The sequence below is a fragment of the Kitasatospora sp. NPDC058046 genome (genome assembly GCF_042885595.1).
In the GTDB taxonomy this organism is placed as follows: domain Bacteria; phylum Actinomycetota; class Actinomycetes; order Streptomycetales; family Streptomycetaceae; genus Kitasatospora.
In genome coordinates, this window is sequence record NZ_JBHVRS010000005.1 from 159,704 (window position 1) to 216,256 (window position 56,553).

The following is a 56,553-nucleotide window of genomic DNA, read 5'->3' on the forward strand; positions in this document are numbered from 1 at the left end:
TGTGCAGCGCCCACGCCTCCAGCGGCGGCTCGTCCTGGGACGCCCGGTTCGTCAGGACCAGCTCCACCCGGACCTCCTCGGCCGGCGAGAACAGCAGGTTCCGCTGGTCCGGGAGGTTCTCGTACGTCACCGTCTGCCAGCTGTGGCCGGTGGCGGTCAGCGCCGCCATCAGGTCGGCCTCGGAGACGTGGGTGTCGAGCGTCGCCGAACCGCCGCCCGGCTGCGGGAGGTCGAGCTCGCCCTGCCAGACCGGCAGGGAGAGCGAGTGGAGCCGGCGGCAGCGGCAGAACACCGTCCGCACGTCGCCCCAGCAGAAGGCGTGCGGCCACCGGTCGCCCCGGTGGATGCCGCCGCCGTCCCACGGATCGCCGTAGTGGACGGCGAGTTCGGGCAGCGAGGCGCCGTAGCGCAGCTCGCCGAGGCCGCCGGTGGTGGCCAGGACGGTGACGAGCGGGAGGAAGCCGGTCAGCCCAGGCACTCGCGCACCGCCTCGATCAGGCGGTTCGCCCGGGCATCGCCGTGGCCGATCATCCGGTTGGCGACATAGGCGAAGCCGACGCCGAACTCGTCGTCCCCGAAGGCGAACTGGCCGCCGGCGCCGTCGTTGCCGAAGCTGCGCGCGCCGAGCAGCGGGCGGAAGGCCGGGGAGTCGAGCAGCAGCCCGGAGCCCCAGCGGGCGCCCATGTCGAAGCCCAGGAAGCCCGCCCCGGAGGAGACTTCGCGCACCGCGCCGGTCACGGTGTCGGGCGAGAGCAGGCGGGGCGCGCCGTCCAGTCCGGTGGCCGCCGCCGCGTAGAGGCCCGCCAGGCCGGTGGCGGAGGCGACGGCGCCCGCGCCGGGCAGCTCGATCGCGTGCAGCGCCGGGTCGTTCCAGCCGTGCGGCACGTCCAGGCCGGGGAAGACCAGGGCGCCGTTCATGGTGACGATCCGGGTCAGCAGGTGCTCCGGGCCGGGCATCGGACGGCGGCCCTCGGCCTCCACCAGCCGGGCCAGGCGGGGGAGTTCGCTCTCCGGCAGGCCGATCCAGACCGGCAGGCCGAGCGGCTCGGCGATCTCCTTGCGCAGGAACGCGCCCGGGGTCAGCCCGGTGATCCGGCGGATCACCTCGCCGACCGCGAAGCCGAGCACATGGCCGTGGTACTCGTACGCGGTGCCCGGCTCCCAGAGCGGCTGCTGCGCCTCGATCGCCCGGACCACCGGATCCCAGGCGGCGACCTCCTCGAAGGAGAGCACCGCGTCCAGGGCGGGGATGCCGGCCCGGTGGCCGAGGATCATCCGGGTGGTGACGTCCTGCTTGCCGTTGCGGGCGAACTCCGGCCAGTAGCGGGCGACCGGCGCGTCCAGGTCGAGCCGGCCCCGCTCGGCGAGCAGGTGGGCGCTGATGCTCACCGGGCCCTTGGCACAGGAGAAGACGGGCACGAGGGTGTCCTGCGCCCAGGCCCGCCCGGTGCGCTCGTCGGCCGTGCCGCCCCACAGCTCGACCACCTTCCGGCCCCCGACGAACACCGTGACGGCGGCGCCCAGCTCGGGGAACCCGGCGAAGTTGGCGGCGAAGACGTCCGCGACGGCGCCGAAGCGCTCGTCGGCCCAGCCCTGGTGCTGCTGCATGATGTGGTGCCCCGTTCTGCCCAGTTCCGCCCTCAAGATCGACCGAACCACGCTACGGGAGCCCGGCGCCCCTGACGAGGGGATTTCACCAGGCCGGGACGGGTGGGACGGATGTGGCAGACTCGCCGGCCCCGGCCTGCGGCGGCTCTACCACCCGTACGACGGCGGGGCGGACGTCTACCTGGCGTCGACGGAGGAGCGGGACCGGCTGAAGGAGCGGCACGCCGGGTGGCTGTCGGGGCACCCGAACGGCCTGTGAGCGGCCGGGCCGGGCGGACGGCTTGCCCTCACCGCCGTCCGCCGCGCACAGTGTCCGGAGCGCGTTGACGATCACGCGCCCCGGCAGCCCGGCTGCCGCAGCGAGCGAGGGAGCGACACATGGCCGTCAGTCTGAGCAAGGTCGAGCAGAGCGCGCCCGCACTGGTGAGCCTCTACAAGACGGCCGGCGCCTCGGTGGAGCGGCGCGGGCTGAACGGCCAGCGGGTGGCGGTGTACCTGGTGGTCGACTACTCCGGCTCGATGCGGCCCTACTACAAGGACGGCAGCGTCCAGGCGCTCGCCGACCGGGTCCTGGGGCTGTCGGCCCACCTGGACGACGACGGGACCGTGCCGGTCGTCTTCTTCTCCACCGAGGTCGACGCCCAGGCCGAGATCGCCCTGGAGGACCACGCGGGCTGGATCGACCGGATCGTCGCGGGCCTCGGCCACATGGGCAGGACCAGCTACCACCTGGCGATGGACGCGGTCATCCGGCACTACCGGGAGAGCGGGGCCACGGACCCGGCCTTCGTGCTGTTCCAGACGGACGGCGGCCCGATCAGCAAGCCCGCGGCGGAGAAGAAGCTCTGCGAGGCGGCGACGCTGCCGATCTTCTGGCAGTTCATCGGCTTCGGCGACCCGGACAGCCGGCAGTTCGACTTCCTGCGGAAGCTGGACGAACTGCCCGTCCCGGAGAAGCGGCCGATCGACAACGCCGGCTTCGTCCACCTGGGGCGCGACCCCCGGACGGTCTCCGACGACGAGCTGTACGACCTGCTGCTCACCGAGCTGCCGAGCTGGCTGGTGGCCGCCCGGGCCCAGGGCATCGTGCCGGACGGCCCGGCGCTGCGGGCGCCGGTCGGCGCCGCGGCCGAGGAGCGGCCGCAGCGCCGGGGCTTCTGGGCCACCCTGACCGAGGGACTGGGGAAGCGGGGCCGCAGCGGTCGGTAACCCGACGGCGTCGGGACCAGGCGCTCTCTTCCGGATCACGCCGCGCGCCTGGCATGATCCGAACGAGAGGGCCTAGACCGCGGGGACCATTCCGAGCAGCTCGCTCAGGCGGCGGACCGTGGCGGGCGACTCGCGGTGCAGGCCGGCGATGTCGAGGCCCTCGTCTCCCAGAATCATCAGCAGCGCCTGCTCCCCGATCGCCAGCACCACGACGTAGCCGCTGGTGCAGCGGGTGACCACGTCGCGCAGGCCGCCCACGCCGACCTCGGCCGCGGTGCGCCGGCCGAGGCCGAGCATGGCGGCGGACAGGGCGGCGGCCGACTCGGGGTGGACGGCGGCCGTGTCGGCGGCCACCAACAGGCCGTCGGTGGTGGAGACGACACTCTCCGAGATGCCCATGACCCGGTCGCGGAGGGACTTCAACTCGTCGACCAGCACGGCGGTCGGTGTCTGGCTGCTCATGGTGCGCTCTTCTCGCTCTGCTCGGTCGTCTCGGTACGCGCGGTGTGCTCGGCGCGGTGTGCGTTCGGTGGACCGTCGGAAGCGGCCGCCGCTCCCTCGGATCGGGCGGGCAGGCCGCCGGGGCCGCCCGGACCACCCGCGCCGCGTCCGCTGCGGACGCGGCGCGGTAGCGGCCCGGTGTCGGCCGGCGGCGGTTCGCTCGTCGGCGTGCGCGGGGCCACGCTCGGTGCCAGGGGCCCCGGGTGAGCCGGCTCCCGGTGGAGCAGGTGCCGGGCGTCCATCCGTACGACGTCGAGGAGCACGGCGAACACACCGCGTCCCAGGGCGAAGCCGAGGTCGCGCGCGGTGCGGCGGCCGGTGGCGGCGGCCAGGATCTCCCGGTAGCGGACCGGGATCCGCAGCGCGCCGGACTCGGCCCGGGCGGCAGGACGGATCCGGATGCGGGCCAGTTCGCCGGGCGGTCCCCAGAGGCGGGTCAGCAGGGCCGTCCGCCGGGCGGTCTCCTCGAAGAGCCGCTCCGGCTCGATGCCCGGGCGCAGCGCGATCCTGGCAGGCGGCGCCGCCTCGGCCGTCTCCCAACTGCCGGGCGGGCTCAGCACCAGGGCGAAGGCCCCGTCGAAGGCGGCGGCGGCGCAGACGGCTTCGAGCTCGGCGGCGCCGATCGACCCCTGAGCCACCAGGGCCGCGCCGAGGTCGCCGCCCCAGGTCGGGGGAGCGTCGGTCGGTCGGCCGATGGACGCGGCCGTCTCGGCGGACGCCCACTCCTCCTCGCCGACGCGCCGGGACTTCAGCAGCAGGGTCGCGGCGGTCGGGGCCCCGGGGGTCTCGATCGCCGCGACCAGACCCTGCTCCAGGTGGATCGTGCCGCCCGGTGCGCTGGAGACGGTGACCGAGCCGGTGAACTCCGTCCGGCGCAGCGCGAGCAGCAGCGCGGGCACGTTGCGCGCGGTGGGTGGAGCCGGCGTCGTGGGAGTCGCGGGCCCGGCGGGCGGCGCCGTGCCGTGGGACGGGTCGGTCATGCCAGCAAGTCCTGCGCGCGGTCGGCGGTCTGGCGGAGGGCCAGTGCCAGGTTGGTCCGTTCCCGGTCCAGCACGGTGGCCAGCAGCAGGGGGTCGCCCTTCCGGGACACCACCTGGACGACCTGGTGATGGCGGGTGCTGGTGACCACCAGGCTCTCCAACTCGCTCTCCGCCCCTGCCTCGTACAGCCGCTCGCCGATCAGGTTGGTCAGCTCGGCGAGTTCGGCCCCGGTCCCGAGCAGCCGGTGGTCCCCGGCGGACTGGTAGCTGAGACCCGTGACGGCGTCGACGAGCGCGGCACCGACCACTCCGGGGGAGCCGAGCACATCGGAGAGGGAAGCGTCGAGTGCGCGCACCAGTACCCCTTCACGTTCTGAACCCCGGCAGCGTACTTTATTCCATCATTTTCACGAGGCGACCACAACCGGCGGCTTCTTGCTATTTTGTTCCCGCACACGGGAGTTCTGCCCGGAAGTCACGCAAAGGACGAACAGCGCATGAACATTGACGAGGCACTCAAGGACGCGATGGCCATCGAGGGGGCCATCGGAGTGGCCGTGGCCGACCACGAGAGCGGTATGTCACTCGGGTTCCTCGGCGGGGGGCAGCAGCTCGACCTGGAGATTGCGGCCGCCGCCAACACCGAGGTCGTTCGTGCGAAGATACGCGCCCTGGCCGCGCTGTCGATCGATGATGTCATCGAGGACGTCCTGATCACCCTCGGCACCCAGTACCACCTGATCCGCCCGCTGACCCGCGGTCACGGCTCGCTCTTCCTCTACCTGGCGCTGGACCGCTCGCGGGCCAACCTCGCGCTCGCCCGGCACGGTCTCAAGCGCATCGAGGCCGCTCTCGACATCTAGCGGGGCCGGGCCGGCCGCCCGGGTGTCCGCGCCCCGTCCGGACGTCCTGACCGGACGCCCTGCCCGAAGGCCCGCGCGGGCCGCGTTTCGCGCGCGGAATTCCGGACGGAGCGAATGCGCGGCGTGACGAACCGACTACGGGGATCCGTCCGCGGGAATCGGGCCGCGAATATCGCGGGTGTGCGTCCGGCACGGAAATGCGTGACTTTCCGATGACTGGGCGTCATATTCGCCCCGGCTGTTCCGGCCGGCGGTGGAGCGCCGGAATACCGTGGTCGAACCGCCGGAGCGCCGGTGTTTCGGCGGTGCCGCGGACCGGGCAACTCCCGGTGATCCCGACGGTTCTGATGCCCTGCTATGGTCCGGACCCGTGACGGACGGGGTGCGGAACCAGTACGAGGCGATGCGCGGGCACTTCCACCGGGCCGCGGGGCAGCAGGGATTCACGCTCGACCCCGCCCAGGAGCTCCCGGTCGAACGACTCAGTCGGCTGGCCGGCGAGCTGGCCCACCCGGCCTGGCGGCTGCGCCGCAGTCCACGGCACCTCTACCTCTGGGGCCCGGTCGGCCGCGGCAAGAGCTGGCTGGTGGACACCTTCCTCGACGGGCTGCCGACCCCGCGCAAGCGGCGGCTGCACTTCCACGACTTCTTCCGCCGACTGCACGAGGGTGTCGCCCACCACTCCGAGAGCCGGAGCGCGGACGGCGCGGCGGTGGACCGGGCCGTGGACGAGCTGCTCGGCAACTGCCGGATCCTCGTCTTCGACGAGTTCCACGCCCACGACGCGGGTGACGCGATGCTGGTCGCCCGTCTCCTCCGCACCCTGCTGGACCGGCGGATCACCCTTGTCACCACGTCCAACTACCCGCCCGCCGGGCTGATGCCCGACCCGCTGTACCACCACCTCTTCGAGCCGACGATCAGGCTGATCGAGGAGCGGATGGACGTGCTCGACGTCTCCGGGCCGGTCGACTTCCGGCGGCAGCCCCGGTCGGAGCGCGCTCACGGGTTCGACCTCGGCGCCCGTCTCCGCCCCGGCGACGAGCCCTCGGCCGGTCTCACCCCGCCCCGGCCCGAGGAAGCGGGTCCGGTGGCCGCCCACCGCCGTGAGCTGTCGGCCCGGGCGGTCCGCGAGGACCACGTGTGGTTCGGCTTCCAGGAGCTGTGCGAGGGCCTCACCTCCGTCGCCGACTACCTCGCACTCGTTGACCGCTTCCCCACCGTCGTCCTCGACGGCGTCCCACCGCTCACCGAGGCGTCCCCCGACGGCCGTCGGCGCTTCGCCAACCTGGTCGACGTCTGCTGCGACCGCGACGTCCGCCTGGTCCTGATCGGCGCCGATCCGCTCGCCGGCCTCGCCACCGGCTCCACCCTCATGCGCGACCTCGACCGCACCGCCAGTCGCCTCGCCCTCCTCCGCCCGCCGGTTCGGGAGGCCGCCGGCTGAGCGCCCGCCGGGCAACCGGCGGGAACGGAGAAGTCCTGCCGAAGTGCCAGGACTTGCCCGGTCGATCGCGCCGGCCCTGGAGGGGGGTTGCTCGCCCGGCGCCTTGGCGAACCGGCGTGCCAGGCCGGGCCGGAGTCCGGTAGCGTGCGCGAAGGAGTGCCGGGAAGCCTGGTCGGCGATCGAGGGACAGCTGTGTCCGCGAGCCGGTCCGGGGGTGGTGTGCGTGGCGCTCGACGCGAGGTCCGCCGGCGCGCCGCCGGCCCGGCCGCGGCTGGGTACCCGCCGGCCCTCGCGCGGACCCGCTCAGGCCGTACGCATCGCTCACGGGGCTTCGGCGAGCTCCGGACCGACTCCGAGAACCGCGACACCGTCCGGCGTTCCGGCCGCCCGGTACCGTCCGACCCCGGAAGGGGCGGGGCGGCACGCCCCGGCGACGGCGACCCGGGGGTTCCGGCCGCGCACCGGACCGGGGGGAGAACCGTCATGACCCACCGTCCCTCACCATGGACCCGTACCGGCGGCGCGCTGCTCGCCGTCGCGGCGCTGGCCCCGGCGGCGGCCGCCTGGTACGTGTTCACCGTCGTGCTGCCGGACGACGCCGAGCGGTACCGCTCGTACACGGCCGCCGTGACCTGCCCGGCCGGGAGCCCGGGCGCGGGGGTCGAGGAGTGCGTGCGCACCGTGCCGTTCACCGTCAGCGGCACGGTCGTCCGCAACGCGGGCAAGAGCTCCGAGTTCCGGGCGACGCTGGACGGCGCGCCGTTCTGGAGCGGCGAGGTGGGGTTCGCCGACGGCGGGCCGCTGCTGGACGGACTGAAGCCCGGAGACCGGGTGGACGGCACGGTGTGGCGCGGCCGGGTGATGCGCCTGGAACGGGCCGGTGTCGCGCAGGCCTCGTACGACGAGCCCCGCGACGAGGGGCAGTTCACCGCCGGGGTGGGCACGTTCGCCGCGCTGCTGGCCGTGCTCGCCGCCGTCCTGGGCGCGCTACGGTTCACCGGCCGCCCCGGCGACGTCACCCTCGACCTCGCCCGGTCGCTCGTCCTGTGGACGCTGCTCGCCTGCGGAGTGCCCTCGGTGCTCGCGTCCGTGACCGGCCTGCCGTGGTGGACGGTGCCGGCCGCGGCCGTCCCGGCGGCGCTGCTCGCGGCGGAGGCGGTGCGGCGCCGGAACCGGGGGAGGACCCCGGGGGGACCCCGCCGGCTGCCCGCTTGATCGACGACCCGTCCCCGCTTGCGCCCGCCCGTCCCCGCTTGCGCCCGCCCGTCCCCGCTTGCGCCCGCCCGTCCCTGCTCGCACCGGCCCGTCCCTGCTCGCACCGGCCCGTACCCGATCCCGGCCGTCGGACAATGTTTCGGCCGGATGAGGAACGGTGTCGCTACCGTCTACCGAGCCCGTGGCCTGGGCAGGCTCGGGCTGACAGTGCTAGCGAAAGGGGCCGACGATGGCCGCAGTTCACGAATCCGTCCTCGACGCGATCGGCGGGACGCCGCTGATCCGCCTGGCCCGGCTCGGCGCCGGGATCGCCGCGCCGATCTACGCCAAGGCCGAGTTCCTCAACATCGGCGGCAGCGTCAAGGACCGCGCCGCGCTCTCGATGGTGCTGGCCGCCGAGCGGGACGGCCTGCTGAAGCCGGGCGGGACGATCATCGAGGCGACCTCCGGGAACACCGGCATCGGCCTGGCGATCGTCGGGCGGCAGCGCGGGTACCGGGTGATCGCCGGGGTGGCCGACAAGTCGTCGGCCGAGAAGTCGGACATCCTGCGGGCGTACGGGGCGGAGGTCGTCCTCGCGCCGACCGCCGTGCCGGCCGAGGACCCGAGGCACCTGTTCAACGTCGTGCAGCGGCTGGCCGAGGAGATCCCCGGTGCCTGGCTCGCCAACCAGTACGACAACCTGGCCAATCCGGACGCCCACATCCGGACCACCGGCCCCGAGATCTGGGAGCAGACCGGCGGCCGGGTGACCCACTTCGTCGCCGGCGTCGGTACCGGCGGCACCATCATCGGCACCGGCGGCTTCCTCAAGGAGACCTCCGGCGGCGCCGTGACCGTGGTCGGCGCGGACCCGGAGTCCTCCACGTACGGGGGCGGCGACGGCAGCCCGTGGTACGTCGAGAGCATCGGGCACTACCTCCACCCCGACACGGTCGAGGACCGCATGCCGCAGGCCCTGCGTACGGAGCTGATCGACTCCTACGAGCGGATCCCGGACCGCGAGGCGCTGCTGGCCGCCCGTCGCCTCTCCCGCGAGGAGGGCCTGTTGGCCGGCCCGTCCTCCGGCGCGGCGGTGGCGGCGGCGCTGCGGGTGGCGCGCCGGCTCGGGCCGGACGACCTGGTCGTGGTGGTGCTGCCGGACTCGGGGCGCTCCTACCTGTCCAAGGTGCACAGCGACGCGTGGATGCGGGAGTGGGGCTTCCTGGAGGAGGCGGCGGACGGCCTGCGGCCGCTGCTCGACGCCGCCGCGCCACTGGTGACGGTGGCCGCCGGCGCGACCGTGGGCGACGCGCTGGAGGCGCTGGGCGGTGCGCCGGGCGGCGTGGCCCCGGCGGTGCTGGCGCGGGCGGCGCGCCCGTACGGGGTGGCCGCGACGGAGGTGGTCGGCTCGGTCTCCCGGGCCGCGCTGGCGGCGGCGCTCGCGGACGGCGCCGCCAAGCCGGGCGACCCGCTGGGCGGGCTGATCGGGCCGGCGCTGCCGACGGTCGGCGTCGGGCAGTCGGCGGCCGACGCGCGGACGGCGCTCGGGAGGACGCACCGGGCGGTCATGGTCCTGGTGGACGGTCGGGTGGCCGGGGTGCTGCCGAGGGAGGCGGTGGCCTAACCCCCTTCGACTGTCTCCTGGGCGCCCCCTTCGGCGGGCGCCAGGATCGCCGAGATCACCCGGTCCAGGGTGCGGTCGAAGGCCCGGTCCGGGTCGGCGGGCGGGCCGGTGGTGGCGAACGCCTGGGCCAGGTGCGGGAATTCGCCGCTCGCCGCCGCCTGGCCGAGGTAACCGACCAGCTCCGCCTGCCACTTGGCGCCCGCTGCGGCCGTCTGCTCGTACTGGGCGAACTGGCCGACGAAGCCGTTGAACAGCGCCATCGCCTCCATCCGGGCGCCCCCGCCGAGGCCGGTGGGGGCGGTGACGGCGAGGAAGTGGTCGGTGTAGCGCAGGGCGTTGGGGCCGATGCTGGGGCGGACCAGCACCAGTGCGGGCAGCCAGGGGTGGCGGCGGGAGAGGCCGAGCTGCTGGTGGGCCAGGTCGGCGAGGTCGGCCCGGACGTCGCCGCTCGGCGCGGGCGGGAAGCGGTACTCGCCGGCGACCGCGTCGAGCATCAGGTCGAGCAGGTGCTCCTTCTTCGGCACGTAGTTGTAGAGCGACATGGTGCCCGCGCCGAGCGCCGCCGCGACCCGGCGCATGGAGACCGCGTCCAGGCCCTCGGCGTCGGCGATCGCGATGGCCGCGGCGGCGATCGAGTCCCGGCTGTGGGCCGGGCGCGGGCCGCGGCCGGTGCGCTCGGGGCGCAGCCAGATCACTTCGGGGGCCTCGGGGGGCGTGGGCCTGTCGGGCTGTTCCGACTGTTCCGGCTGGTCGGGGCCGGTGGGGGACTTGCTGGACGGCACTGGAAGATCACCTCGCCCTCCCATCTTAGATACGTACGGCGTACGTAGTACGATGACGCCCAAGCGCGCTTCTACGTACGCTGTACCTAGAGAAGGGCAGAGCCATGTCCGACACCGCCCGACCCGCCGCCGGCGCGGCGCCCGCCATCGAGATGACGGGCGTGCGGAAACGCTTCGGCGCCACCGAGGCCCTGCGCGGCCTCGACCTCACCGTCCCGGCCGGCACCGTCTGCGGCCTGCTCGGCCCCAACGGCGCCGGCAAGACCACCGCCGTCCGCGTCCTCGCCACCCTGGTCGCCCCCGACCGCGGCACCGCCCGGGTCGCCGGACACGACGTCGTCCGCGCCGCCGAGGACGTCCGGCGCGCCATCGGCCTCGCCGGGCAGCACGCCGCCGTCGACGAGGGCGTCACCGGCCGCGACAACCTCCGGCTGTTCGGCCGGCTGCACCACCTCGGCGCCCGCCGGGCCCGGGAGCGCGCCGACGAACTGCTCACCCGCTTCGACCTCACCGAGGCCGCCGACCGGCTCGTGCGCACCTACTCCGGCGGCATGCGCCGGCGCCTCGACCTCATCGCCAGCCTGGTCACCAGCCCGCCGGTGCTCTTCCTGGACGAGCCCACCACCGGGCTCGACCCGCGCAGCCGGCAGGCGATCTGGGACACCGTCAAGGAGTTGGCGGACGCCGGCACCACCGTGCTGCTCACCACCCAGTACCTGGAGGAAGCCGACCGGCTCGCCGACGACATCGTGGTGATCGACCACGGCGCCGCCATCGCCACCGGCCCGCCGGACCGGCTCAAGGCCGCGATCGGCAGCCAGGTCTCCGTCACCCTGGCCGACCCCGGGCAGCTCGCCGCCACCGCCGTGGTGCTGTCCTCGATGACCGGCGGCGACGCGCGGGTGGACGTCGCCGAGCGGACCGTCACGGTGCTGACGACGCCCGGCGTGTCCGTCCTGCTGCCCTCGCTGGTAAGGGAGTTGGACGGCGCGGGGGTCGTCGCCGAGGACGTCGCGGTGCGGGTGCCCTCGCTGGACGACGTGTTCCTCGCGCTCACCCAGGAGTCCGCGGACGCCGGGAGGGCCGCCTGATGACCGCCGCCGCACTCGCGCCCCCGCGCCCGTCCGCCGTCCCGCGCCCGTCCACCGCCCGGCGGCTCGCCTCCGGCACCTGGACCTCGATGCTCCGCGTCCTGCTCAACTACCGCCACTCGCCCGGCCTGTTGGCCGCCTCGCTGGGCGTGCCGGTGGTGATGGTGGTGGTCTTCGGGTACGTCTTCGGCAGCGCCATGCAGGTCCCCGGAGGGGGCGGCTACCGGGAGTTCCTGATGCCCGGCCTGTTCGCCATGGTGGCCACCAACGGCGTCATGCCCACCATGGTCGGCGCCGCCCGCGACGTCGGGCGCGGGGTCACCGACCGGCTGCGCTCCATGCCCGTCTCCCGCACCGGACTGCTGCTCGGGCAGGCCCTCGCCGACCTGCTGGTCAGCGTCGTCGTCCTGGCGCTGCTGGCGCTGGTCGGGCTCGCCACGGGCTGGCGCGTCCGGCACGGACTCGCCGACGCGGCAGGGGCGTTCGCACTGCTGCTGCTCTTCCGCTTCGTGATGACCTGGGTCGGTACCGTGCTCGGTCTGACCATCGGCAGGGAGGAGGCAGCCGGCCAACTGTCCGCCGCGGTGATCCCGTTGGCGATGGTCACCAACGCCTACGTGCCGACCGGCGGCATGCCCGGCTGGCTGCGGTTCCTCGCCGACTGGAACCCGGTCAGCTCCGTCGTCCAGGCCTGCCGGGAGCTGTTCGGCAACCCCTCGGCGGCCGGTTCCGCCTGGCCGACGCAGCACGCCGTGCTCGCCGCGCTGCTCTGGAGCGCCGTGCTGCTCGCGGGCTGCATGCCGCTCGCCGTACGGAAGTTCGCCACCCACGGGCGGTGATCCGCCAGCTTGCGGCACGCCCCCCAAATGTGCTGGACAGCGGGGCCGGTGTGGTCTTGGGTGGGGCGCCATGGAGTACACCCACCTCGGCCGCACCGGCCTGACCGTCTCCCGCCTCTGCCTCGGCACCATGAACTTCGGCCCCCACACCGAGGAGGCCGAGGCCCACCGCCTCATGGACGCCGCCCACGAGCACGGCATCAACTTCTTCGACACCGCCAACACGTACGGCCGCGACCGCGAGGGCCGGCTGCGCGGGCGTACCGAGGAGATCATCGGCCGCTGGTTCGCCAAGGGCGGCGGCCGCCGCGAGCGCACGGTCCTCGCCACCAAGGTCTACGGCGACATGGGGGACTGGCCCAACGAGAGCAGGCTCTCCGCGGTCGCCGTCCGCAAGGCCGTCGAGGCCAGCCTGCGCCGCCTCCAGACCGACCACATCGACCTCTACCAGATGCACCACATCGACCGGGCCACGCCCTGGGAGGAGATCTGGCAGGCGATGGAGGTCCTGGTCGCCCAGGGCAAGATCGTCTACGTGGGCTCCAGCAACTTCGCCGGCTGGCACATCGCCCAGGCCCAGGAGACCGCCCGCGCCCGCCACTTCCTCGGCCTGGTCAGCGAGCAGTCCCTCTACAACCTGCTCGACCGGGCGGTCGAACTCGAAGTCGTCCCCGCCCTCCAGCACTACGGCCTCGGGCTGATCCCGTGGTCCCCGCTGCGCAGCGGCCTGCTCGGCGGCGTCCTGCGCAAGGAGCGCGAGGGCACCCGGGACCGCAGCGGCATGGCCCTCGCGAGCGAACTCCTCGCCAAGCACCGCGACCGCATCCAGGCCTACGAGGACCTCGCCGCCGAACTCGGCGCCGACCCCGCCGACCTCGCCCTCGCCTGGCTCCTCTCCCGCCCCGTCGTCACCGCCCCCATCATCGGCCCCCGCACCAGGGCCCACCTCGACGCCGCCGTCGGCGCGCTCGACCTCAAGCTCGACCAGAAGACCCTCGACCACCTCGACGAGCTCTTCCCGGGCCACCGCCCCGCCCCGGAGGACTACGCCTGGTAGTCCTCCCGCGCCCCGGCTTCGGCCGGTGCCTCCGTCGCGCCCCCGGCGGCCGTGGGAGACGGCCTGGCCGGGGGCGCGGCTGTGGTAGCAAGGCAGGCATGAGGGAGCGGGAGCAGGAACGGGAGCGGGAGCGGGAGCAGGAGCGGGCGCGGAAGCGGGGCGGGGGCCGGGGGGCGTACCACCACGGGGCGTTGCCGGAGGCGTTGGTGGCGGCGGCGTTCGAGGTGCTGGACGAGCAGGGGCAGGAGAAGGTCAGCGTGCGGGAGGTGGCGCGCCGGGCCGGGGTGTCGGCGGGGGCGCCGTTCCGTCACTTCGCCGACCGGCAGGCGCTGTTGACCGCGCTGGCGGACCGGGTGCTGGCGGACTTCGTGCGCTGGCAGGAGGCCCAGGTGGCGGCCGCCGGGCCGGACGGCAGGTCGGTGATGCGGGCGATCGGGCTGGGGGTCGTCCGGTACGTGCTGCGCCATCCGCGGCGGTTCGAGCTGGTGCGCTCGCGGGTGTTCGCCGCCGCGCGGGACCCGGAGCTGAGCGAGCGGCTGGACGGCATCGACCGGGTGTTCACGGACCTGATCGTCGCGGACCAGGAGGCGGGCCTGCTGCGCCCCGGGGATCCGGCGCTGGTCGGGCTGGCCGGGCAGGCGTTGGTGTACGGGCTGGCGCAGATGATCCTGGACGGCTACCTGCCGGCCGCGGCGGCGGAGGAGCTGGCCTGCCAGGTGATGGACACCTTCGGCCAGGGGATCGCCAACCACCCTTCGCCGTAACCGAATTGTGCGCTGGACGAGCCTTGACCGGGCCATTCCGCGCTGATGTAATCACCGATTACATCGGCACGGGCACGGGAGGCAGAGATGTCCTTGTTCGCCAAGCCGCAGCCGGGCTACACCACGGCCGCCGCCACCGGCGACACCGTGGTGCTGCTGATCGGCATGCGGATCAACCGCTTCTGGGCCGTGCACCACTGGGGCCCGGTGATGTTCTCGATGCTCCGGATGCTGTACGAGCTGCGCCGCGCCCCCGAGCGCGGCCTGCGCGGCCGCGTCCTGCTGACCGCCTCGCCGCGCACCTACTACGTCGTCCAGTACTGGGAGTCGAAGGAGAAGCTGTACGGCTACGCGAGCGCGCCGGACGGCTTCCACCACACCGTGTGGGGCATCGTCAACCGCAAGCTGCGGCATGGGAAGACGCGCGGCCACGTCGGGCTCTGGCACGAGACGTACATCGTGCCGCAGGGCGGGTACGAGGCGATCTACTTCGACATGCCGCCGTTCGGCCTGGCCGGTGCCACCGGCTCGCTGCCGCTGGAGGCGCGCGGCCGGCGGGCGTCGCAGCGGCTGGCCTACCGGGAGCCGGAGTCCGGTGGGGTGGAGCCGGCCGAGGCCGGGCCCGGCGCCTGAGTACGGCCGCGCAGGGAGTGTCGTGAGCCGCCCGGCCGCCGCGCCGTGAGAGCGTCGGGGGATGGTGGATCGGGGCGACGCGCGGCCGGAGGCGCCGACGCGGCCGGTACGGGTGGTGCACGAGGTGCCGTACCGCGCGCAGTGGGAGTCGGCGGAGCTGGTGCGGGAGATCGTCGACGGGCGGCTGGACGCGTCCGCCGACCCGCGCTGGGGGCAGTCCGGAGCGGCCAGCGCGGAGGAGTACGCGTGGTGGTCCTGGCGGCTGTGCGGGGTGGCCTGCCTGCGGATGGCACTGGCGCACTGGTGGGGCGTGAACCCGGCGGCGATGGCGCTCGCGGAGGAGTGCCTGGCGGCCGGCGCGTACCTGCGGGACGGCGACGGCCTGCGCGGACTGATCCACGCGCCGTTCGCCGGGTACGTCGAGCGGCGCTGGGGACTGGCCGCGCGGGCCCGGGAGTTGACGCCCGAGGAGGTGTCGGCCGAGGTGGTCGGCGGCCGGCTGGTGATGGTCTCGGTGCACCCGTCGATCCGGGAGCCGTACGGGCCGGAGCCGGTGCGGCGCGGCGGGCACCTGGTGCTGGCGGTGGGCGCCACGGACACGGCGCTGCTGGTCCACAACCCCTCCGGGTTCCCGGGGGAGTCGCAGGCCTTCGCGCGCGTGCCGTGGCGGTCGTTCGGGCGGTTCTACGCCGGGCGGGCGATCGTGCTCGGCCCGCCCGGGGCGCTCTCGTCCTGAGGCCGCGGACGGACCCTGGCGGCGTCCTCGGCCCGACGTCGCGGACCGGGCGGGCCGGGCGGACCGGGTGGGCCGGCCGTCACTGGTTGTCCGGCAGCCCCATCGGGTTGATCGGCAGCTCGCTGCGACAGAGCGCCGAGATCGGCTTCAACGCCGCCGCCAGCCGGTCGAGTTCGGCGCGCGGGTAGTCGTCCCAGACCCGGGCGGCGGCCAGGTCGGTGGCGGCCTCCAGGGTCTGGTGGCGGATCCGGCCGAGCTCGGTGACCGTCCCCTCGGCGGTCAGCCAGCCGCGCTCGACCAGGCGCTCTGCGGCCGCCTCCCACTCGGCGTCCGTCCACCCGCGCAGCGGCTGGATCATCTCGCGCCGCATGTCCATCGCGCAGCGGACCACCAGCGCCTCGCAGCCGTCCAGCCCGGCCGCCACCAGGGCGGCCACGTGGCCGTCGCCGCGGTGCTCGCGCATCACGGTGGCGGCCTGCCAGAGCCGCTCGTAGAGGCCGCTCGGGCGGGGCAGCGCGGCGTTGGCGGCGGCCAGCACCCGGCCGGCGCAGTCCAGCCGGGTGGCGGCCTGCTCCAGGGTCTCGGCGACCAGCTCCACCTGGTTCTTGTCCACGTGCTCCAGTAGCCGGCCCAGAATCGTCGCCGAGGCCTTCAGCCGAACGGCCAGCGCCTCCTCCGGGCTCGCGTGGTTCCACACCTCCGGCAGGGCCCGCTCGACCATCGCCGGAGCGAAGTTGAAGAACGCGGCGGTGACCGGCGGGGCGTCCACCGCGCCGAGCGGGGCCGCGCGGGTGGCGAAGTAGCCGTGCAGGCGGCCGTGCAGACCGGCCTCCTCGAAGGCGGATCGGCCCTCGGGCAGGAAGTAGGTGACGGCGTGCACCGGCTCGAAGAGCCACCACAACGCGCGGGCGGGGTGGACGAGATCGGTCATCGAGGGACCTTCCTCGGACGGAGCCCCGGGCGGGCCGGGGCGCTCGGCTGGTCGGGACGACGGCCCGGCGGGAGCCGCGGCGGATGCGTGGACCGTTCACGCGGCAGGAGCGTGGACCGTTCACCTGGCAGGTGCGTGGACCGTACAAGGGCTGATGACCACGGGGAAGGCCCCGGTAACCCCCGAGGGGGTGTGATGACGGTCACGCGGGGGCGGCGCCGTGCGGTCGGCGGCGGTACGGCACGGGATGATGGGATGAGGTGCCCGTTCCGGGGGCGCCGAGCCCTCGCAAGCCCTCGTACGAAGGTAGTCGGTCATGGCCCAGATCAACCCCAGCATCCTGTCCGCGGACTTCGCCCGGCTCGCCGACGAGGCCGAGGCCGTCCGGGGTTCCGACTGGCTGCACGTGGACGTCATGGACAACCACTTCGTGCCCAACCTCACCCTCGGTGTCCCGGTGGTCGAGTCGCTCGCCCGCGCCACCGACATCCCGCTCGACCTCCACCTGATGATCGAGGACCCGGACCGCTGGGCCCCGCAGTACGTCGAGGCCGGCGCCGGCTCGGTCACCTTCCACGTCGAGGCCGCCGCCGCGCCCGTCCGCCTCGCCCGCGAGATCCGCGCCAAGGGCGCCCGCGCCTCGATGGCGCTCAAGCCCGGCACCCCGATCGAGCCGTACGAGGACCTGCTGCCCGAGCTCGACATGGTGCTGATCATGACCGTCGAGCCCGGCTTCGGCGGCCAGGCCTTCCTGGACATCATGCTGCCGAAGATCCGCCGCACCCGGGAGCTGATCGCCAAGCACGACCTGGAGCTGTGGCTCCAGGTGGACGGCGGCGTCGCGGCGAGCACGATCGAGCGCTGCTCGGAGGCGGGCGCGGACGTGTTCGTGGCCGGCTCGGCGGTGTACGGGGCCGAGGACCCGGCCGAGGCGGTCCGCAACCTGCGGGGGCTCGCCGAGAAGGCGGCGGCCGACGCCTGGTGGGCCTGCGGGCACTGAGCGCCCCGGGGGCGGCGGCCCGTCGCCGGTGACGGCGCCGCCGGATGGCCGGGCACGGGTGGAGGAACCCCGCACCGTGGCGGATGATCGGTGACGGTGTCCTCCGAGGAGCCGAGGACCCCGCCCGGCCCCTCTCCGTACGGTGGTGGAACCGCGATGAGCAACCTCGACCTCAAGCCGGCCCCGACCAGCTGCGGCCGCGAGGCCGGCACCGGCCCGGCGAAGGACCTGCTGACGGCCCGTCAGTTCCCGCTCGGTGCGGGCACGGTGGTCCGCCGCCTGCTGCCCAACCTCGGCCGCCGGATGGTCGGAGCCTGGTGCTTCGTGGACCACTACGGCCCCGACGACATCGCCGACGAGCCCGGCATGCGGGTCCCGCCGCACCCGCACATGGGCCTCCAGACGGTCAGCTGGCTCCACCAGGGCGAGGTGCTGCACCGCGACAGCCTGGGCAGCCTCCAGACCGTCCGGCCGTACGAGCTGGGCCTGATGACCTCCGGCCGGGCGATCTCCCACTCCGAGGAGTCCCCCCGCCCGCACGCCCGCCACCTGCACGGCGCCCAGCTCTGGGTCGCCCTCCCGGAGGCCGGCCGCCACCTCGCCCCCGCCTTCGAGCACCACCCCGACCTGCCCGTGGTCACCGCCCCGGGCCTGCGCGCCACCGTCATCCTCGGCACCCTCGACACCGCCACCTCGCCCGGCACCACCCACACGCCGCTGGTCGGCGCCGACCTCGCCCTCACCGGCGGCGCGGACCTCCGCCTCCCGCTCGTCCCCGACTTCGAGTACGCCGTCCTCGCCATGTCCGGCCGCGTCGACGTCGACGACGTCCCGGTCGAGCCCGGCTCCATGCTCTACCTCGGCTGCGGCCGCCCCGACCTCCCCCTCCGCGCCGCCGCCGACGCCGCCGTCCTCCTCCTCGGCGGCGAGCCCTTCGACGAGAAGATCGTCATGTGGTGGAACTTCATCGGCCGCACCACCGACGACATCGCCCAGGCCCGCGCCGACTGGATGGCCGGCACCCGCTTCGGCGAGGTCCACGGCTACGCCGGCGCCCGCCTCCCCGCCCCGGAACTCCCCACCGTCCCCCTCAAGGCCCGGGGGCGCGAGCGCTGACCCGGCGGTCCACGTGGTCGGCGAGGGCGCCGTTCGCGGCCGGAACCGACGGGGACGGCGTCGGCTGGGGGCGGGCAGCCTGATTTCCGTCGGCTGACTACTACAATGCGGAATCCAAGAACGCGGATATCAGGATCAGGGTGGGGGACGAATGGCGGCAACGGAAGACTCGGTCATGGTCGATCGCGACGCCTACCTCGATGTCCGCTCCCGCAGCGCGTCCGTCTTCGACCTCGACGCCAGACTGCCCGGCCAGGTTTTCCGGAAGAACGCGGGGGATTCGCTGTTCTGCGAGTTCGACGCGGTCCTCACCCGGGAGTTCTGGCCGGCGCTCTGCGCGATGGCCCGGTGGCACGGCGACGACCGCGTCGACCTGCTGGTTCTCAAGCCCGGTGCCGACGAGTTCTACCTTCCGGAGTGTGGGACGTACCCGGCGGTGTCGCTGTCCGTCGACGCGGGCATGGACGACTACTGGGAGAGGATCGGCTTCACGTCGGACGATGATTTCGCGGAGTCGATCGCGGTTTCCGCCAATGTCATCGCGGTGACCGGCCCTTCCGGACGGTGGGGGTGCTGGGGCGAGAGGGATCCCGAGGTCGCGGTTTTCCGGGGTTTTCCGGATGCGGCCACGCGGAACGAATGGCGCGAGCGGTTCGGACCCTTCCTCGAGGTGTCGGGCGCACTGGAGTCGTATGTCTCGATGGCCTTTTGGCTCCATGGCATCCCGGACGCCTTCGCGGCGGCCCTGACCGCCAACTACGGAGGTCTGAACGGCGGAATGCCGTAATACGAGGGGGATTCACCGGCGTCGTTGACGCTTCCGTGGCGTTCCGGGTCAAGGCTCCTGTCGACCCGCGGGGCACATGTAGGGGACGAGGCCGCCCATGCGGGCGGCCTCGTCCCCTGCTGTCCTTCGTCAGGTCGGCCGCGTGGCGTGCCCGGCCTTTGTCTCTTGTCGGCCGGGGATTTCGGACAGGGGATCAGTTCTTGGGGAGGGTGTTCACGAACGTGGTGTTGGCGGCGTAGAAGCCGCCGACGGCCTTCTCGACCTCGGCGAGGGGGACCTTCTTGTCGGCCTGGTAGTAGAGCCAGTTGACGTTCATGTCCCAGGTCCGGGTGCCGGACGGCGTCGTGGGGAGGTCGATCAACCAGGAGCTGAACCGGATGCTCAGGGGCTCGCGCGGGTAGGACTTGCTGCCGCTGCTGTAGAGGGTCTTGCCGTCGACGGAGTAGGTGACCTTCCCGGCGTCGGCGGTGAGCATCAGGGTGTGCCAGCCGGCGACGCTCTTGTTCGTGGCGAGGGTGTCCCGGTCGTTCTGGGCGGCGCTGCGCCAGCTCGTGGTGTCGAGCCGGGGGCCGGGGGCGCCCCAGCCGCCGTTGGGCATGTACTCGAAGTCCAACTCGCTGTACTTCTTCGAGTTGTGGTCGGGCGAGATCGCATAGACGGTCTGGATGATGTGGTCGCCGTCGCGGCCGTCGGTGGGCTTGTCGCTGAAGAAGACCCGGGCGGCGATGGTGCCGTTGAGGGACTCGCCCGCGGTGCGTCCGACCTCGACCTGCTTGGTGCCCTTGGGGGTGCCGTCGGTGGTGACGCGCAGCCGCATGGCCTGGCCGCTCTGGGCGTCGGCCACGGTGGGGAAGGAGAGGCCTTCCTTGGACCAGGTGTCGCGGATGCCGGGGCCGCCGCCGTCGGTGCGGACGGTCCAGCCGTGTGAGGCCAGGGCCGGGTCCTCGGCACCGGTGTAGTGGAAGGCGTCGAACAAGACGCCGGGTGGGCCGGGCGGGGCGGTGGGCGTGGGGACGGGAGTCGCGGCAGAGGCCTGCTGCTTCTCCGCTCCGTGGGCGGCCGCCGGTCCGGACGGCTTGCCGTCGGACGCGCAGGCGCCCGCGCCGACGGCGAGCATGACCAGAGGGAGGGCGGTCCCGAGTGCGGCCCGCGTGCGGGTGTGCGGGGTGGGGCGGGTCACGACTGCTCCTCCGAGGGGGATGCACAGGGGGATGCGGAAGGCGTCAGTACGTACACGCCTCGCATCGGATCGATCAATTCGGGCTCATCTTATCCATGCCTTTGACTCCTCTTTTAAGGTGCTTGAACGAGGTTGGATCGGCATTAACTCCTCCCAGAGGCAGGTGGGGGAAGGAATGGACATGTGGTGTCGGCCACGTTCGCGGACGTTAACGCCGGGGGTGATCTGTCCGATTTGGCGTCCTTTAGCTGAGCGTCTGAGCAGCCGGTATCACGGTGGGGGAGCGTGTGGTCGCGCTGCGTTTCCCCCACTGGAGTGTGTCGCGCCGGGCCGTTGAACCATCTACATTTTGGGGCGATATCCTCTCCCGGACCATCACAGGATGCACACAGAGTGAACGGCGTTGACTACCGCGCCGTCAAAACGGGGGAGTTCGTACCGTGTCAGGTACCGCCGCGCCCAGCGCGCCCATCGAGGAGGCTCGGTCCTCGCGCAGCCGGCACCGTCGGGGTCGGGTCGCCCCCGCGGCCGGCACCGCCCTCTACGACACGGTGATCCTCGTTCCCGCCCGGAACGAGGAGGTCGGCGTCCTGACGTCGCTGGACTCCCTGGCCAAGCAGAGCCGGCGCCCCGACCTCATCATCGTGGTCGTCAACAACTCCACCGACCGCACACGGGAGTTCGCCCAGCGGTTCGCGGACGACGAGCGCACCCCGCCGACGGTCGTGCTCAATCTGGACAACAACCCGCACAAGAAGGCGGGCGCCCTCAACCATGGACTGGAGTGGCTGCGGGAGGCGGTCGGCGGGCGCCTGACCGGCGCGGTGCGCCACGTCCTGGTGATGGACGCCGACACCGAACTGCACCACCGGTTCATCGAGCGGGCCCGCAACGTCATCTCCTCCGACCCCGAGCTCGGCGGCGTCAGCGCCTCCTGCCTCGGCCGCACCGGCCTGTGGCGCAACCCCTGGCAGCGCTACCTGCTCGGCATGCAGATCATCGAGTACGGCCGGGCGGCCAGTGCCCGCTACCGCGCCGACGTGCACACCATGTCCGGGGCCGGCAGCTTCTACCGGGCCGAGGCGTTGCAGACCCTCATCGACTGGCGCGGCGAGGTCTTCTGGGAGGACCACCGCAACCTCGTCGAGGACTACGAGACCACGCTGGCGCTCAAGGAGTCCGGCTGGAAGGTCACCGCCAACGAGCTGTGCATCGCCTACACCGACCTGATGCCCACCCTGCGCGAGCTCATCCAGCAGCGCGAACGCTGGTCCCGGGGCACGGTCGACACCCTGCGCGCCCGCGGCTGGACGAAGTTCACCTGGCACTCGATCAGCACCCTGATCATGGGGCTCATCGCCTCCGCCTACATCCTCGGCTGGGGCACCAAGCAGGTGGCCGCGATGGCGCGGTTCGGCGTCAGCCACGCGCCGCTGTTCTGGGCGATGATCGGCTTCTGGGTCCTCTACCCGGCGCTCCGGGTTCGCAAGCTCGGCCCCAAGGCCATGATCGTCGAGGCCCTGCTGATCCCGGAACTCGTCTTCACGGTGGTCCGCACCTACTGGCTCGTCTCCTCCGTCATCAAGTCGTACATGACACGCGTCTCCGCGTGGAAGTAGCCCGAAAGAACACCATGAACGTTTTCAAAGGCCTGGGCGTCTGCATCCTCCTGGCGGCCGTCACCGTCGCCATGACCCAGGTGCCCAACGCCGACCTCGTCCTGTTGGTCGTCAGCGTCACCATCATCAGCATCTCCATCGTCACCTTCGGGGCGTCCGTCCGCCGCAGCCGCCGGGACCGCCGCCTCGCCGGCGGCGGCCGCCGCCGGGCCTGAGGGGACCTGACCGGTCGGACAGCCCCGCCGAGCGCGTTCGACGCCGAGCGGCCACGGCCCGCGCTGCGGGGCCGTGGCCGGAGGGGGTTATCGGGCGGTCGTGGCGGACGGGGTCTTCTTCCGGGCGCGGTAGGCGGCGGCCTTGATCTTGTTGCCGCAGGAGTCCATGCCGCACCACTGGCGGCGCATGCCCCGGGAGCGGTCGATGTAGACCCGGGTGCACTCCGGGTTGCCGCACTCCTTCAGCAGGGGGACGTCCGGGCCGCTGAGGAGTTCGACCGCCTGGCGCGCGACGGTTGCCAGCGCCTGCTCGGGGGTCGCCTCGTTGTGCCGTCCGGTCAGGGTGAGCTGCGGTGTCACGGGCGGTTTGCGCGCGGCGCCGTTGAGTACGGCGAGCGCCTCGCGGTCGAAGGCCTCGCCGAGTCGGCGGTTGGTGATCAGCCGGTAGACGGCCTCGCGGACGGTGGTCGCCTCGCGGACGTCCTGCTCGTCACCGGGCGTGATCGTGTCCACCAGACCGCAGTCCAGGTACCAGGCGTTCAGGCGCTCCGGCGTCACGAACATCTCGAACCGGACCGTGCGCCGTGCACGGAGCGTAGCGGCGAAGTCCAGGGCGGGGTGCCCGCAGACGAAGACATGGTCAAGGTTCACATCACCATGCTGGCAGGTGACTGTGTCGGGGGGCAATGACGGGTGGCGCCCGCCGGGTCGAGCCGCAGTTCGCGGCCCTGCCAGCGTCGGCGCAGCCAGCGGTCGTGGCTCGCGAGGACGATCGCGCCGGGACCGGTGCCGAAGGCCTCCTCCAGTTCGTCGCAGAGGCGCGGGGAGAGGTGGTTGGTGGGTTCGTCGAGCAGCAGCAGCGGGGGCGGTTCGGCCACCAGGAGCGCCAGTGCGAGCCGTCGGCGCTGCCCGACGGACAGCCGGCCGACGGGCTTGTCCAGGTCCGCCGCGTGCAGCAGGCCGAGCGATCCCAGCGGCACCCGCTCGGCGCGCGCCGCGCCCAGCGCCTGCCCGTAGGTGTCGCGGACGGTGCGGTCGGGCCGGTCGAACTCGGTGTCCTGGGTGAGCAGTCCGACCGTCAGTCCGGGGTGCCGGTGCACCGTGCCCTCGGCCGTGAGGTGGCCGGCGAGTACGGCGAGCAGCGTCGACTTGCCCGTCCCGTTGCCGCCCGTGACCAGCAGCCGGTCGTCCGGGGCGACGTCCAGGCTTTCGAGCGCGAGCCGGCCGGGCACCCGGAGGTCCCGGAGCGACACCAGGGGCCGGAGGCCCTCGCCGGGGTCGGACGGCGCGTGGGTGTCCGCCGCCAGGGATTCGACGGCGAACCGCAGCGGGCGTGGCGGTTCGGGGACCTGCGCGCGCTCCAGCTCCTCCAGTCGGCGGGCGGCGTTGCGCACCCGTCGGGAGACCTGGTTCTGCACCCGGCCCGCCCGGTGGCCGTAGCCCATCTTCTCGTTGTCGCGCGGCCCCCGGTCCGGTGCGACCAGGTGCGCGGTCACGCCGGCCGCGTGGCGCAGCTGCGCCAACTCCTGCTGCTCCTCGGCGAATCGCCGCTCCCAGCGGTCCCGCTCGGCGCGCCGCTCGCCCAGGTAGGCGCTGTAGTTGCCGCCGTAGCGGACCGGTCCGTCCACCGCCGGGTCGAGGTCGATCAGGTGGGTGCAGACGGCGTCGAGGAACGCCCGGTCGTGGGCGGCGACGACCACGGTGCCGGGCAGTGCGCGGACCTGCTCCTCCAGGAAGGCGGCAGCGCCGTCGTCGAGGTGGTTGGTCGGCTCGTCCAGCAGCAGCGCGGACGGCCGTCGGACCAGCAGCGCCGCGAGGGCCAGCCGGCCGCGCTGCCCGCCGGACAGCGAGCCGAGCGTGCGGTCGTGCCCGAGCGGGCCGAGGGCCGGTGCGCCGAGGCCCAGCCCGTCGAGGACCAGGGCGGCACGGCGGTCGGCGTCCCAGGACTCCCGGTACCGGGCCTGTTCCAGCCGCCTGCCGTAGGCGTCCAGGAGTTCCGCGTGCCCGGGGTCGGACTCCGGGAGCCGGGCGATCTCCGCGCCGAGCCGGTCCAGTTCCACCAGGTCCTCGCGGGTCTCGCGCAGCGCGTCGTCCAGGACGGCGGCGACGGTCGCGGCGGGGTCGAAGGGCATCTCCTGGTGCAGGAAGCCGAGGTCATCGGGGCGGGAGACGCTTCCCGCGTCGGGTTCGTCCACGCCGGCGAGCACCCGCAGCAGGGTGGACTTGCCGGCGCCGTTCTCCCCGATCAGGCCGATCCGGTGGCCGGGGGCGGCGGTCAGGCCGACGCCGTCGAGGACGCGACGACCGCCGAGGACGCGGACGAGGTCATGGGCGAGCAGGGCGTTCTGGGACAGGGGGAACACGGGAAACCTTCCGACGTGAGGGGGTGGGCCCGCCCGGGCACCGAGCCTCGGGCGGGCCGCGTCACACGGCGGCGGTTCACACCGCGGGCGCCCCCGTCTCCCGCAGCGTGCCGTCGGCCAGCCGGAGCCAGCGGTTCACCCCGATCTCGGCGAGGAAGCGCTCGTCGTGACTGACCACCAGGAAGGCGCCCTGGTACGAGTTCAGCGCGCTCTCCAACTGCCCGGCGCTGACCAGGTCGAGGTTGTTGGTCGGCTCGTCGAGCAGCAGCAGCTGCGGGGCCGGCTCCGCGCACAGCACGCAGGCCAGGGTGGCGCGCAGCCGCTCGCCGCCGGAGAGCACCCCGACCGGCAGATGGGCGCGGGCGCCGCGGAACAGGAAGCGGGCGAGCAGGTTCATCCGCTCCGTCTCGGGCCGCTCCGGGGCGAACGCGGCGAAGTTCTCCGCCACGGTGCGGTCGAGGTCCAGCAGGTCCAGGCGCTGCGAGAGGTAGGCGATCCGCCCGTCGTTGCGCTTGATCTCCCCGCTGTCCGGGGTGAGTTCGCCGGTGACCAGGCGCAGCAGGGTGCTCTTGCCCGCGCCGTTGGGCCCGGTCAGCGCGATGCGCTCGGGGCCGCGGACGCTCAGGTCGACGCCGCCGTCGGCGAACACCGGGCGGCCGGCGTGGTGGACCTGCAGGCCCTCGCCGAGGAAGAGGTTGCGCCCGGCGGGCACCTGGGTGTCGGGCAGCTCCAGCGAGAGCCGCTGCTCCTCGCGCAGGGCGCGCCCGGCCTCGTCCAGCCGGGCCTTGGCCTCGCCGACCCGGGCCGCGTGCATCTGGCCGGCCCGGCCCGCGGACTCCTGGGCGCCGCGCTTCATGTTCCCGGCGAAGATGCGGGGCAGGCCGGCGCTCTTGAGGTTGCGGGCGGCGTTGCTCTGACGGCGCTCGGCGCGTTCGCGGGCCTGCTGCATCTCCCGCTTCTCCCGCTTCAGCTCCTGCTCGGCGTTGCGGACGTTCTTCTCGGCGACCTCCTGCTCGGCCCGGACGGCCTCCTCGTACGCGGTGAAGTCGCCCCCGTAGAAGCGCAGTTCGCCGTTGCCGAGCTCGGCGATGTGCTGCATCCGGTCGAGCAGAGCGCGGTCGTGGCTGACCAGCAGCAGGCAGCCGTTGAATTCCCCCAGCACGTCGTAGAGCTTGTGCCGGGCCTCCGCGTCGAGGTTGTTGGTCGGCTCGTCGAGCAGCAGCACGTCGGGGCGCTTGAGCAGCTGGGCGGCGAGGCCGAGGGAGACGATCTGGCCGCCGCTGAGCGTGCTCAGGCCGCGGTCCAGGGTGAGGTCGGTCAGGCCGAGGCGGTCGAGCTGGGCACGGGTGCGCTCCTCGATGTCCCAGTCGTCGCCGATGGTGGTGAAGTGCCGCTCGTCGACGTCCCCGGACTCCACGGCGTCGATGGCCCGGATGACCGCGGCGACGTCGAGCACCTCGGCGACGGTGAGGTCGGAGGTCAGGGGCAGGCTCTGGCGGAGGTAGCCGAGCCGCCCGGTGACCGACACCGAGCCGGTGGCGGGCTTGAGATCGCCGGCGATCAGCTTGAGCAGGGTGCTCTTGCCGGCGCCGTTGGGGGCGACCAGGCCCGTCCGGCCCGCGGGCACGGTGAAGGACAGGTCCTGGAAGACCGGGGTGTCGTCGGGCCAGGCGAAGGAGAGGTTCGAGCAGACGACGGCGGCGTTGGACACGTTGGACACGGGGATGACCTCGAAGGGATGAGGGCAGGAAGGTAGACCTCTGCCCTGGGCAGACGTGCGGAGAAGGGGTACGACGAAACGGACCACCTCGGCGGCGCTCCTGAAGCACCGGCCGGTGGCCGTCAGATCCGGATCTCACCCGGAGATGTCGTCGTCACCCGCCACGTCTGCCACTCCTCGATCACACGACTACAGGTCGATGCGACTGTAGCAGGCACCGCCGACAGCCGGCAGCGGATAAGTGCGCGCCCAGCGGGCGGCGGCCGGCAACTGCCCTCTGCCACGGCTCCTTTCGCTCCGGCTCCCGCACCGGCCGGTGCCGCCGGGGCCCCTTCGCCGTCTCGTTGACAGGCCGGGCGCGACCGTGCCAGCATCGTCACCGGCTGAACCGGTGACGGACATGAGAGCAGCCCGACCCGGCGCACACGGGAGAGCTGCCCCTGCGCACCGACTGCTTGAGCCAAATCTCGGCTGATCACCGCCACTTGCGGCGACTGTCCGAGGGGCATCGGCCCGCGGTCGTCAGCGATCGGACCGTCACCATCTGGACCGGACACGTCTTGTACGTCGACCAGCCCTGCCCGTACGCCCCGCACGCGCTCCTTGGCGGCCGGGCGCATGCCCACCTTTTTCCTGGACGGATACCCATGAAGAGATTCCTGATCGTGCTCGCGACCGGCGCGGCGCTGGCCGCGGTGCACCTGCCGGCGGCAGTGGCGGAGACCCCGTACGGCTCCCTGCCCGCGCCGGTCGACTGTTCGGCGCCGGCCGTGCGGGCCCCCGCCGGTACGGCGGTGGAGTCCGTGATGGCGGCCCGCCGGGACGGCGGGACCATCGACGGAACCGGGGTGGTGGGCGGCACGGTCACCGGTGTCCCCGCCTTCTGCGAGGTGACCGTCACCCTGACCCACCCGGGCGACAACGACCATGCGAGGGTGCGGACCTGGCTGCCCGTCAGCGGCTGGAACGGTCGCTTCCAGGCGCTCGGCGGAAGCGCCTTCGCCGCCGGGGACAACGGCGTCGGGATGGGCACCGCGGTCAAGAACGGCTACGCCGCGACCACCACCGACGGCGGGCTCGCCGATGCCGTGGACGCCGACTGGGCGCTGAACGCGAAGGGCGAGGTCGACACCGCGCTGCTGAACAACCTCGCGTCCCGCTCCCAGCACGAGGCGGCGATCGTCGGCAAGCAGGTGGTCGCCGCGCACTTCGGCAGTCCGGCCTCCTACTCCTACTTCAACGGGTGCTCCACCGGCGGGCGCCAGGGTTACCTGGAGGCCCAGCGCTACCCCGACGACTTCGACGGCATCCTCGCCAACGCGCCCGCCGTCAGCTGGGACGAGTTCGAAGTCGCCACCCTGTGGCCGCAGGTGGTCATGAACAACGAGAGGACCTACCCGTCCGCCTGCGCGTTCAAGGCCTTCACGGACGCCGCCGTCGCGGCCTGCGACCCGCTCGACGGCGCCGAGGACAAGCTGGTCAACGACGCGTCGCGGTGCGACTTCGACCCGCGCCGGCTGATCGGCACCACGGTGGTCTGCGACGGGAAGGAGCTGACCATCACGGCCGCCGACGCCGCCGTCGTCCGCAAGATCTGGGACGGTCCGCGCACCGCCTCGGGCCGCAGGCTCTGGTCCGGCGTCCCGGTCGGTGCCGACCTGGCGGGGCTGGCCGGCACCACCGCGCCCGACGCGAACGGCCAGGTGCGGGGCGCGCCGTTCCCGGTGCCCCGGCTCTGGGTCACGAACTGGCTGAAGAAGCAGCCCTCGTTCGACATCTCGACGATCACCTACGACCAGTTCACCCGGCTGTTCGAGCAGTCGCGGACCGAGTACGGCCGGATCATCGGCACCGACGACCCCGACCTGTCCGCCTTCCGCGACGCCGGCGGCAAACTCCTGACCTGGCACGGCCAGGCCGACCAGTTCATCCCCGCCCAGGGCACCGTCGACTACCGCCGGCAGGTCGAGCGGACGATGGGCGGCGGCAAGCGGGTCGACGACTTCTACCGGCTCTTCCTCGCCCCGGGCACGGCCCACTGCGGCCTCAACAAGGGCGGCGGCACGACCGACGACCTCGCCGCCCTGACGGCCTGGGTCGAGCAGGGCAAGGCGCCGCGGACGCTGCCCGCCACGCTGCTCGACGCCACCGGGCGGAGCGTCGACCGCGACCTGTGCCGCTACCCCGAGGTGTCCCGCTACCGGGGCCACGGCGACCCGGCCGCCGCCTCCAGCTTCCGTTGCGTCCTCCCTTCCCAGCACTGATCCCTGCTCGGCGCCGATCCTCTCCCAGTGCCGGTTCCCTCCGGTGCCGCCCCGGCCCGGCCCGCGCCCGACGGCGCGGGCCGGGCCTTCGTGCGTCGCGCGCGGGGCGGGCGGGGGACGGCGAAGGGGCCGACAGCGGGTGCTGTCGGCCCCTTTCGGGAGTGGATCAGTCCGTGCGGTGGATCACCGGACCCGCAGCGGCCCGGCGAAGGACTTGCGCAGGGCCGGCGGAGCGGCGACGGGGAGCAGCGCGGCGAGCATTCTGCCCTTGAGGGTGCTCGGCTGCCGCGTCAGCTGGACGTCGACCCGGGTTCCGTCGCCCTCGGGGGTCATCCGGAAGACCCAGCCGCCGCCCGGGCCGAAGAGCTTGGAGTCGAGGGTGGTGACGGTGACGGTGCGGCCGCCCGGTTCCCACTCGTAGCGGGCGCGCTCCCAGGCGGCGGCGGTTCCCTCGGTGACCTCGGCCCAGGTGTCGCCGAGCGCGTGGACCTCGAAGTGTTCGGCGTCGATCGTCGGCCAGGCCTCGGCGCGGGAGGGGCCGAAGTCGGTCAGCACCGCCAGGACGTCCTCCGTGCCGAGCGTGGAGACGAGATGGAAGCGTACGACTGCCATGGTGGGTGTCCTCATCGGTAAGTAACTGCTCCAGCCGGTGACGACAGGTTTCCATGCGCCTGCGTCACCTGTCAAAGGGGTGACGAAATGAGGACATGCGTGGGCGCGGCGCCCGAGGGGGAGGGCGCCGCGCCGGGAGGTGTTACGCCTGGAGGACCCGGTAGCTCAGGGCGGTCCGCGGGAGGTTGGCCTGGGCCAGCGTTCCGCTGAGCCACCCGGGGCCGTTGCAGTCGGCCTCGGCGTACAGCGCCAGCGTGGCGCCCCCGTTGGCGATCTGCACCGAGCGGGCGCCGGGCCACAGGGTGTGGCAGGTGCCGAGGTCGGTGAGGTCGACGGTGGTGGCGAACCCCTGCCCGTAGGTGGAGGAGTAGAGGCGCGCGCCCGGCTGCAGGGGCGGCCAGCCCGTGGCGCCGGCCGTCCCGGCGCCGAGGCCGACCAGGGTCGCGGCCAGGGCTGCGGCGACGGCTGCGCCGCGGAGTTTCGTCTCGGGTGTGAACATGCGATCCGCCTTCTCGGGTGGGAGGGAACTGCCGGATCGGCCGGTGGTTCGTCGGGCGGTTCCGGCTCGAGGGAAGATCATTGCATCTTCAACAAAGCGCCGCGAGGGCAGAATCGGCCAAGCGCGCGCAGGCGGGAGCGATGGGCGCGTTCTCGTCACCGCCTTGACAGGTGACGATGTGGAATGCACCCTGAAAGCCGCCTCCGGCGCCGCGAGGGCGCCGCTCGCGATCGCCGACGAGGAGAGTGGCCATGGCCGAGCGGCCCGCAGTCGATCCCGCCGCCAAAGCGCGGCATGCACGCTACGGAACCCTTCCCGAGCGCATCCGCTTCGAGGACATGACCGAGGAGGCGGCAACCGGCCCGGGCGGCGCGGCGAACACGGCCCACGACCCCGAGCGCTCCTGGACCTTCTACAACTGCCTGGCCGTCGACCTGGCCCCGTAGCTCCGCAGCCCCGACATCCCGCAGGCGGACGTGTGGACCGACCACACCCACCGTGGCGGTGATCAGCGAGATCCACCGGGGGGTGCCCGAGGCGGAGTAGTGCCCGAGGCGGGGTGGTCAGGGGGCGGGGTGGCCGGTGAGGTGGGCGAAGACGTCGTCGAGGGTGGGGCGGCGCATGGTGAAGTCGGCGACGGGGATGTCGGCGCGGCGCAGGACGGCGGCGACGGTGGCGATGTCGTTGAGGCCGTCGTCGAGGGGGATGGAGAGCCGGCCCTTCTGGGTGTCGACGGTGGGTTCGGCGGTGAGGGCGGGGCGGAGGGCGGCGAGGGCCGGGGCGACGTCGGCGGGGGAGGCGACGGTCAGCTCCAGCCATTCGCTGCCGACCTTGCGCTTCAGTTCGTCGGGGGTGCCGTCGGCGATGACGCGGCCGGAGTCGACGACCACGATCTGGTCGGCCAGGTAGTCGGCCTCCTCCAGGTACTGGGTGGTGAGGAGCACCGTGGTGCCGCCGTCGACGAGTTCGCGGACCTGACCCCAGAGTTCCATCCGGCTCACCGGGTCGAGGCCGGTGGTGGGTTCGTCGAGGAAGAGCACCGGGGGCGCGGTGATCAGGCAGCTGGCGAGGTCGAGGCGGCGGCGCATGCCGCCGGAGTAGGCGCGGGCGGGGCGGTGGGCGGCGTCCGCGAGGCGGAAGCGTTCCAGGAGTTCGTCGGCCCGGCGGCGGGCCTCGCGGCGGCCGAGGTGGAGCAGGGTGCCGAGCAGGACGAGGTTCTCGCGGCCGGTCAGGACCTCGTCCACGGCGGTGTACTGGCCGGCCAGTCCGATCCGGCGCCGGACCTCGTGCGGTTGGCGGACGACGTCGTAGCCGGCCACTTCGGCGTGGCCGCCGTCCGGGGTGGTGAGGGTGGTGAGGATCTGCACGGTGGTCGTCTTGCCGGCGCCGTTCGGTCCGAGCAGGCCGAGGACGGTGCCGGTCCGGACGCCGAGGTGGATGTCGGCGATCGCCACGACGTCCCGGTGGCGCTTGTGCAGGCCCTCGGCGCGGATGGCCATGTCCATGTGGGGCTCCCGGTCGGTGGCGAGGAGGGGCGAGGCAAGAGGGGCAAGGGAGGAGGGGCAAGGGGGGAGAAAGGGGAGGGGAGGGAGGGGGAGGGTCAGGCGGTGAGGCGGACGGGGAGGCTGCTGTAGCCGTGGACGAAGTTGGAGTAGAGCCGGACCGGTTCGCCGAGCAGCTCGATCCCGCCGACGGTGCCGCGCAGGGCGGCGAGCATCGCCTCGACGTGGGTCCGGCCGAGGAAGGCGCCCAGGCAGAAGTGCGGGCCGTAGCCGAAGGCGACGTGCTTGTTCGGGGTGCGGGCCAGGTCGAAGCGGTTCGGCTGGTCGAAGACCTCCTCGTCGAAGTTGGCCGAGCTGTTCCAGAGCGTCACGACGTCGCCGGCCCGGATCGTCCGGTCGCCGAGTTCGACGTCGGTCAGGGCGCGCCGGCCGAAGTGCATGGCCGGGGTGGTCCAGCGCATGACCTCCTCCACGGCCGGCTCCAGCCCGACCGAGCCGTCCTTCAGCGCCCGCCACTGCTCGGGGTGCCGGGAGAGGGCGATGAGCGCGCCGATGGAGGACATCCGGCTGGACTCGTCGCCGCCGAGGATCAGGCTGTAGCAGTTGAAGACGACCTCCTCCTGGCTGAGCGGCTCGCCGTCGACGGTGCCGGTCGCCAGGGCGCTGATCACGTCGTCGCCGGGGTGCTTGCGCCGCTTGGCGGCGAGGTCGGAGAAGTAGAGCAGGATCTCGTTGCGGGCCAGCCACTCCTCGGTCGCGGTGTGCTCGGCGCTGGTGCGGGAGAGGGTCTGGGTGTTCCAGTGGACGAGGCGCTCGCGGTCCTCGACCGGGACGCCCATCAGGTCGCCGATGGTGTTGATCGGGATGTGGTCGGCGAGGTCGGTGACGAAGTCGAAGGAGCCGCGGGCCAGGCCCTCCTGGAGCAGCGCGGCGGTCCGCTCGTGCACGCCGGCCACCACCGGGGCCAGCACCCGGGGCGAGAAGGACCGGAGCATCAGGTTGCGGATCTCCCGGTGCCGCGGCCCGTCGGTGACGGCGAGCATCCGGCGGGAGGCGGAGTCCTCGCCCTGCAGCAGGGTGGCGAGCACGTTGCCGCGCTCGGAGGTGAACCGCTTGTTGTCGCGGTAGACGGCGAGCACGTCGGCGTGGCGGGAGACCGCCCAGAACGGCGGGCCCTGGTCGGTCGCCGGGTGCAGGTGGACGGGCTGTTCGGCGCGGAACCGGGCCCACATCGCGCGGACGTCGAGGTCGAGGTAGGTGTGCGGGTCGGTGAGGTCGATCGTGGCGAGGTCGACGGTGGCCAGGTCGACGGGCGGGGAGGCTCCGTCGACCGTCGGGGGCTGGAGGGGCATGGTCGGCCGTTTCTGTGACGGGGGCGGGTCAGGAGGACGGCGCCGGGAGGGCGGGGTCAGGAGACCGCGGACCGGTAGCGGCGCAGGCTCAGCAGCACGGTGACGACGAAGACGGTCCCGAGCGAGGCGGCGATGGTGAGCGAGAGGCTCGGGGTGGCGGCGCTGCCGGCCGCGTCCGGGTTGCCCCACAGCCGCCGCAGGGCCGTCACCACGGCGCTGACCGGGTTCCACTCGGCGACCAGCCGCAGCCAGCCCGGCAGCCGGTCGACGGACTGGAAGGCGTTGGAGAGGAAGGTCAGCAGGACGGTGACCAGCCCGGCGACGACGTTGATGGTCTCCATGGTGCGGGAGAACATCCCGAGCATCAGGCCGACCCAGAGCATCGCGTACATGAAGGCGGTGAGCAGGGCGAGTCCGGCGAGGAAGGGCAGCACGCCGCTGTGCGGGCGCCAGCCGAACGCCAGGCCGGCCGCCGTGACCACGGCCAGGCCGATCAGCCCGACGACCAGGTCGCCGAGGGTGTGGCCGACCAGCACGGCCGGTCTGGAGATCGGCATGCTGCGGAACCGGTCGACCAGGCCGCCGCGCAGGTCCGCCGCGACGGCGACCGCGGTCGGGCCGATCCCGGCCAGGCCGACCTGGGCGGCCGCGCCCGCGAAGATGTACTCCTGGTAGCTGCCGCGGCCGGAGAAGGACAGCGAGCCCTGGAACAGGTAGCCGAGCACGATCATCGAGATGAGCGGGTTCATCACGATGCCGATCAGCCGGCCGGGTGCCCGGCGCAGCCGCCGCAGGCGCCGTCCGGCGACGGTGACGGATTCGAGGAGCAGGGCGAGCGGCGCCGAGCGGGGGCGGGGGGTGACGGCGGTCAGCATTCCGGGCTCCCGTCCAGGCGGCGCAGCTCGGCGTCGACCAGCCGTCCGATGACGGCCTGCGGCCCGGCGTGCATCAGGTACTCGTGGCCGGCGGCGATCCGGTGGACGACCACCCGTCCGTTCACGTGCTGCTCCCATCGGCCGGTCTGGTCGGCGAGTTGGTCCGCGGTCCACTCCTCGGCGGCCGCGAACAGGTGGAGGTCCCCGGTGAACCGGCCGGGGGTGAAGCGCTCCATCAGCGCGCCGTGGTGGCGCGACAGCCGCAGCAGCCGCAGCAGCGACTCCTCGTCGAGGTCGGCCAGCGGGCCGGCCTCGCGCCGCAGCAGGTCGAGCAGGGCGGCGCGGGTGCGGCCGGGGCCGGCCAGCTCGTCGCGCCGGTGGCCGAGCGCCTCCAGGGCGCGCAGCAGGAGTTCGCGGTCGTCCTGGCCGCTCTCGTCGCGGCCGGTGCGGCCGGGATAGCCGTCCAGGTCGGCCAGGAAGTCGACCTGTTCGCCGGCCTCCTGGAGCCGGACGGCGATCTCGTGGGCGAGCACGCCGCCGTAGGACCAGCCGAGCAGCCGGTACGGGCCGTGCGGCCGCAGCCGCCGGATGGTCCGGACGTAGTCCTCGGCCACCGACCGGATGGACTCGGGCAGCGGGGCGGCGGCGTCCAGTGCGGGCGACTGGAGGCCGTACAGCGGGTAGCGCGGATCGAGGTACCGGGCCAGGCCCAGGTAGGGCAGGCTGAAGCCGAGTCCGCTGTGCACCAGGAACAGCGGGGGCGCGTCGCCGTCCGGCCGGATCGGCAGGACGGGCGCGAAGGCGTCCGCGGACTGTTCGGCGGAGGCGGTCGGGCGGGCCCGCTTGGCCAGTTCCGCGACGGTGCGGTGCAGGACGACGTCCGCCACCGCCAGCCGGAGCCCGGCCGACTGGGCCCGGCCGACCAGCCGGACCGCCAGCAGCGAGTGGCCGCCGAGGTCGAAGAAGCTGTCGTCGATGCCGACCTCGGGGAGGCCGAGGACCTCGGCGAAGAGCGCGCCGAGGGCCTCTTCGACGGGGTTGCGGGGGCGGCGCGCGGCGGCGGGGGTGAAGTCGGGGGCGGGGAGGCGGTTGCGGTCGATCTTGCCGTTGGGGTTGAGCGGGAGTTCGTCGAGCACCACGACCGCGCCGGGGACCATGTACCCGGGCAGGTGGTCGGCGGTGTGGTCGCGCAGGGCGGCGGGGTCGGGGGCGGTGCCGGGGGTGGGGGTGACGTAGGCGACGAGGGTGGCGCCGGCGGGGCCGTCGGTACGGGCGATGGCGACGGCGGTGCGGACGGTGGGGTGGGTGGTGAGGACGGCTTCGATCTCGCCGGGTTCGACGCGGAAGCCGCGGATCTTGACCTGGGTGTCGGCGCGGCCGAGGTAGAGGAGTCGGCCGTCGGGGGTCCAGCGGACGAGGTCTCCGGTGCGGTACATCCGGGAGCCGGGCTCGTAGGGGCAGGCGAGGAAGCGGGTGGCGGTGAGGCCGGGGCGTCCGGCGTAGCCGCGGGCGAGTCCGGCGCCGGCCAGGTACAGCTCGCCGGCCACACCCGGGGGCACCGGCCGCAGCCCGTCGTCCAGCACGTACGCCCGGGTGTTGCGGATCGGGCGGCCCAGCGTCACGACCCCGTCGCCCGCCAGCCCGGCCGCCGTGGACCAGATGGTGGTCTCGGTCGGCCCGTACAGGTTGGTGACGGTGTCGGCCCGGGCGGCCAGGGCGTCGGCCAGGGCGGGCGGGACCGCCTCACCGCCGATCAGGACGCGCAGGCCGCGCACCGACTCGGGGCGGTGGAGCACGAGTTCCTGCCAGAGCGCCGGGGTCGCCTGCATGATCGTGATGCCGTCGCGTTCGAGGGAGGCGGCCAGCGCGGCCGGGTCCAGGGCGACTCCCTCCGCGCCGACGACCAGGCCGGCGCCGGACAGCAGCGGCAGGTAGACCTCCAGGCCGGAGATGTCGAAGGACCAGGTGGTGACGGCCAGCAGCCGGTCGTGGGCCTCCAGCGGGAAGCGCTCCCGGGTGGACACCAGCAGGTTCAGCAGCGACCGGTGCTCGACCATGACGCCCTTGGGCCGCCCGGTGGAGCCGGAGGTGAAGAGCAGGTAGGCCAGCCGGGAGCCGTGCAGCGGGGCGGCCCGCTCGGCGTCGGTCAGCGGCCGGCCGTCGAGGGCGGCCAGCGCGGCGTCGACCTCGGGGTCGTCCAGCACGACCGTGGGCACGCCGGTGCGCGGAAGCCGTGCGGCGATGGCGAGTTCGGTCAGCAGGAGGACGGGCGCGGCGTCGTCGAGCATCAGCCGGACGCGGTCGGCCGGGAGCGCCGGGTCGACCGGCAGGTAGGCGGCGCCGCTCTTCAGGACGGCCAGCTGTGCCACCACCATCTCCGCCGTCCGGGGCAGCGACAGGGCCACCGGCCGGTCCGGGACGACCCCGCGGTCGACCAGGTGGCGGGCGAGCCGGTTGGCCCGGGCGTCGAGTTCGGCGTAGGTGAGGGCGGTGGTGTCGGTGAGGACGGCGACGGCCTCGGGGGTGCGGGCGGCCTGGGCCTCGAAGAGGGCGACGACGGTGGTGGCGGTGCCGGCGGGAGAAGCGTCGTCGGCCGCGGTGTCGTTCCACTCGGTGAGGACCTGCCGGTGCTCCTCCGGAGTGAGGACGTCCAGCCGGGACAGCGGTGTCCGCGGGTCGCGGGCGACCTGGTCGAGCAGTCGGACCAGCCGGGCGGCCAGGGCCTCGGCGGTGGCCGGCTCGAACACGTCGGCGTTGTACTCCAGGATGCCGACGAGACCGGCCGCGGAGTCGCCCGCGGAGTCGCCCGGGGAGTCGCTCGCGGAGTCGTCCTGGCGGCGGCGCTCGGTGACGGCCAGGGACAGGTCGAACTTGGCGCCGTCCGCCCCGACCGGCTGCTCCGTCGCCGTCAACCCCGGGAGGTCCAGGGACGGTTGGGTGTTGTTCTGGAGGGCCAGCATGACCTGGAAGAGCGGGTTGCGGCCCATGGAGCGTGCGGGGTCGAGGACTTCGACGAGTCGTTCGAAGGGGATGTCCTGGTGTTCGTAGGCCTTGAGGGCGGTTTCCCGGGCGCGGTCGAGGAGTTGGGTGAAGGCGGGGTCGCCGCTGGTGTCGGTGCGCAGGACGAGGGTGTTCATGAAGCAGCCGACGAGGTCTTCCGTGGCGTCGTCGGTGCGTCCGGCGATGGGGGAGCCGATGGGGATGTCGTGGCCGGCGCCGAGGCGGGTGAGGAGGGCGGCGAGGGCGGCCTGGAGGACCATGAAGAGGGAGGCGCCGTTGTCGCGGGCGAGGTGGGCGAGTCGGTCGTGGGTGTCGGGGTGGACGCGGAAGGGGACGGTGCCGCCGCGGTGGGTGGCGACCTTGGGGCGGGGGCGGTCGAAGGGCAGGGCGAGTTCCTCGGGGAGGTCGGCGAGGTTCTCCGTCCAGTACGCCAACTGCTGTGCGGCCAGCGAGGTTTGGTCGTGGTCCTCGCCGAGGAGGTCCTGCTGCCAGAGGGTGTAGTCCGCGTACTGCACCGGCAGCGGCTCCCAGCTCGGAGCGGTGCCGGTGGACCGGGCCGCGTACGCCCGCGAGAGGTCCCGGGCCAGCGGGGTGGCGGACCAGCCGTCGGCCACGATGTGGTGGACGATCAGCAGGAGCAGGTGCTCCGCCGGGCCGGTGCGCAGCAGCGTCGCGCGGACGGGGAGCCGGGTCGCGAGGTCGAAGCCGCGGCCGGCCTCGCGGGCGGCTTCCGCCGGGGCCTCGGCGGGGGAGGTCTCCCGGACGGTGAGTCCGGTCCAGGCCTCCGTGCCCAGGACCTCCTGGCGGGGCTCGCCGTCGGTCTCCGGGAAGACGGTGCGCAGCACCTCGTGCCGCTCGACCAGGTCGGCCAGCGCCGCCTCCAGCGCCGTGACGTCCAGCGCCCCGGAGAGCCGGACCGCGAAGGCCATGTTGTAGGCCGCCGAGCCGGGCTCCAGCCGGTTCAGGAACCACAGCCGCCGCTGGGCGGAGGACAGCGGCAGAGCGGCAGGGCGCGGTCCGGGCCGCAGCGCGGGCCGCGCGGAGCGGTCCCGGTGGAGGCGGCCGGCCAGCCTGGCCACTGTCGGCGCCTCGAACACGTCCCGGATCGAGACGGTCGAGCCCAGTGCCGTACGGATCCGGCTGACCAGCCTGGTCGCCAGCAGCGAGTGGCCGCCGAGGTCGAAGAAGCTGTCGTCGATGCCGACCCGGGGCAGGGCCAGGACCTCGGCGTAGAGGGCGCAGAGGCGCTCCTCGGCCGGGGTGCGGGGCGGCCGGGCGGCGACGGGGGTGAAGTCGGGGGCGGGCAGCCGGTTGCGGTCGATCTTCCCGCTCGGGGTGAGGGGGAGTTCGTCGAGCACGAGGACGGCGGCCGGGACCATGTGGTCGGGCAGGTGGTCGGCGGTGTGGTCGCGCAGGGCGGCGGGGTCGGGTGCGGTGCCGGGGGTGGGGGTGACGTAGGCGACGAGGGTGGGGCCGGTGGGGCCGTCGGTGCGGGCGACGGCGACGGCGGTGCGGACGGTGGGGTGGGTGGTGAGGACGGCTTCGATCTCGCCGGGTTCGACGCGGAAGCCGCGGATCTTGACCTGGGTGTCGGCGCGGCCGAGGTAGACGAGGTGGCCGTCGGGGGTCCAGCGGACGAGGTCGCCGGTGCGGTACATGCGCTCGCCGGGCTCGTAGGGGCAGGCGAGGAAGCGGGTGGCGGTGAGGCCGGGTCGTCCGGTGTAGCCGCGGGCGAGTCCGGCGCCGGCCAGGTACAGCTCGCCGGCCACGCCCGGGGGCACCGGCCGCAGCCCGTCGTCCAGCACGTACGCCCGCATGTTCCAGATCGGACGGCCGATCAGGGTGTCGGCGCCGTCCGGCCCGGCGCACACCTCGCCCCGGGTCGCGACGGCACCGGCCTCCGAGGCGCCGTAGAAGTTGAGCAGCCGGGCCGAGGGCAGGGCCTGCCGGAACGCCCGGACGGTGGCGGCGGGCAGCTGCTCGCCGCTGCAGATCCAGACCGCGCAGCCCGCGACGGCGGTTGGCTCGGCGCTGTCCAGGAAGGCGTTCAGCAGGCTGGGCACGACGGTGAGCCGGGCGATGCCGTGCCGGGCCGTGGCCGCCGCGAGCTCGGGTACGCTCCGGGCCGTGTCGGCGTCGACCAGGACGGTCGAGCCGCCGGACAGCAGCGGCGCCAGCAGCTCGGTGATCCCGTCGATGACGCTGACCGGCGACTTCGCCAGGATCGCGGCCTCCCGCTGCTCGGGGAGCTCCTCGGCGAACCAGGTCAGCCGGTTGACCAGGGCGCGGTGCAGTCCGAGCACGCCCTTGGGCCGGCCGGTGGAGCCCGAGGTGTAGATGACGTACGCCGGGTGGTCGGGCAGCAGCGGGCAGGTGCGGTCCGCGTCCGTGGGGGCGGTGCCGGGGAGGGCGGCCGTGGCGCGCTCCAGTGCCGGGTCGTCCAGCAGCAGGCGGGGCAGGCCGGTCTCCGGCAGCTGTCCGGCGGTCGCGCTGTCGGTCAGCAGGAGGACGGGCGCGGCGTCGTCGAGCATCAGCCGGACGCGGTCGGCCGGGTACGCCAGGTCGACGGGCAGGTGCGCGCCGCCGGCCTTGAGCACGGCCAGCAGGGCGACGACCATGTGCGGCGACCGGGGTGCCGCGAGCGCCACCGTGCTCTCCGGTCCGACGCCCCGGCCGATGAGGTGGCGGGCGAGGCGGTTGGCCCGGGCGTCGAGTTCCGCGTAGGTCAGGGCGGTGGTGTCGCTGCGGACGGCGACGGCCTCGGGGGTGCGGGCGGCCTGGGCCTCGAAGAGGGCGACGACGGTGGTGCCCGGGTGGCCGCCGGCGGTGTCGTTCCACTCGGTGAGGACCTGCCGGTGCTCGCGCTCGGACAGCAGGTCGAGCCGCCCCAGCGGGAGCCCCGGGTCGCGGGCGACCTGGTCGAGCAGCCGGACCAGGCGGGCGACCAGGGCCTCCGCGGTGGCCGGCTCGAACACGTCCGCGCTGTACTCCAGGAAGCCGTCGATGCCGGCCGGGGCGGCGCCGGCGTCCTGCTGTTCGGCCAGGAAGAAGTTCAGGTCGAACTTGACCGAGTCGGCGGCCGGCGGCTCGAAGGCCGCCCGGACGCCGGGCAGGGCCAGCTCGGGGCGGGTGTTGTTCTGGAGCACCAGCATGACCTGGAAGAGCGGGTTGCGGCCCATGGAGCGTGCGGGGTCGAGGACTTCGACGAGTCGTTCGAAGGGGATGTCCTGGTGTTCGTAGGCCTTGAGGGCGGTTTCCCGGGCTCGGTCGAGGAGTTGGGTGAAGGCGGGGTCGCCGGTGGTGTCGGTGCGCAGGACGAGGGTGTTCATGAAGCAGCCGACGAGGTCTTCCATGGCGTCGTCGGTGCGTCCGGCGATGGGGGAGCCGATGGGGATGTCGTGGCCGGCGCCGAGGCGGGTGAGGAGGGCGGCGAGGGCGGCCTGGAGGACCATGAAGAGGGAGGCGCCGTTGTCGCGGGCGAGGTGGGCGAGGCGGTCGTGGGTGTCGGGGTGGATGCGGAAGGGGACGGTGCCGCCGCGGTGGGTGGCGACCTTGGGGCGGGGGCGGTCGAAGGGCAGGGCGAGTTCCTCGGGGAGGTCGGCGAGGTTCTCCGTCCAGTACGCCAACTGCTGTGCGGCCAGGGAGGTCTGGTCGTGGTCCTCGCCGAGGAGGTCCTGCTGCCAGAGGGTGTAGTCCGCGTACTGCACCGGCAGTGGCTCCCACGCGGGGGCCGCACCGCGTGCCCGCGCCGCGTACGCCCGCGAGAGGTCCCGGGTGAGCGGTGCGGCGGACCAGCCGTCCCAGGCGATGTGGTGGACGATCAGCAGCAGCAGGTGCTCCGCCGGACCGGTGCGCAACAGGGCGGCCCGCAGCGGGAGTTCGGTCGACAGGTCGAAACCGCGGGCGGCCTCCGCCGGGGTCTCGGCGGCCTCCCGGACGGTGAGCCCGGTCCAGGCCTCCGTGCCCAGCACTTCCTGGCGGGGTTCGCCGTCGGTCTCCGGGAAGACCGTGCGCAGCACCTCGTGCCGCTCGACCAGGTCGGCCAGCGCCGCGTCCAGCGCGGCGGTGTCCAGGGCCCCGGAGAGCCGGACCGCGAAGGTCACGTTGTAGGCCGCCGAGCCCGGCTCCAGCCGGTTCAGGAACCACAACCGCCGCTGGGCGAACGATAGTTCACCGGAGCGGTCGCCCTGGGCGGCGGGCCGCAGCGGCGGCCGGACCGCGCCGCCGGCCGCGAGCTCCCGGGCGACGCCGGCCACCGTCCGCTGCTCGAAGAGCGTACGGATCGGCACCTCGGTGCCCAGGGCGGAGCGGACCCTGCTGATCACCTGGGTGGCCAACAGGGAGTGGCCGCCGAGGTCGAAGAAGTCGTCGTCGATGCCGACGGCGGTCCGGCCGAGCGCGTCCGCGAAGATCCCGCCGAGGATCTCCTCGACCGGGGTGCGCGGCAGCCGGCCCGCCGGGGCGGGGGCGCTGTCGGGGGCGGGCAGGGCCCGGCGGTCCAGCTTGCCCTGCGGGGTCAGCGGTAGCGCGTCGAGCACGACGACGGCGGCCGGGACCATGTACTCGGGCAGGGCCTCGGCGACCCGCTCCCGCAGCGCGGCCGGGTCCGGTACGGCCGGGGGCCGGGCGACCACGTAGGCCACCAGCCGGTCCTCGCCGTCGTCGGTGCGGACCACGACGGCGGCCTGCGCCACCTCGGGCCGGCCGGTCAGCACGGACTCGATCTCGCCGAGTTCGATCCGGAAGCCGCGCAGCTGCACCTGGTCGTCGGCCCGTCCGGCGTAGTCGAGTTGGCCGTCGGGGCGCCAGCTCGCCAGGTCTCCGGTGCGGTACATCCGCTCGCCGGCGGGGCCGAAGGGATCGGCGACGAAGCGTTCGGAGGTCAGGCCGGGCCGGTCCAGGTAGCCGCGGGCCAGGTTGCCGCCGACGTAGAGTTCGCCGACCACCCCGGCCGGGACGGGCCGCAGCGCGGAGTCGAGCACGTAGACCCGGTGGGCCCGGGTGGGCCGGCCGATCGGGGGCCGGCCCGAGCCGCCGAGCCGTTCGCCACCACTGAGCCGTTCGCCACCACTGAGCCGTTCGCCACCCAGCCGTTCGCTCACCGTCGAGGCGAGGACGGCCTCGGTGGGCCCGTAGCCGTTGATCATCTGCAGCTGCCCGGACCAGCGGTCCACCACGTGCGGCGGGCAGGCCTCCCCGGCGACGACCATGGTCAGGTCGGCGGGCAGCCGGGTGCCGTCCGGGAGCGCGGCGGCGACCACCGGCGGCAGCCCGGCGAGGTTCACCCGGTGGCGGTGGATCAGGTCGACCAGCGGCCGGCCGGGGACCCGGCACTCCTCGTCGGCGACCACCAGGGTGCCGCCGCCGAGCAGTGACAGGCTCAGCTCCCAGACCGAGGCGTCGAAGCTGAACGAGGCGAACTTCAGCACCCGGGTGTCCGGGCCGACGCCGAAGCGCTCGACCAGGCTCGCCACCATCGCGGCGAAGCCGGAGTGGTCGACCGTCACGCCCTTGGGCCGGCCGGTCGATCCGGAGGTGTAGATGACGTACGCCGGGTGCCGGGGCAGCAGCGGGGCGGTCCGCTCGGCGTCCTGCGGGGCGTGCGCCGGGAGGCCGGCCAGCTCCGCCAGGGTGGCCGGGTCGTCGAGCAGCACCGTGCGGCAGTCGGCCCCGGCGAGCTGCGGGGCGAGGGCGGCGGTGGTGAGCAGGACGGCGGGCCGGCTGTCGGCCAGCATGAAGGCGATCCGGTCGGCGGGGTACTTGGGGTCGATCGGCAGGTACGCGGCGCCGGTCTTGAGCGCCGCCAGGACGGCGCAGGTCATCTCGACCGGGTCGGGTACGGCCAGCGCGATGATCCGCTCCGGTCCGACGCCGTGGGCGATCAGCAGCCGGGCCAGCCGGTTGGAGCGCTCGTCCAGCTCGCGGTAGGTCGTCTTGCGGTCCTCGAAGACCACGGCCACGGCCTCGGGCGCCCGGGCGACCTGGGCGGCGAACAGCGCGGGGACGACGGTGCGCGGGGCGGCACTGGCTTGTCCGGCCCAGTCGCCGAGGATCCGGTGGTGCTCCTCGTCGGTGAGCAGGGGCAGCCGGCGGAGCGGGACGTCCGGGGCCGCCAGGACGCTCTCCACCACGTGGGCGAAGCGGTCCAGGATGCGGACGACCTCGTCGCGGTCGTAGCGGTCGGGGCGGAACTGGGCGCTCAGCGTCAGCCGGGTGTCCGGGTAGGCGAGGACCGCGAGGCCGCGCTCGCCGGCCAGCCGGGTGCGGGCGTTGCCCAGCCGCAGCTCGGGCACCAGTGCGTTGAGCCGGCCGACGTCGGCCTGCGGCTGGTTCTGGTAGCTGAACACGGTGTCGAACAGCTCGCCGGCCCCGGCGATCCGCTGCACCTCGGCCAGGCCGAGGTGCCGGTGGTCGAGCAGGGCCGTCTGCTGCTCGTCGATCCGGTGGAGGAGCGCGGCGACGGGCAGGTCCGGGTCGAGCCGCACCCGTACCGGGAGCATGTTCAGGAAGAGGCCGACCAGCGACTCGATGCCCGGAAGCTCCGGCGGCCGCACCGAGTTGACCGCGCCGAACACCACGTCCGGGGCGTCGGTGAGCCGGCCGAGCAGCAGCGCCCAGCAGCCCTGGAGGACGGTGTTGAGGGTGAGGTTCTCCGCGCGGGCCCAGGCGACCAGCCGGGCGGTGAGCTCCTCGGGCAGGGCGAGGTCGACGGCCTCGGGCAGCCCCGGGTCGCCCGGCCGGTCGGCCGTGCCGAGCCGCAGCGGCTCGCCCAGCCCGTCCAGTGCCTGCCGCCAGGCCGCGCGGGCGGCCTCGGTGTCCTGGGCGGCGAGCCAGTCGAAGTACGCCCGGTAGGAGGGCGCCGGGGGCAGGACGGCCGGATCGCCTCCGGTGGCGTACAGGGTGAACAGCTCCTGGGCGATCACGCCCATCGACCAGCCGTCCACCAGCAGGTGGTGCAGGGTCCAGAGCAGCCGGACCCGGTCGGGGGCCAGCCGGAGCACGGTGAAGCGCAGCAGCGGGGGCCGCGCCAGGTCGAAGCCGCGGGTCCAGTCCGCGTCGGTCAGCCGTTCGGCCTCGGCCGTCCGCTCCGCTTCGGTGGGGAGCCCGGACAGGTCGACCTCCTCCCAGGGCACCGGCACCGCGGCGGCCACGACCTGCCGGGCGTCCTCGGCGGACCGCTCGGGGAAGTGCACCCGCAGGCCGGCGTGCCGGGCCAGCAGCGCGGCGGCCGCGGTGCGCAGCGCGGCCGGGTCGAAGGGCCCCTCGATGTCGAGGACGGCCTGCATCAGGTAGGAGTTCATGCCCTGCTTGTCGAACTCCGTCTGGAAGATCAGGCCCTTCTGGAGCGGTGACAGCTCCAGCGCCTCGCCGTCCGCCGCCCCGTCCTGCTCGCCGGGGACGGCCTGCTCGGTGTGGGAGGCGTGGGCGGCCAGGGCTTCGAGGGCGCGGAACCAGGCGCGGGCGATGTGCTCGGCGTCGGCGTCGGCCAGTGCCTCCGGGGCCCAGAGCCAGTCGGCGACCAGGTGCGGCCCGTCCGGCCGGTCCTCGGTGACGGGCGTGGCCGCGAGCACGTGTCGCAGCGGCATGCTCGGGTGCACCCCGGTGCCGACGACGGCGTGCCGGGCGTCCGGCAGCCAGTCCCCGGCGCTCTCGTCCCGGTCGGTCCGGAACCGGCCGAGGTAGTTGAAGCCGAGCTCCGGCACGCCGTGCCGGGCCAGGGCGGTGACGGTCTGCGGGTTGAGGTGGCGCAGCAGCCCGTGGCCGAGCCCGTGGTCGGGCAGCCGGCCGAGCTGCTGCCGCACCCGGCGCACGGCCGCGTCGAGCGGCTCGCGCCCGGCGTCGCCCGGGTCCAGTCGTACCGGGAAGACGCTGGTGAACCAGCCGACCGTACGGGAGAGTTCGGCCTTGTCGGTGAACGGCTCGCGGCCGTGGCCCTCCAGTTCGACGGTGACGGCGCCGGCCGGGCGGTCGCGGTGCCGGCGCCAGTCGGCGACGGCGAGCGCGAGGCCGGTCAGCAGCAGGTCGTTGATCTCCCCGCCGTAGACCCGGCGGGCGCCGGCGAGCAGTGTCGCGGTGGTGGCCGCGGGCAGCTCCAGCCGGAGCCGGTGGGCGGAGCCGTACACGTCCCGCTCGGGGTCCAGCGGACGGGAGCCGAGCGGCTCCGAGGCCGCCGACTGCTCGGCCCACAGCGGGAATTCGCGCACCCGATCAGCGGTGCGGGCCTGCTCGCCGAGCAGCTGCGACCAGCGGCGGTAGGAGGTGCCGACCGGTTCCGGGGCGAGGCCCCGGCAGGCGGCGGCGAGGTCGGCGACCAGGACCCGCCAGGAGACCCCGTCCACGCACAGGTGGTGGGTCAGCCAGACCAGCCGGCCGGGGCGGCCGGGGCCGGCGTCGAGCAGGACGAGCCGGGTCACGGCGCCGTCCTCGGGGGCCAGCCCGGTGCGGGCCGCGGCGATCTGCTCGTCGACGGCGGCGGCCAGCGCGGCCGGGTCGTCGGCGAGCGCCGAGACGTCGACCCGGCGGACCGCGTCGGCGGCCCGGACGGCGCCCCTGGGCAGGGCCTCCAGGGACCACAGGCCCGGCGCCACCACGGTCAGCCGCGACCGCAGCGCGGCGTGGTGGTCCAGCAGGACGGCGGTGGCCGCGGTCAGCCGGTCGAGGTCCAGGCCGGCCGGGGTGGTGAGCACCTGGTACTGGCTGTACTCCCTGGTCCGCTCGTCCAGGACGCCGAGGTCCTCGCGCAACTGGTGGGCGATCGGCAGGAGTTCGACCTCGCCGGTGTCGTCCGGCGCGGCGGCCGGGCGGGCCGGGCCGCCCGGTGCGGCGAGCGCCGCGATGGCGGCGGGGGTGTGGTGGGTGCGGATCTGCAGCGGGGTGACGGTCAGTCCGGCCCGGCGGGCGTGGCCGACCGCCAGGATGGCGCTGATGCTGTCCCCGCCCAGCTCGAAGAAGTTGTCGCCGGGGCGGACCTCCGGCACGCCGAGGACCTCGGCGAACGCGGCGCAGACGATCTCCTCGGCCCGGCTGCGCGGCGTGTCCGGCCGGGCCGGGGCCTCGGCGCCGGCGGGTGCCGGGTCGGGCAGCGCCCGGCGGTCGACCTTGCCGTGCGGGGTCAGCGGCAGGGCGTCCAGGAGCAGGACGTTCGGCGGCACCATGTACTCCGGCAGGACGGCGGCCAGGCGCTCGCGGACCCCGGCCGGGTCGAGCACGGCCCCGGCGCGCGGGACGCAGTAGCCGACCAGCCGGGTGCTCCCGCCGGTGCCGCCGACCGCCCGTACCGCCGCGTCGGAGACGTCCGGCAGCGCGCGCAGCGCCGCCTCGATCTCGCCGAGCTCGATCCGGTGGCCGCGCACCTTCACCTGGTTGTCCCGGCGGTCCAGGAAGACCAGTTGCCCGTCCGTGCCGCGCACCACGCGGTCGCCGGTGCGGTACATCCGGCTGCCCGCCGGGCCGTACGGGTCTGGCACGAACGCGGCGGCGGAGCGGGCCGGGTCGGCCAGGTAGCCGCGGCCGACGCCGGTGCCGCCGACGTACAGCTCGCCGGGCGCGCCCTGGGGGACCGGGAGCAGGGCGTCGTCGAGCACGTAGAGCCGGGTGTTGCGGACCGGGCGGCCGATCGGGACGGCGCCGTGTTCGGGGAGCCCGTGGCCGAGGTGCGCGTGGGTGACGTCGTCCGAGCACTCGGTGGGCCCGTACGCGTTGACCAGCCCGACCAGCGGGTAGCGGCTGGTCCAGGGCCGGCACAGGTCGGCGGGCAGCGCCTCGCCGGTCGCCACCAGGTGGCGCAGCGCGGCCAGCACGGGAGCGCCGGCGCCCAGGTCCCAGGCGTCCAGGGCGGCGCGCAGCAGTGAGGGGACGACCTCCAGGACGGTGACGTCCTCGGTGTCGGCGAGGGCGAACAGCAGGTCGGGGTCGGCCGCGGTCTCCCGGCGCACCACCCGGACCCGGCCGCCGACCACCAGCGGCGCGAGCATCTGCCACACCGACACGTCGAAGGTGACCGGGGCGTTCTGCACCACGCTGTCGGCCGCGTCCAGCGCCAGGTCGTCGACCTTCGCCAGCAGGTGGTTGACCATCCCCGCGCGGTGCACCATGGCGCCCTTGGGCGCCCCGGTGGACCCGGAGGTGAAGATCACGTACGCCAGGTCCAGCGGGGCGCCGAGGACCGGCGCGAGGTCGTCGGCGGCGTCCCGCTCCCGCGCGGAGACCTCCAGCAGCCGGACCGGTCGGCCGGCGGCGGCCGCCACCCGTTCGGCGAGCGGCCGGTGGGCGGCGTCCGCGACCACGGTGGTGATCCCGTTCTCGGCGAGCAGGGCGACGGTCCTGGCCTCGGGCGCGCCCGGGTCCAGCGGGACGTAGGCCGCGCCGGCGCCGATCACGCCGAGCACCGAGGCGATGAAGTCGGAGCCCGGGGTGACCAGCAGGGCCACCAGGCCGGCGTCGCCGACCCGGCGGGAGAGGGCGCTGGCCCGGCCGACCAGCTCGGCGTACGTGGTCGTGCCGCCGTCCTCGGCGACCGCCACGGCCTCGGGCCGCCGGGCGGCGAGTTCGCGGATCCGGGCCACCGCGCAGTCGAAGCCCGCCGGGCGCTCGGGCCCGCTCGACTCCCGCACCCAGGCGGCGCGGTCCCCGGTGTCCACGGCCAGGCCGCCGACCGGCTGCTCGTCCCCGGCCTCGGCGAAGCGGTCCAGGAACTCCACCAGCCGGGCGAGGTGGCCGTCGATCTCCGCGTCGGTGTAGCGGTCCGGGTTGCCGTTGAGGTGCAGCTCGATGCCGGCCCCGGCGGTCTCGACCACGGTGACCATCAGGTCGTCGATCAGCCCGGTCGACAGGTTGACCACGCGGGCCGTGCACGGCCCGAGGGCCAGTTCGGCCTGCTGCGGCAGCAGGTTGACGAACGGTCCGAAGGGCCGCCGGTCGTCGCTGCGCAGCCCCATGGCGCGGCGGATCGCGCTGACCCGGTGGCGCTGGTGGCGGAGCGCCTGGGCCAGCTCCTTGGAGGTCCGGCGCAGCAGCCCGGCCCTGGTCAGGGCGGGGCGGACGGGCACCCGCAGCGGCAGGTAGTTGGCCAGCATGCCGGGGATCGACCGCTCGTGGGCGGTCGGCCGGGCGGTCACCGGCAGGGTCAGCAGGACGTCCTCGACCCCGGTCATCCGCTGGGTGTACACGGCGACCGCCGCCATCACCGCGGTCGGCCAGGTGACGTCCGCGCGGCTGGCGGCCGCGCGCAGCCGGACGCTGGTGCCGGCGGACAGGGCGGCGGTGCGGCGCAGGAAGCCCTGCGGCGCGGCCGTCGCGGGCTCCCGGTGGGAGAGGTCGGCGGGCTCGGGCGGCTCGGGGAACCGGCGCTGCCAGAACTCGGCGTCCCGCCGGGCCCGGGAGGAGCCGAGGTAGGCGGCCTCGGCGGCGAGCAGGTCGGCGAGCGGGGGCAGGGCCGGGCCGGCGTCCCCGCCGTCGGCCTCGTACAGTTCGGCCAGCCGGCGCCAGAGCACCACCTGGCTGAAGCCGTCGCACAGCAGGTGGTGGACGGAGAGGTAGAAGAGCGCCCGGTCCGGGCCCAGGGTGAGGACGGCGAGCCTGAACAGCGGGAACCCGGCGGGGTCGTAGGGCTTCGCCAGGTCCGTCCGCATCCAGTCCAGCGCCGCCGCGGACGGATCGGGATCGGCGCCGAAGTCCAGCTCGTCGAGCGGGAGTTCGGCGACCTCGCGGAGGCGCTGGCGGGGTTCGCCGTCGACGTCGAGGAACTGGGCGCGCAGGCACTGCGCCTCCTCGACCAGCCGGCCCAGCGCGGTGCGGAAGCGGGCCCGGTCCAGCGGGCCGCGGACGTCCAGGTAGCCGGCCGAGTTGTACGCGTTGCTCCCGCCGGCCCCGTTGACGTCGAGCCAGATCTCCGTCTGGCCGGCGGTGAGCGGCAGCGAGGTCCCCAGGACCGATGTCATCACAGGCTCCCAACGGAGGTCGGGCCGATCGAGGCGAGGCCGGTACCGGGGGCGGCCGCCTCGGCGGCCAGGGCGTCGGGGCCGAAGGACTCCAGCACCCACGCGTCGTCGTAGACGGTGTCCAGGTAGCGTTCGCCGAGGTCGGGCGCGATGGCCACGGCGGTCAGCTCCTCGTCCGGCCGGTTGGCGCCCAGCCAGCGGGCCGCCCCGCTGAGCACCGTGCCGGTCGAGCCGCCGAGCAGGAAGCCCTCGCGCAGCAGGGCGCGGCAGGCCCGGACGGTGTCGGTCTCGGCGACCAGCACGGTGTCGTCCACGTAGGACTCGTCGAGGATGGCGGGCCGGACGCTGGTGCCGATGCCGGGGATCAGCCGGCCGCCCGGCTCGTGGCCGAAGTTGACCGAGCCGACGGCGTCGACCGCGACGATCGTCACCCCCGGGTTGTTCTCCCGGAAGTACCGGGCGCAGCCCATCAGGGTGCCGGTGGTCCCGGCGCCGACGAACAGCACGTCCAGCTCCGGGAAGGCCTTGGCGATCTGCGGCCCGGTGGTGCGGTAGTGGGCGGTCCAGTTGCCCGGGTTGGCGTACTGGTTGAGCCAGTGGAAGTCCCGGTGCTCGGCGCACAGCCGGGCGACCAGGTCGAGCCGGGCGCCGAGCAGGCCGCGCTGCGGGTCGGGCTCGGTCACCACCCGCACGTCGGCGCCCAGGCGCTGCATCAGCCGCCGGGAGACGGTGGTGCAGCGGGAGTCGGTGACGCAGACGAAGGTGAGCCCCCGGCTCGCCGCGACGAGGCTCAGCGCCACGCCGAGGTTCCCGGAGGAGCTCTCCACGATGGTCATCCCCGGCCGCAGCGCCCCGGACCGGAAGGCGGAGTCCACCATCTCGCCCGCCGCCCGCAGTTTGACCGAGCCGGCGAAGTTGAAGCCCTCGCACTTGAGGTACAGCGGACGGCCGATCATCCGTCGGAGGTCGACGTACAGGTCCTCGACGTCGAATTCCTGCGGTGTCGTGATAACTGGCATGCGTCTACTCCCACCCGGTCGTTCCGTGGTAGCGGGTGCCCAATCGGTCCGAAGCGATGGCCCCATGGTTTCCGAACACACTGACGTCGCACTGATTCGCAACTGATGGGGCGAAGGCCCTGGTCAGAGGCCCGGGACGGGCCCCGGGGCGCCGCCGGGGGCGCCTGCCGGGGCGGCCCCGGGAGGCGCTGCTAGGCGCGCCCGACCTTGCCGGTGAGCAGTCCCTGGAAGAGGTTCAGCCGGTGGATGTTGGCGGCGCCCTCGAGGAACTCCATCGCCCGGGCGTCGCGCGCGAGCTTGTCCAGCAGCGGGTGCGCCAGCCGGGCCCCGGGCCCGAAGAAGCCGCAGGCCGCCAGCGTCACGTCCTCGGCGAGCCGGGCGGCGCGCAGTTTGGCGGCCGAGGCGAGGTGGCCGTCGGCCGGCCGGGCGTCGACCGTCGCGGCGGCGTCCAGCACCAGGCGATGGACGGCGTCGATCCGGCGGCCGATCGCGTCCAGCCGCTCCTGCTCGGCGGTGCGCAGCGGGCCGCGGTGCGCGGTCACGTAGTCGTGGGCGGCGCGGGCGATCCCGACCGCGATCGCCGCGACGCCCGGGCGCAGCTGGTTGAAGATCTGGACGAAGGACCAGACCCCGCGCCGGCTGGCCGGGAGGTGGCGGCCGAGGACGTGTTCCTCGGGGACGGCCACCGACTCCAGCCGGACGGCGCTGATCCGCGCGCCGCGCAGCCCCAGCATGTCCAGCGGCTCGGCGTCGAACCCTGGGGTGTCGGTGTCGACCAGGACGGCGGTGATGCCGAGCGGGCCGGGCCGGGTGCGGGCGAAGACCACCGCGAGCCGGGCCCGCGAGGCGTTGCCCACGTAGCGCTTCTCGCCGCTGAGCAGCGCCCCGCCCGGGGCGGGGGTCAGCGCGGTGGTCAGGGCCGCCGCGTCCGAGCCGCGGTCCGGTTCGGTCAGCGCGAAGCAGGTCCACAGGGGTTCGCGCAGCATCCGGCCGTAGAACCACTCCTTCTGCCGCTCGTCGGCGCACAGGCCGACCGCGACGCCGGCCAGGAACGGGCCCGGCGAGGCGACCATCGCGCCGACGTCGGCGCGGGCGAGCTCCTCCATGACGACGGCGCGTTCCAGCGCCGAGTCGCCGAAGTGGCGCTGCCCGTCGATCTTCTCCGGCTCGTTCCCGTACGCGGCCGGGATGCCCATCGTCGCCAGGTAGCGCACGGCCGGGAGGTCCAGGTGGAGCCGGATCGCCTCCGGGTCGCGGTCGATCTCCAGCGCGAGCGGGCGCAGCCCGGCGCCCCACTCGCGGGCCCTGGCGCGCAGCGCGGCCAGGTGCCCGTCCGGCCCGGTCATCGTGGTTCCTCCCCGGTCACGTGGACCTCCGCCAGCAGCTCCGACAGGTAGCAGGGCATCCCGGGGCCGTCCCGCAGGTAGCCGCTGGCGCCCAGCAGCCGGACCTGCTCCCGGTCGGCCGCGGTGATCCGGGCGTGGACGTCCGCCAGCACCGCGGCGGGCAGGTCGCCCGGCCCGGCGCCGGACAGCACCGCCCGGACCTCCAGGTGGTCGGCCACCGCCTCGGCGACGGTGCCCTTCACCAGCTGCTGCTGCAACAGGTACGAGTCGCCGCTGCGGCGCCGGCCCAGGTAGCCCAGGCAGGCCGAGCGCAGCGACTCCGACAGGCCGAGCCGCACCCAGGCCAGGCCCAGGACGAAGGCGGCGCCGGCCTCCCGCTCGGCCGCGCCGCGCCGGGCCGGCGGCGCGGTCGTGACGGTGGCGGCGACCACCTCGCCGCCGGGCAGCGCGGTGCGCGACAGCACGGCCTCGTCGGCGGGGCGGCGCGGCCGGGTGGCGCCGGCCACCCAGAGCCCGCCGGCCTCGCCGAAGGTCCGGGCGTCGGCCACGGTGTGCCCGCCCGGCCCGCAGGGCAGCAGGCCGGGCGTCAGGGCGGAGGCGAGCAGCCGCAGCGCCGGGGCGAGGCCCCGCTGCCGGGCGGCGTCCTGGCAGCGGGGCCACAGGTCCGTGTCCCGGTGCGTCACGGTGGTCACCGCCCGCCCCGTTCGATCAGGCAGACGGCCAGGTCGCCGGTGTCGGGCTCGTGGTCGACGACGGCGATCCGCTCCTCCCTCCCGGCCGCCCAGGCGGGGTCGGCGGCGAGGGCGGTGAGGGTGCCGGAGGCCGGGTGGCCCGGCGGGGTGCGCACGATCCGGCCGGGGTGGCCGGGCAGGTCGCGCGCCGGGTCGAGGGTGGCGCCGAGGACCAACGGGCAGTCGGTGGCATCCAGTTCGGCCAGGGCGGTGCGGACGGCGGCCGGCACGTCGTCCGGTCCGGTGCCGGTGCGCTGCCACAGGGTGAGCCGGCCGAGGGAGCCGGTGTCGGTCAGCAGCAGCGCGAGGCCGGCGTCCCCGGCGAGGTCCCGTCCGGTCTCGTACGGGAAGGTGGCCTGGTCGAGCACGAACACCGCGACGCTGCGCAGGTCGTGCCGCCGGGCGTAGGCGTCGGCCAGCCGCAGCGCGGCGAAGGGGGCGTTGGAGCCGCACTCGGAGACGGCGAAGGAGAGCGGCCCGCCGGGGACGCGCTCGGAGAGGCTGGTGACGGCGGCGAGCCGGCAGTCCAGGTCCGGGGTGGCGTGGGCGACCACGGCCAGGTCGATCGGCGGCGCCTGCGTGGCCGCTGCCGCTCGTCGGTCCTGCGGGTCGAGCGCGGCGAGCAGCTCCCCGGCCATGTCGGCGAAGGTGTTCCCGGCCGCCTCCCGGACCAGCTCCGGCCGGTGGTCGACGCCGTAGGCGGCCGTCAGGTCGGCGAAGTGGCGCAGCGAGAAGGCGTCGTCGATCCGTGCCCGGCCCGGCGGGAACCTCCGGTGGGTGATCGCGGCGAGCCCGAGCGGGAAGACGGCGGGCGCCTCCCAGGGGCCCTTCGTCGGTACGGTCCGGACCGGCATGCTCAGCCGCCCAGTTCCGTGGCCACGAAGTCGGCCAGCGAGCGGACGCTCGCGAAGTGGGCCATCTCCAGCGAGTCGGTGTCGAACTCGACGTCCAGCGACTCCTCCAGCCGCATCAGCAGCTCGAAGACGCCGGTGGAGTCGAGGCCGAGCTCGTCGAAGAGCCGGGACTCCTCGGTGAGTTCGGGCAGGTCGTAGTCGAGCACCTCGCCGAGGGCGGCGGAGATCTCGGTGACGATCCGCGCGCGGTCCGTGCCGGTGGCTCCGGTCATGGTCGGCACTCCTTCCGGGGGTTGGGGGTGGGGACGTGCGGCAACTAGCTGGAGCGGCCGAGGAGTTCGGGGGCGATCGGGCGCTGGTGGCGCAGCAGGTCCTCCGGGCGGTCGGGCTCGCGGACCAGGTGCGCCTCGCCGTCGAGCACCAGCACCTCGGCCGGGTAGCCGTGGCTGAGGAAGTGCACGGGGGAGGCGGTCGGCCCGTACGCGCCGGAGCGCAGCACGCCGAGCAGGTCGCCCGGCCGTACCGGCGGCAGCTCGGCCTTCTTGGCCAGCGTGTCGTTGGGCGTGCAGAGCGGGCCGGTGACGTTCCAGACCTCGGTGGCGGGCTCGTCGAGCCGGTTGAGCAGCAGCATCGGGAAGTTGCGCTTGACGAAGGAGCCGATGCCGACCGCCGCCATGTGGTGGTGGGTGCCGCCGTCGGCGACCGCGAAGCGCTCGCCCAGCGACTCCTTCACGTACCGGATCCGGGTGACGTAGGTGCCGGCCAGCGCGGTGAGGTAGCGGCCGAGCTCCATCACCAGCCGGGTGCCGGGGTGGCGTTCGGCGAACGCGGCGACCAGCGGGTTGATCCCGGCGGCGAGCTTCGGCAGGTCGAGGTCCCGTTCGCCGTCGAAGTAGGCGACGCCGAGCCCGCCGCCGACGTCCACCAGCTCCAGCTCGAAGTCCAGGGCGGCGCTGAGGCGTTCGGCCAGGTCGAAGATCCGCTCGGTGTTCTCGACGATGGTGTCCTCGACCAGGATGCGGGTGCCCATGTAGACCTGGACGCCCATCACCCGCACCGCCGGGTGGCGCGCCACCAGCCCCGGGTCGGCCAGGAGTTGGGCCTCGTCCATGCCGAACTGGCGGGGCTTGCCGCCCATGGTGAGGCCGGAGCCCTTGACCGAGAAGCTCGGGTTGACCCGCAGCGCGACCGGCGCCACCGTGCCGCGCTCGCGGGCGAGTTCGTCGATCAGCGCGAGTTCCTGGAGGGACTCGCAGACGATCGCCGCGATCTCCTCGTCCAGGCAGGCGAGCAGTTCCTCCCGGCTCTTGCCCGGCCCGAGGAAGAGGATGTCCCGGCCGGCCACCCCGGCCTGCCGGGCGGTGCGCAGCTCGGTGAGCGAGGAGACCTCGGCGCGGGCGCCGTGGGCGTGGAGCAGGGCGCAGATGGCGAGGTTGGGGTTGGACTTGAGGGAGAAGAACACCTGGAGCCTGGGGTCCAGGTGTTCGCGCAGGTCGCGCATCCGCCCGGTCAGGGCGTCCCCGTCGTAGAGGAAGAGCGGGGTGCCGTACCGCTGGGCGATCTCGGTGACGGGTGTGCCCTGGATCTCGAAGACGTCGCTCATGGCCGGTCCCCTCTCTCCCGCCGGTCGAGCCGGTCGGCGATCTCCGCGTCGATGGTGGTCAGTTCCTCCGCCGAGTCCGCGAGGACGATCCCGTACAGCCGGCCGTCGACCGGGGCGTCGCCGCCGGTGAACGCCGCGTTGACGGTGGCGAAGTTGTTCACCAGCAGGCCGGTGCCGCCGGCCGGGTCGAGCAGCAGGCCGTCGAGCAGCCGGCGCAGTTCGTCGAAGGCCAGCGGTGCGGTCAGCCGCAGCGGGTAGTGGCGGGCGACGGCGACCTGTTCCGGCTTGACGAACCGTTCCTGCAGACGGACCTGGTAGGTGGACATGTTGTTGCGGGCGTTGATCTCCACGACCGGGTAGATCCCGCCGTCCGGGTCCACCATGGCGTCCACGCCCACCACGCCGTGGAAGCCGTCCGCGGCCAGCCGCTTGCCGAGCAGGTCCGCGGCGGTGCGCAGCTCGTCGACCTGGTCGGCGCCGAGCCGGGCGGGCATCCGGTGGCCCTTGTGGACGCCGTCCTCGGTGAGCTGCTCCTTGACGAAGTCGAACGCCACCGAGCCGTCCAGGCCCACCGTGAACTGGTAGTTGAGGTCGGTGCTCTTGGCGACCCACTCCTCGACCACCATGGCGATCCGCGGCCGGCCGGAGGCCTCGACCTGCTTGGCGATCAGCCCGAGGATCCGCTCGCCGCGGCGCCGGCTGGTCAGCCGGGCGATGCCCTTGCCGGAGACGCCGAACGCCTCCTTCACCACGGCCCGGCCGTCGCCGAGCTCGGCGTCCACCGCCGCGAAGGCGTCGGCGAGTTCGGCGAGCGTCTCGCAGGCCCAGCCCCGGGGCTGGCGCAGGCCGAGCTCGTCGGCGATCCGGCGGCTGTAGACCTTGCTGTTGACGGCCTTGCAGGTGGCCGCGTCCGGCCCGGCCAGGCGCAGCCCGGTGGCCGCGGCGAGGCGCTCCTCCGGCTCGGACACGCCGTGGGCGGCGATCCGGCAGCCGTCGGCGGCCAGGCCCGCCAGTTCGGCGAGCAGGGCCGGGTCGGCCAGGGCGTCCTCGGTGACGGTGCGCTGCGGGTCCTGGGCGGCGGGGACGTGGATCCGCGGCAGGTCCAGGCCGAGCCCGGCCAGGTAGCCGAGGTAGTCGCCGTCCGGCCGGGTCTTGAGCACCACGTGGTCCCGGCCGCCGGCCAGCAGCAGCGCGAACTCGTCCATCCGGTTGACCACGGCGCTGGAGGTGGCGGCGGAGAGCCGGGGCAGGGTGTGCTCGCCGAGCGCCCACTGCTGCTCCACCTCGAAGTTGCCCAGGAAGAGCAGCCGGGCGTCGGGGGAGCCGGTCAGGGCGAGGGCCAGCCGGTCGGCGGCATCGGGGGCATCGGCGGCATCGGGGGTCCGGCCCCCGTCGCGGGCGCCCATCAGTGCCTCACGACCATCGCGGCGAAGGACTGGCCGAGCCCCGCGGAGGTCATCAGGTAGGTGTCCCCGGGCCGCAGCAGGCCGAGTTCGAGCGCCGACTGGTAGTTGATGAAGGGGTCGGCGCAGAAGCAGTGGCCGGTCCGGCCGATGTTCTCCAGGAAGATGCGGTCCCGGTCGATGCCGAGCGCGTTGGCGGCGACCGTCCAGGAGACCCGGTTGACGTTGTGCGGCAGCACCAGGTCGAGGTCGCCGACGGCCAGGCCGGCCGCGGCCAGGGCGCCGTCGATGACCTCGGCCATCGCGTCCTGGTAGATCCGCTTGGCCTCGCGGGCGCCCTCGGCGTCGAGGTCGATGACGCCGTCCTCGCGGCCGTGGATGCGGGCGTGGTAGCCGAGCACCCGGTTGCGGTCGCCGCCGGCGCCCACCAGGACGGCGGTGACGCCCTCGCCCATGATCGAGACGTCCTCGACCCACTGGGAGAACGGGGTGAGCGTCTTGTCCCCGGCCAGCACCAGCGCGAGCGCGTCCGGGTCGCCGTCCGCCGCCAGCAGGGTGCCGGCCGCGTCCACCGCGAGCAGTCCGGTCGCGCAGCCGTGGTCGGCCACCGAGAAGACCTTCGCCCGGCGCAGCCCCAGCGACTCGCAGACCGTCCGCAGCGGGCTGACCGGGTACGGTGCGGTGGTGCGCAGCCCCTTGGCGCGCACCACGTACCGGATCCGGTCCTCCTGCCCGGCGAGGGCGTCGAGCTTGCCCGCCGCGGTGGCCAGCAGTTCCGCCTCGGACTGGTCGGGCGCCTGGCAGATCCGGTCGAGGCCGTACAGCCTGGTGAACCGGCGCACCTGCTGGTCGGTCAGCCCCAGCGGCTCCCGCAGCTGTTCGACCGAGACCGTCGGTGGCAGGTAGCTCGATACCGCTTCTATCGACGTCATGCGACGGGGCCTCCTCGCGACAAGGATCGGAGCCCCACCAGATTCGCCGGGAACGCTGACAGGCTGCTGACGCCCGGCTGATCGCCGGACGGCAGCCCGTTGCGCGGGTTGTCAGGCCTGCTTGACCTGGATGCGCCCGTTGCTGGTGCTCAGGTCGAGCTGGTAACGGCCGGACGGGTCGTCGGAGACCCCGATGTCCTTGTGGCCGTTGCCGGTCTTCGCGGACACCTTGTACGTGGCGCTCGGCACGACCAGGGTGATGGCGCCGTTGGACGTCGACGCGGAGACGTCCTGCGGCTTGGTCGAGACGAGGTCGATCGCCCCGTTGTGGGTCTCGGTCTGGATGCGGCTGCCGTTCAG

The 56,553-nt window shown here is 74.1% G+C and carries 44 protein-coding genes and 1 pseudogene (2 of these 45 only partly in view); 19 read left to right on the forward strand and 26 right to left on the reverse strand.

What is annotated here, in order from left to right:
- Positions 1-478 carry the 5' portion of a hypothetical protein gene (locus ACFVU7_RS12980; RefSeq protein WP_049654207.1) on the reverse strand. It extends 89 nt beyond the left edge of the window, so only the first 478 of its 567 coding nucleotides appear in the window; the start codon lies at positions 476-478; its stop codon lies off the left edge, out of view.
- Complete coding sequence (locus ACFVU7_RS12985; protein WP_388045045.1) at positions 466-1,608, reverse strand: serine hydrolase domain-containing protein; 1,143 nt, start codon at positions 1,606-1,608, stop codon at positions 466-468. Before ACFVU7_RS12985 ends, ACFVU7_RS12980 begins: the two co-directional genes overlap by 13 nt.
- Here ACFVU7_RS12985 and ACFVU7_RS12990 point away from each other — a divergent pair.
- Together ACFVU7_RS12990 and ACFVU7_RS12995 are read left to right on the forward strand one after the other, a co-directional pair.
- Entirely contained in the window at positions 1,607-1,867 is a 261-nt protein-coding gene (locus ACFVU7_RS12990; RefSeq protein WP_049654209.1) for a hypothetical protein, read from the forward strand. The genes ACFVU7_RS12985 and ACFVU7_RS12990 overlap by 2 nt on opposite strands.
- A gap of 119 nt (positions 1,868-1,986) precedes the next feature.
- A pseudogene (locus ACFVU7_RS12995) lies at positions 1,987-2,697 on the forward strand (vWA domain-containing protein); the annotation flags it as partial.
- A 192-nt stretch (positions 2,698-2,889) separates the two neighbouring features.
- Here the strand turns inward: ACFVU7_RS12995 and ACFVU7_RS13000 are convergent.
- Genes ACFVU7_RS13000 through ACFVU7_RS13010 form a run of 3 tightly spaced genes read right to left on the reverse strand, consistent with a single transcriptional unit; the run spans position 2,890 to position 4,654 of the window.
- Positions 2,890-3,279 (reverse strand): roadblock/LC7 domain-containing protein, encoded by a 390-nt coding sequence (locus ACFVU7_RS13000; RefSeq protein WP_049654211.1) that lies wholly within the window; start codon positions 3,277-3,279, stop codon positions 2,890-2,892.
- Entirely contained in the window at positions 3,276-4,298 is a 1,023-nt protein-coding gene (locus ACFVU7_RS13005; RefSeq protein WP_388045046.1) for a hypothetical protein, read from the reverse strand. The genes ACFVU7_RS13000 and ACFVU7_RS13005 overlap by 4 nt, the downstream gene beginning before the upstream one ends.
- Positions 4,295-4,654 carry a hypothetical protein gene (locus tag ACFVU7_RS13010; RefSeq protein WP_387966792.1) on the reverse strand — a complete coding sequence of 120 codons (360 nt, stop codon included), beginning with the start codon at positions 4,652-4,654 and terminating at the stop codon, positions 4,295-4,297. The genes ACFVU7_RS13005 and ACFVU7_RS13010 overlap by 4 nt, the downstream gene beginning before the upstream one ends.
- A 141-nt stretch (positions 4,655-4,795) precedes the next feature.
- Between ACFVU7_RS13010 and ACFVU7_RS13015 the strand changes: the two genes are divergently transcribed.
- The 4 genes from ACFVU7_RS13015 to ACFVU7_RS13030 all read left to right on the forward strand — a co-directional run bounded on the left by ACFVU7_RS13015 (position 4,796) and on the right by ACFVU7_RS13030 (position 9,429).
- The gene (locus ACFVU7_RS13015) at positions 4,796-5,161 is read left to right on the forward strand and encodes a hypothetical protein (RefSeq protein ID WP_049654214.1); all 366 of its coding nucleotides are present in this window, start codon (positions 4,796-4,798) and stop codon (positions 5,159-5,161) included.
- Positions 5,162-5,531: 370 nt separating this feature from the next.
- Entirely contained in the window at positions 5,532-6,608 is a 1,077-nt protein-coding gene (gene zapE, locus ACFVU7_RS13020; protein WP_388045048.1) for a cell division protein ZapE, read from the forward strand.
- Positions 6,609-7,091: 483 nt separating this feature from the next.
- Positions 7,092-7,823 carry a hypothetical protein gene (locus ACFVU7_RS13025; protein ID WP_388045049.1) on the forward strand — a complete coding sequence of 244 codons (732 nt, stop codon included), beginning with the start codon at positions 7,092-7,094 and terminating at the stop codon, positions 7,821-7,823.
- 229 nt (positions 7,824-8,052) lie between these two features.
- Positions 8,053-9,429, forward strand: a complete 1,377-nt coding sequence (locus tag ACFVU7_RS13030; protein ID WP_388045050.1) for a pyridoxal-phosphate dependent enzyme — start codon at positions 8,053-8,055, stop codon at positions 9,427-9,429.
- On the opposite strand, the gene ACFVU7_RS13035 is transcribed toward ACFVU7_RS13030, so the two are convergent.
- Positions 9,426-10,211: a TetR/AcrR family transcriptional regulator gene (locus ACFVU7_RS13035; RefSeq protein WP_234348181.1), complete on the reverse strand. Its 786-nt coding sequence runs from the start codon at positions 10,209-10,211 to the stop codon at positions 9,426-9,428. The genes ACFVU7_RS13030 and ACFVU7_RS13035 overlap by 4 nt on opposite strands.
- A gap of 104 nt (positions 10,212-10,315) precedes the next feature.
- On the opposite strand from ACFVU7_RS13035, the gene ACFVU7_RS13040 reads away from it, so the two are divergent.
- From ACFVU7_RS13040 to ACFVU7_RS13065, 6 genes are all read left to right on the forward strand, one after another.
- Positions 10,316-11,302 (forward strand): ATP-binding cassette domain-containing protein, encoded by a 987-nt coding sequence (locus tag ACFVU7_RS13040; RefSeq protein WP_388045051.1) that lies wholly within the window; start codon positions 10,316-10,318, stop codon positions 11,300-11,302.
- Positions 11,302-12,141: an ABC transporter permease gene (locus ACFVU7_RS13045; RefSeq protein WP_388045052.1), complete on the forward strand. Its 840-nt coding sequence runs from the start codon at positions 11,302-11,304 to the stop codon at positions 12,139-12,141. The genes ACFVU7_RS13040 and ACFVU7_RS13045 overlap by 1 nt, the downstream gene beginning before the upstream one ends.
- A gap of 70 nt (positions 12,142-12,211) precedes the next feature.
- Positions 12,212-13,198: an aldo/keto reductase gene (locus ACFVU7_RS13050; RefSeq protein WP_049649295.1), complete on the forward strand. Its 987-nt coding sequence runs from the start codon at positions 12,212-12,214 to the stop codon at positions 13,196-13,198.
- Between the two features lie 98 nt (positions 13,199-13,296).
- Positions 13,297-13,962, forward strand: a complete 666-nt coding sequence (locus ACFVU7_RS13055; protein WP_388045054.1) for a TetR/AcrR family transcriptional regulator — start codon at positions 13,297-13,299, stop codon at positions 13,960-13,962.
- Positions 13,963-14,055: 93 nt separating this feature from the next.
- A complete protein-coding gene (locus ACFVU7_RS13060; protein WP_388045231.1) occupies positions 14,056-14,595 on the forward strand; it encodes a DUF4188 domain-containing protein in 540 nt (179 codons plus the stop codon).
- A gap of 61 nt (positions 14,596-14,656) precedes the next feature.
- Positions 14,657-15,331: a C39 family peptidase gene (locus ACFVU7_RS13065; RefSeq protein WP_388045055.1), complete on the forward strand. Its 675-nt coding sequence runs from the start codon at positions 14,657-14,659 to the stop codon at positions 15,329-15,331.
- Between the two features lie 79 nt (positions 15,332-15,410).
- On the opposite strand, the gene ACFVU7_RS13070 is transcribed toward ACFVU7_RS13065, so the two are convergent.
- Positions 15,411-16,262: a hypothetical protein gene (locus ACFVU7_RS13070; protein WP_049649292.1), complete on the reverse strand. Its 852-nt coding sequence runs from the start codon at positions 16,260-16,262 to the stop codon at positions 15,411-15,413.
- A gap of 316 nt (positions 16,263-16,578) precedes the next feature.
- Between ACFVU7_RS13070 and rpe the strand changes: the two genes are divergently transcribed.
- The 3 genes from rpe (at position 16,579) to ACFVU7_RS13085 (ending at position 19,165) form a co-directional block, all read left to right on the forward strand.
- Complete coding sequence (gene rpe, locus ACFVU7_RS13075; protein ID WP_049649291.1) at positions 16,579-17,262, forward strand: ribulose-phosphate 3-epimerase; 684 nt, start codon at positions 16,579-16,581, stop codon at positions 17,260-17,262.
- A gap of 156 nt (positions 17,263-17,418) precedes the next feature.
- Positions 17,419-18,378: a pirin family protein gene (locus tag ACFVU7_RS13080; RefSeq protein ID WP_388045056.1), complete on the forward strand. Its 960-nt coding sequence runs from the start codon at positions 17,419-17,421 to the stop codon at positions 18,376-18,378.
- A gap of 175 nt (positions 18,379-18,553) precedes the next feature.
- Positions 18,554-19,165, forward strand: a complete 612-nt coding sequence (locus tag ACFVU7_RS13085) for a hypothetical protein (protein ID WP_388045057.1) — start codon at positions 18,554-18,556, stop codon at positions 19,163-19,165.
- A gap of 193 nt (positions 19,166-19,358) precedes the next feature.
- On the opposite strand, the gene ACFVU7_RS13090 is transcribed toward ACFVU7_RS13085, so the two are convergent.
- The gene (locus tag ACFVU7_RS13090; protein WP_388045058.1) at positions 19,359-20,345 is read right to left on the reverse strand and encodes a glycoside hydrolase family 16 protein; all 987 of its coding nucleotides are present in this window, start codon (positions 20,343-20,345) and stop codon (positions 19,359-19,361) included.
- A 440-nt stretch (positions 20,346-20,785) separates the two neighbouring features.
- Here ACFVU7_RS13090 and ACFVU7_RS13095 point away from each other — a divergent pair, with 440 nt between their 5' ends.
- The gene (locus ACFVU7_RS13095) at positions 20,786-21,964 is read left to right on the forward strand and encodes a glycosyltransferase family 2 protein (protein ID WP_079272107.1); all 1,179 of its coding nucleotides are present in this window, start codon (positions 20,786-20,788) and stop codon (positions 21,962-21,964) included.
- Between the two features lie 14 nt (positions 21,965-21,978).
- Positions 21,979-22,179: a hypothetical protein gene (locus tag ACFVU7_RS13100; protein ID WP_074002423.1), complete on the forward strand. Its 201-nt coding sequence runs from the start codon at positions 21,979-21,981 to the stop codon at positions 22,177-22,179.
- Positions 22,180-22,266: 87 nt separating this feature from the next.
- On the opposite strand, the gene ACFVU7_RS13105 is transcribed toward ACFVU7_RS13100, so the two are convergent.
- From ACFVU7_RS13105 to abc-f, 3 genes are all read right to left on the reverse strand, one after another.
- Positions 22,267-22,830 (reverse strand): ABATE domain-containing protein, encoded by a 564-nt coding sequence (locus tag ACFVU7_RS13105; protein WP_049649287.1) that lies wholly within the window; start codon positions 22,828-22,830, stop codon positions 22,267-22,269.
- On the reverse strand, positions 22,827-24,533 hold the full coding sequence (locus ACFVU7_RS13110) for an ABC-F family ATP-binding cassette domain-containing protein (RefSeq protein ID WP_388045232.1): 1,707 nt from the start codon (positions 24,531-24,533) through the stop codon (positions 22,827-22,829). The genes ACFVU7_RS13105 and ACFVU7_RS13110 overlap by 4 nt, the downstream gene beginning before the upstream one ends.
- An 85-nt stretch (positions 24,534-24,618) precedes the next feature.
- Positions 24,619-26,253, reverse strand: coding sequence for a ribosomal protection-like ABC-F family protein (abc-f, locus tag ACFVU7_RS13115; protein WP_049649298.1), 1,635 nt, complete (start codon positions 26,251-26,253; stop codon positions 24,619-24,621).
- Positions 26,254-26,909: 656 nt separating this feature from the next.
- Here abc-f and ACFVU7_RS13120 point away from each other — a divergent pair.
- Positions 26,910-28,526: a tannase/feruloyl esterase family alpha/beta hydrolase gene (locus tag ACFVU7_RS13120; RefSeq protein ID WP_388045059.1), complete on the forward strand. Its 1,617-nt coding sequence runs from the start codon at positions 26,910-26,912 to the stop codon at positions 28,524-28,526.
- Between the two features lie 183 nt (positions 28,527-28,709).
- On the opposite strand, the gene ACFVU7_RS13125 is transcribed toward ACFVU7_RS13120, so the two are convergent.
- Both ACFVU7_RS13125 and ACFVU7_RS13130 read right to left on the reverse strand, forming a co-directional pair.
- Positions 28,710-29,138, reverse strand: a complete 429-nt coding sequence (locus tag ACFVU7_RS13125) for a hypothetical protein (protein WP_049649284.1) — start codon at positions 29,136-29,138, stop codon at positions 28,710-28,712.
- Positions 29,139-29,280: 142 nt separating this feature from the next.
- Positions 29,281-29,637, reverse strand: coding sequence for a hypothetical protein (locus ACFVU7_RS13130; RefSeq protein ID WP_388045060.1), 357 nt, complete (start codon positions 29,635-29,637; stop codon positions 29,281-29,283).
- 251 nt (positions 29,638-29,888) lie between these two features.
- Here ACFVU7_RS13130 and ACFVU7_RS13135 point away from each other — a divergent pair, with 251 nt between their 5' ends.
- Positions 29,889-30,083 (forward strand): hypothetical protein, encoded by a 195-nt coding sequence (locus ACFVU7_RS13135; RefSeq protein WP_388045061.1) that lies wholly within the window; start codon positions 29,889-29,891, stop codon positions 30,081-30,083.
- A 117-nt stretch (positions 30,084-30,200) separates the two neighbouring features.
- On the opposite strand, the gene ACFVU7_RS13140 is transcribed toward ACFVU7_RS13135, so the two are convergent.
- The 13 genes from ACFVU7_RS13140 to ACFVU7_RS13200 form a co-directional block, all read right to left on the reverse strand.
- The gene (locus ACFVU7_RS13140) at positions 30,201-31,142 is read right to left on the reverse strand and encodes an ATP-binding cassette domain-containing protein (protein WP_388045062.1); all 942 of its coding nucleotides are present in this window, start codon (positions 31,140-31,142) and stop codon (positions 30,201-30,203) included.
- A gap of 95 nt (positions 31,143-31,237) precedes the next feature.
- Positions 31,238-32,491 carry a cytochrome P450 gene (locus tag ACFVU7_RS13145; RefSeq protein WP_049649278.1) on the reverse strand — a complete coding sequence of 418 codons (1,254 nt, stop codon included), beginning with the start codon at positions 32,489-32,491 and terminating at the stop codon, positions 31,238-31,240.
- 56 nt (positions 32,492-32,547) lie between these two features.
- Positions 32,548-33,366, reverse strand: coding sequence for an ABC transporter permease (locus tag ACFVU7_RS13150; RefSeq protein ID WP_049649277.1), 819 nt, complete (start codon positions 33,364-33,366; stop codon positions 32,548-32,550).
- Positions 33,360-48,305, reverse strand: a complete 14,946-nt coding sequence (locus ACFVU7_RS13155; protein ID WP_388045063.1) for an amino acid adenylation domain-containing protein — start codon at positions 48,303-48,305, stop codon at positions 33,360-33,362. Before ACFVU7_RS13155 ends, ACFVU7_RS13150 begins: the two co-directional genes overlap by 7 nt.
- Positions 48,305-49,324 (reverse strand): 2,3-diaminopropionate biosynthesis protein SbnA, encoded by a 1,020-nt coding sequence (gene sbnA, locus ACFVU7_RS13160; RefSeq protein WP_049658253.1) that lies wholly within the window; start codon positions 49,322-49,324, stop codon positions 48,305-48,307. The genes ACFVU7_RS13155 and sbnA overlap by 1 nt, the downstream gene beginning before the upstream one ends.
- Positions 49,325-49,515: 191 nt before the next feature.
- Complete coding sequence (locus tag ACFVU7_RS13165; RefSeq protein WP_388045064.1) at positions 49,516-50,670, reverse strand: acyl-CoA dehydrogenase family protein; 1,155 nt, start codon at positions 50,668-50,670, stop codon at positions 49,516-49,518.
- A complete protein-coding gene (locus ACFVU7_RS13170) occupies positions 50,667-51,362 on the reverse strand; it encodes a hypothetical protein (RefSeq protein WP_388045065.1) in 696 nt (231 codons plus the stop codon). The genes ACFVU7_RS13165 and ACFVU7_RS13170 overlap by 4 nt, the downstream gene beginning before the upstream one ends.
- Entirely contained in the window at positions 51,359-52,255 is an 897-nt protein-coding gene (locus ACFVU7_RS13175; protein WP_388045066.1) for a hypothetical protein, read from the reverse strand. The genes ACFVU7_RS13170 and ACFVU7_RS13175 overlap by 4 nt, the downstream gene beginning before the upstream one ends.
- Before the next feature lie 2 nt (positions 52,256-52,257).
- Positions 52,258-52,527: an acyl carrier protein gene (locus ACFVU7_RS13180; protein WP_049655074.1), complete on the reverse strand. Its 270-nt coding sequence runs from the start codon at positions 52,525-52,527 to the stop codon at positions 52,258-52,260.
- 44 nt (positions 52,528-52,571) lie between these two features.
- A complete protein-coding gene (locus tag ACFVU7_RS13185) occupies positions 52,572-53,858 on the reverse strand; it encodes a type III PLP-dependent enzyme (RefSeq protein WP_074002434.1) in 1,287 nt (428 codons plus the stop codon).
- Positions 53,855-55,264 (reverse strand): hypothetical protein, encoded by a 1,410-nt coding sequence (locus ACFVU7_RS13190; protein WP_388045067.1) that lies wholly within the window; start codon positions 55,262-55,264, stop codon positions 53,855-53,857. Before ACFVU7_RS13190 ends, ACFVU7_RS13185 begins: the two co-directional genes overlap by 4 nt.
- The gene (locus ACFVU7_RS13195; RefSeq protein ID WP_049655080.1) at positions 55,264-56,193 is read right to left on the reverse strand and encodes a 3-oxoacyl-[acyl-carrier-protein] synthase III C-terminal domain-containing protein; all 930 of its coding nucleotides are present in this window, start codon (positions 56,191-56,193) and stop codon (positions 55,264-55,266) included. The genes ACFVU7_RS13190 and ACFVU7_RS13195 overlap by 1 nt, the downstream gene beginning before the upstream one ends.
- Positions 56,194-56,304: 111 nt before the next feature.
- Positions 56,305-56,553, reverse strand: partial view of a DUF4097 family beta strand repeat-containing protein gene (locus tag ACFVU7_RS13200; protein WP_049655082.1) — the 3' end only. 480 nt of this gene lie beyond the right edge of the window; the window shows 249 of its 729 coding nt (coding positions 481-729); its start codon lies off the right edge, out of view; its stop codon occupies positions 56,305-56,307.

Coding starts and splice junctions, on each gene's coding strand:
- ACFVU7_RS12990 (WP_049654209.1), top strand. CDS start 1,607: ATGATGTGGTGCCCCGTTCTGCCCAGTTCCGCCCTCAAGATCGACCGA.
- ACFVU7_RS12985 (WP_388045045.1), bottom strand. CDS start 1,608: ATGCAGCAGCACCAGGGCTGGGCCGACGAGCGCTTCGGCGCCGTCGCG.
- ACFVU7_RS13000 (WP_049654211.1), bottom strand. CDS start 3,279: ATGAGCAGCCAGACACCGACCGCCGTGCTGGTCGACGAGTTGAAGTCC.
- ACFVU7_RS13005 (WP_388045046.1), bottom strand. CDS start 4,298: ATGACCGACCCGTCCCACGGCACGGCGCCGCCCGCCGGGCCCGCGACT.
- ACFVU7_RS13015 (WP_049654214.1), top strand. CDS start 4,796: ATGAACATTGACGAGGCACTCAAGGACGCGATGGCCATCGAGGGGGCC.
- ACFVU7_RS13025 (WP_388045049.1), top strand. CDS start 7,092: ATGACCCACCGTCCCTCACCATGGACCCGTACCGGCGGCGCGCTGCTC.
- ACFVU7_RS13030 (WP_388045050.1), top strand. CDS start 8,053: ATGGCCGCAGTTCACGAATCCGTCCTCGACGCGATCGGCGGGACGCCG.
- ACFVU7_RS13040 (WP_388045051.1), top strand. CDS start 10,316: ATGTCCGACACCGCCCGACCCGCCGCCGGCGCGGCGCCCGCCATCGAG.
- ACFVU7_RS13045 (WP_388045052.1), top strand. CDS start 11,302: ATGACCGCCGCCGCACTCGCGCCCCCGCGCCCGTCCGCCGTCCCGCGC.
- ACFVU7_RS13050 (WP_049649295.1), top strand. CDS start 12,212: ATGGAGTACACCCACCTCGGCCGCACCGGCCTGACCGTCTCCCGCCTC.
- ACFVU7_RS13055 (WP_388045054.1), top strand. CDS start 13,297: ATGAGGGAGCGGGAGCAGGAACGGGAGCGGGAGCGGGAGCAGGAGCGG.
- ACFVU7_RS13065 (WP_388045055.1), top strand. CDS start 14,657: ATGGTGGATCGGGGCGACGCGCGGCCGGAGGCGCCGACGCGGCCGGTA.
- ACFVU7_RS13070 (WP_049649292.1), bottom strand. CDS start 16,262: ATGACCGATCTCGTCCACCCCGCCCGCGCGTTGTGGTGGCTCTTCGAG.
- rpe (WP_049649291.1), top strand. CDS start 16,579: ATGGCCCAGATCAACCCCAGCATCCTGTCCGCGGACTTCGCCCGGCTC.
- ACFVU7_RS13080 (WP_388045056.1), top strand. CDS start 17,419: ATGAGCAACCTCGACCTCAAGCCGGCCCCGACCAGCTGCGGCCGCGAG.
- ACFVU7_RS13085 (WP_388045057.1), top strand. CDS start 18,554: ATGGTCGATCGCGACGCCTACCTCGATGTCCGCTCCCGCAGCGCGTCC.
- ACFVU7_RS13100 (WP_074002423.1), top strand. CDS start 21,979: ATGAACGTTTTCAAAGGCCTGGGCGTCTGCATCCTCCTGGCGGCCGTC.
- ACFVU7_RS13120 (WP_388045059.1), top strand. CDS start 26,910: ATGAAGAGATTCCTGATCGTGCTCGCGACCGGCGCGGCGCTGGCCGCG.
- ACFVU7_RS13125 (WP_049649284.1), bottom strand. CDS start 29,138: ATGGCAGTCGTACGCTTCCATCTCGTCTCCACGCTCGGCACGGAGGAC.
- ACFVU7_RS13130 (WP_388045060.1), bottom strand. CDS start 29,637: ATGTTCACACCCGAGACGAAACTCCGCGGCGCAGCCGTCGCCGCAGCC.
- ACFVU7_RS13135 (WP_388045061.1), top strand. CDS start 29,889: ATGGCCGAGCGGCCCGCAGTCGATCCCGCCGCCAAAGCGCGGCATGCA.
- ACFVU7_RS13140 (WP_388045062.1), bottom strand. CDS start 31,142: ATGGACATGGCCATCCGCGCCGAGGGCCTGCACAAGCGCCACCGGGAC.
- ACFVU7_RS13145 (WP_049649278.1), bottom strand. CDS start 32,491: ATGCCCCTCCAGCCCCCGACGGTCGACGGAGCCTCCCCGCCCGTCGAC.
- ACFVU7_RS13150 (WP_049649277.1), bottom strand. CDS start 33,366: ATGCTGACCGCCGTCACCCCCCGCCCCCGCTCGGCGCCGCTCGCCCTG.
- ACFVU7_RS13155 (WP_388045063.1), bottom strand. CDS start 48,305: ATGACATCGGTCCTGGGGACCTCGCTGCCGCTCACCGCCGGCCAGACG.
- sbnA (WP_049658253.1), bottom strand. CDS start 49,324: ATGCCAGTTATCACGACACCGCAGGAATTCGACGTCGAGGACCTGTAC.
- ACFVU7_RS13165 (WP_388045064.1), bottom strand. CDS start 50,670: ATGACCGGGCCGGACGGGCACCTGGCCGCGCTGCGCGCCAGGGCCCGC.
- ACFVU7_RS13175 (WP_388045066.1), bottom strand. CDS start 52,255: ATGCCGGTCCGGACCGTACCGACGAAGGGCCCCTGGGAGGCGCCCGCC.
- ACFVU7_RS13180 (WP_049655074.1), bottom strand. CDS start 52,527: ATGACCGGAGCCACCGGCACGGACCGCGCGCGGATCGTCACCGAGATC.
- ACFVU7_RS13185 (WP_074002434.1), bottom strand. CDS start 53,858: ATGAGCGACGTCTTCGAGATCCAGGGCACACCCGTCACCGAGATCGCC.
- ACFVU7_RS13190 (WP_388045067.1), bottom strand. CDS start 55,264: ATGGGCGCCCGCGACGGGGGCCGGACCCCCGATGCCGCCGATGCCCCC.
- ACFVU7_RS13195 (WP_049655080.1), bottom strand. CDS start 56,193: ATGACGTCGATAGAAGCGGTATCGAGCTACCTGCCACCGACGGTCTCG.